Source organism: Nocardia sp. NPDC058705, from assembly GCF_042749305.1.
GTDB lineage: Bacteria > Actinomycetota > Actinomycetes > Mycobacteriales > Mycobacteriaceae > Nocardia.
Genome location: NZ_JBHYRN010000036.1, coordinates 9748 through 56877, shown reverse-complemented (window position 1 = coordinate 56877; position 47130 = coordinate 9748). Strand labels below are relative to the sequence as shown.

43 protein-coding genes and 1 tRNA gene are annotated in these 47130 nt (G+C 66.8%); 27 read left to right on the top strand and 17 right to left on the bottom strand.

All coding sequences use genetic code 11. The features are described from left to right. The first annotated feature begins 450 nt into the window (after positions 1-450). Entirely contained in the window at positions 451-1614 is a 1164-nt protein-coding gene (locus tag ACFW6D_RS28970; RefSeq protein ID WP_379333307.1) for a glycosyltransferase family 4 protein, read from the top strand. A gap of 4 nt (positions 1615-1618) precedes the next feature. On the opposite strand, the gene ACFW6D_RS28965 is transcribed toward ACFW6D_RS28970, so the two are convergent. Further along, complete coding sequence (locus ACFW6D_RS28965) at positions 1619-2248, bottom strand: hypothetical protein (RefSeq protein WP_379333305.1); 630 nt, start codon at positions 2246-2248, stop codon at positions 1619-1621. 104 nt (positions 2249-2352) lie between these two features. Beyond that, on the bottom strand, positions 2353-4248 hold the full coding sequence (locus tag ACFW6D_RS28960; RefSeq protein ID WP_379333304.1) for a hypothetical protein: 1896 nt from the start codon (positions 4246-4248) through the stop codon (positions 2353-2355). Between the two features lie 213 nt (positions 4249-4461). Between ACFW6D_RS28960 and ACFW6D_RS28955 the strand changes: the two genes are divergently transcribed. Continuing rightward, the gene (locus ACFW6D_RS28955) at positions 4462-5610 is read left to right on the top strand and encodes a polysaccharide biosynthesis protein (protein WP_379333302.1); all 1149 of its coding nucleotides are present in this window, start codon (positions 4462-4464) and stop codon (positions 5608-5610) included. A gap of 60 nt (positions 5611-5670) precedes the next feature. On the opposite strand, the gene ACFW6D_RS28950 is transcribed toward ACFW6D_RS28955, so the two are convergent. Further along, positions 5671-6867: a DUF3068 domain-containing protein gene (locus ACFW6D_RS28950; RefSeq protein WP_379333300.1), complete on the bottom strand. Its 1197-nt coding sequence runs from the start codon at positions 6865-6867 to the stop codon at positions 5671-5673. Positions 6868-6983: 116 nt separating this feature from the next. Here ACFW6D_RS28950 and ACFW6D_RS28945 point away from each other — a divergent pair, with 116 nt between their 5' ends. After that, on the top strand, positions 6984-8174 hold the full coding sequence (locus ACFW6D_RS28945) for an acyltransferase family protein (protein ID WP_379333298.1): 1191 nt from the start codon (positions 6984-6986) through the stop codon (positions 8172-8174). A 129-nt stretch (positions 8175-8303) separates the two neighbouring features. Here ACFW6D_RS28945 and ACFW6D_RS28940 read toward each other — a convergent pair whose 3' ends face one another. The 4 genes from ACFW6D_RS28940 to ACFW6D_RS28925 form a co-directional block, all read right to left on the bottom strand. Further along, positions 8304-12692 (bottom strand): alpha-(1->3)-arabinofuranosyltransferase family protein, encoded by a 4389-nt coding sequence (locus tag ACFW6D_RS28940; RefSeq protein WP_379333311.1) that lies wholly within the window; start codon positions 12690-12692, stop codon positions 8304-8306. Next, complete coding sequence (locus tag ACFW6D_RS28935) at positions 12673-12843, bottom strand: DUF2613 domain-containing protein (protein ID WP_022566695.1); 171 nt, start codon at positions 12841-12843, stop codon at positions 12673-12675. The genes ACFW6D_RS28940 and ACFW6D_RS28935 overlap by 20 nt, the downstream gene beginning before the upstream one ends. 66 nt (positions 12844-12909) lie before the next feature. Continuing rightward, entirely contained in the window at positions 12910-14148 is a 1239-nt protein-coding gene (locus tag ACFW6D_RS28930) for an isochorismate synthase MenF (RefSeq protein ID WP_379333296.1), read from the bottom strand. A 68-nt stretch (positions 14149-14216) separates the two neighbouring features. Further along, complete coding sequence (locus ACFW6D_RS28925) at positions 14217-14684, bottom strand: universal stress protein (RefSeq protein ID WP_379232387.1); 468 nt, start codon at positions 14682-14684, stop codon at positions 14217-14219. 115 nt (positions 14685-14799) lie between these two features. On the opposite strand from ACFW6D_RS28925, the gene ACFW6D_RS28920 reads away from it, so the two are divergent. The 3 genes from ACFW6D_RS28920 to ACFW6D_RS28910 all read left to right on the top strand — a co-directional run bounded on the left by ACFW6D_RS28920 (position 14800) and on the right by ACFW6D_RS28910 (position 18063). Next, positions 14800-15978, top strand: coding sequence for a glycoside hydrolase family 3 N-terminal domain-containing protein (locus tag ACFW6D_RS28920; RefSeq protein WP_379333294.1), 1179 nt, complete (start codon positions 14800-14802; stop codon positions 15976-15978). An 86-nt stretch (positions 15979-16064) separates the two neighbouring features. Beyond that, the gene (locus ACFW6D_RS28915) at positions 16065-16664 is read left to right on the top strand and encodes a TetR/AcrR family transcriptional regulator (RefSeq protein ID WP_379232391.1); all 600 of its coding nucleotides are present in this window, start codon (positions 16065-16067) and stop codon (positions 16662-16664) included. A gap of 115 nt (positions 16665-16779) precedes the next feature. After that, positions 16780-18063 carry a DUF5685 family protein gene (locus ACFW6D_RS28910; protein WP_379333292.1) on the top strand — a complete coding sequence of 428 codons (1284 nt, stop codon included), beginning with the start codon at positions 16780-16782 and terminating at the stop codon, positions 18061-18063. A 61-nt stretch (positions 18064-18124) separates the two neighbouring features. Here ACFW6D_RS28910 and ACFW6D_RS28905 read toward each other — a convergent pair whose 3' ends face one another. After that, positions 18125-19981, bottom strand: coding sequence for a VanW family protein (locus tag ACFW6D_RS28905; protein ID WP_379333290.1), 1857 nt, complete (start codon positions 19979-19981; stop codon positions 18125-18127). 302 nt (positions 19982-20283) lie between these two features. Between ACFW6D_RS28905 and gnd the strand changes: the two genes are divergently transcribed. Further along, on the top strand, positions 20284-21315 hold the full coding sequence (gene gnd, locus ACFW6D_RS28900) for a phosphogluconate dehydrogenase (NAD(+)-dependent, decarboxylating) (RefSeq protein ID WP_379333288.1): 1032 nt from the start codon (positions 20284-20286) through the stop codon (positions 21313-21315). Between the two features lie 135 nt (positions 21316-21450). Here gnd and ACFW6D_RS28895 read toward each other — a convergent pair whose 3' ends face one another. Further along, on the bottom strand, positions 21451-22773 hold the full coding sequence (locus ACFW6D_RS28895) for an acetyl-CoA C-acetyltransferase (protein ID WP_379333286.1): 1323 nt from the start codon (positions 22771-22773) through the stop codon (positions 21451-21453). A 205-nt stretch (positions 22774-22978) separates the two neighbouring features. On the opposite strand from ACFW6D_RS28895, the gene ACFW6D_RS28890 reads away from it, so the two are divergent. From ACFW6D_RS28890 to ACFW6D_RS28855, 8 genes are all read left to right on the top strand, one after another. Continuing rightward, positions 22979-24334, top strand: a complete 1356-nt coding sequence (locus ACFW6D_RS28890; RefSeq protein ID WP_379333284.1) for a 3-oxoacyl-ACP reductase — start codon at positions 22979-22981, stop codon at positions 24332-24334. Next, entirely contained in the window at positions 24334-25203 is an 870-nt protein-coding gene (locus ACFW6D_RS28885) for a MaoC family dehydratase (protein WP_379333282.1), read from the top strand. The genes ACFW6D_RS28890 and ACFW6D_RS28885 overlap by 1 nt, the downstream gene beginning before the upstream one ends. 147 nt (positions 25204-25350) lie before the next feature. After that, on the top strand, positions 25351-25659 hold the full coding sequence (locus ACFW6D_RS28880; RefSeq protein WP_379333280.1) for a hypothetical protein: 309 nt from the start codon (positions 25351-25353) through the stop codon (positions 25657-25659). A 469-nt stretch (positions 25660-26128) separates the two neighbouring features. Next, complete coding sequence (locus tag ACFW6D_RS28875) at positions 26129-26362, top strand: hypothetical protein (protein WP_379333278.1); 234 nt, start codon at positions 26129-26131, stop codon at positions 26360-26362. Positions 26363-26490: 128 nt separating this feature from the next. Next, positions 26491-26919, top strand: coding sequence for a hypothetical protein (locus ACFW6D_RS28870; protein WP_379333276.1), 429 nt, complete (start codon positions 26491-26493; stop codon positions 26917-26919). A gap of 260 nt (positions 26920-27179) precedes the next feature. Continuing rightward, entirely contained in the window at positions 27180-27980 is an 801-nt protein-coding gene (locus tag ACFW6D_RS28865) for an AMP-binding protein (RefSeq protein WP_379333275.1), read from the top strand. Between the two features lie 110 nt (positions 27981-28090). Continuing rightward, positions 28091-28411, top strand: coding sequence for a hypothetical protein (locus ACFW6D_RS28860; RefSeq protein WP_379333273.1), 321 nt, complete (start codon positions 28091-28093; stop codon positions 28409-28411). Between the two features lie 76 nt (positions 28412-28487). After that, on the top strand, positions 28488-29018 hold the full coding sequence (locus tag ACFW6D_RS28855) for a hypothetical protein (protein WP_379333272.1): 531 nt from the start codon (positions 28488-28490) through the stop codon (positions 29016-29018). Here ACFW6D_RS28855 and ACFW6D_RS28850 read toward each other — a convergent pair. Next, positions 29000-29596: an isochorismatase family protein gene (locus ACFW6D_RS28850; protein WP_379333270.1), complete on the bottom strand. Its 597-nt coding sequence runs from the start codon at positions 29594-29596 to the stop codon at positions 29000-29002. The genes ACFW6D_RS28855 and ACFW6D_RS28850 overlap by 19 nt on opposite strands. Before the next feature lie 72 nt (positions 29597-29668). Here ACFW6D_RS28850 and ACFW6D_RS28845 point away from each other — a divergent pair, with 72 nt between their 5' ends. Next, positions 29669-30643 (top strand): GlxA family transcriptional regulator, encoded by a 975-nt coding sequence (locus ACFW6D_RS28845; protein ID WP_379333268.1) that lies wholly within the window; start codon positions 29669-29671, stop codon positions 30641-30643. Between the two features lie 268 nt (positions 30644-30911). Beyond that, complete coding sequence (locus ACFW6D_RS28840) at positions 30912-31250, top strand: hypothetical protein (RefSeq protein ID WP_379333266.1); 339 nt, start codon at positions 30912-30914, stop codon at positions 31248-31250. Between the two features lie 51 nt (positions 31251-31301). Here ACFW6D_RS28840 and ACFW6D_RS28835 read toward each other — a convergent pair whose 3' ends face one another. Continuing rightward, complete coding sequence (locus ACFW6D_RS28835) at positions 31302-32015, bottom strand: helix-turn-helix domain-containing protein (protein ID WP_379333264.1); 714 nt, start codon at positions 32013-32015, stop codon at positions 31302-31304. 340 nt (positions 32016-32355) lie between these two features. Further along, the gene (locus tag ACFW6D_RS28830; RefSeq protein WP_379333309.1) at positions 32356-34191 is read right to left on the bottom strand and encodes an acyl-CoA dehydrogenase; all 1836 of its coding nucleotides are present in this window, start codon (positions 34189-34191) and stop codon (positions 32356-32358) included. A gap of 211 nt (positions 34192-34402) precedes the next feature. Here ACFW6D_RS28830 and ACFW6D_RS28825 point away from each other — a divergent pair, with 211 nt between their 5' ends. Beyond that, complete coding sequence (locus ACFW6D_RS28825) at positions 34403-35005, top strand: alpha/beta family hydrolase (protein WP_379333262.1); 603 nt, start codon at positions 34403-34405, stop codon at positions 35003-35005. A 59-nt stretch (positions 35006-35064) separates the two neighbouring features. Here ACFW6D_RS28825 and ACFW6D_RS28820 read toward each other — a convergent pair whose 3' ends face one another. From ACFW6D_RS28820 to ACFW6D_RS28810, 3 genes are all read right to left on the bottom strand, one after another. Next, complete coding sequence (locus tag ACFW6D_RS28820; protein ID WP_379333260.1) at positions 35065-35736, bottom strand: class I SAM-dependent methyltransferase; 672 nt, start codon at positions 35734-35736, stop codon at positions 35065-35067. 23 nt (positions 35737-35759) lie between these two features. Continuing rightward, positions 35760-36866: a DUF4185 domain-containing protein gene (locus ACFW6D_RS28815; RefSeq protein ID WP_379333258.1), complete on the bottom strand. Its 1107-nt coding sequence runs from the start codon at positions 36864-36866 to the stop codon at positions 35760-35762. A gap of 169 nt (positions 36867-37035) precedes the next feature. Beyond that, complete coding sequence (locus ACFW6D_RS28810; RefSeq protein WP_379333256.1) at positions 37036-37785, bottom strand: crotonase/enoyl-CoA hydratase family protein; 750 nt, start codon at positions 37783-37785, stop codon at positions 37036-37038. Between the two features lie 117 nt (positions 37786-37902). Here ACFW6D_RS28810 and ACFW6D_RS28805 point away from each other — a divergent pair, with 117 nt between their 5' ends. From ACFW6D_RS28805 to ACFW6D_RS28790, 4 genes are all read left to right on the top strand, one after another. Next, on the top strand, positions 37903-38220 hold the full coding sequence (locus tag ACFW6D_RS28805; RefSeq protein WP_379333255.1) for a hypothetical protein: 318 nt from the start codon (positions 37903-37905) through the stop codon (positions 38218-38220). A gap of 109 nt (positions 38221-38329) precedes the next feature. Beyond that, complete coding sequence (locus ACFW6D_RS28800; RefSeq protein WP_379333253.1) at positions 38330-38857, top strand: NADPH-dependent FMN reductase; 528 nt, start codon at positions 38330-38332, stop codon at positions 38855-38857. Further along, positions 38850-39347 (top strand): flavin reductase family protein, encoded by a 498-nt coding sequence (locus ACFW6D_RS28795; RefSeq protein WP_379333251.1) that lies wholly within the window; start codon positions 38850-38852, stop codon positions 39345-39347. Before ACFW6D_RS28800 ends, ACFW6D_RS28795 begins: the two co-directional genes overlap by 8 nt. Positions 39348-39604: 257 nt before the next feature. Next, entirely contained in the window at positions 39605-40126 is a 522-nt protein-coding gene (locus tag ACFW6D_RS28790) for a hypothetical protein (protein ID WP_379333249.1), read from the top strand. 93 nt (positions 40127-40219) lie between these two features. Here the strand turns inward: ACFW6D_RS28790 and ACFW6D_RS28785 are convergent. Next, a tRNA-Gly gene (locus ACFW6D_RS28785) sits at positions 40220-40290 on the bottom strand. Positions 40291-40591: 301 nt separating this feature from the next. On the opposite strand from ACFW6D_RS28785, the gene ACFW6D_RS28780 reads away from it, so the two are divergent. Next, a complete protein-coding gene (locus ACFW6D_RS28780; RefSeq protein ID WP_379333248.1) occupies positions 40592-41083 on the top strand; it encodes a hypothetical protein in 492 nt (163 codons plus the stop codon). A 75-nt stretch (positions 41084-41158) separates the two neighbouring features. Then, positions 41159-41758: a dCTP deaminase gene (dcd, locus tag ACFW6D_RS28775; protein WP_067455312.1), complete on the top strand. Its 600-nt coding sequence runs from the start codon at positions 41159-41161 to the stop codon at positions 41756-41758. Here dcd and ACFW6D_RS28770 read toward each other — a convergent pair. Beyond that, complete coding sequence (locus ACFW6D_RS28770; protein WP_379333247.1) at positions 41677-42186, bottom strand: hypothetical protein; 510 nt, start codon at positions 42184-42186, stop codon at positions 41677-41679. The genes dcd and ACFW6D_RS28770 overlap by 82 nt on opposite strands. A gap of 202 nt (positions 42187-42388) precedes the next feature. On the opposite strand from ACFW6D_RS28770, the gene ACFW6D_RS28765 reads away from it, so the two are divergent. From ACFW6D_RS28765 to ACFW6D_RS28755, 3 genes are all read left to right on the top strand, one after another. After that, positions 42389-43648, top strand: a complete 1260-nt coding sequence (locus ACFW6D_RS28765; RefSeq protein WP_379333246.1) for a helix-turn-helix domain-containing protein — start codon at positions 42389-42391, stop codon at positions 43646-43648. 240 nt (positions 43649-43888) lie between these two features. Continuing rightward, a complete protein-coding gene (locus ACFW6D_RS28760; RefSeq protein WP_379333244.1) occupies positions 43889-45142 on the top strand; it encodes a pyridoxal phosphate-dependent aminotransferase in 1254 nt (417 codons plus the stop codon). A 517-nt stretch (positions 45143-45659) separates the two neighbouring features. Then, complete coding sequence (locus ACFW6D_RS28755) at positions 45660-46928, top strand: YibE/F family protein (RefSeq protein WP_379333242.1); 1269 nt, start codon at positions 45660-45662, stop codon at positions 46926-46928. The last annotated feature ends 202 nt before the right edge of the window (positions 46929-47130 follow it).

Below are 47130 nucleotides of genomic sequence, written 5' to 3'. Positions count from 1 at the left end.
CGCAACGGCGGCTAACTCGCGGCCGGGCCGCTACCGCCGCTGCGCGGCGGGACCCTCCTCGAGGTCGGGTCGTGGGGGTTGGGAGTGCGGTCATGGCGGATCCGGGGTTTCGGACGCAACGGCGGCTAACTTGCGGCTGGGCCGCTACCGCCGCTGCGTGGCGGGACCCTTCTCGAGGTGGGGTCGCGGTGGCTGGGAGTGCCGGCATGGCGGATCCGGGGTTCAGACGCAACGGCGGCTAACTTGCGGCCGGGCCGCTACCGCCGCTGCGTGGCGGGACCCTCCTCGAGGTCGGGTCGTGGGGGTTGGGAGTGCGGTTTGGGCGGGGGATGGGGTGGGTTCGGTGAATGTGGGTCGACGCGGTGTCAGTTTCGGGTTGTTGTGTGGAGCACACCGGCTAGGGTGGGGGCCGACGTTTGTCCTCCACCGAACCGAATGTGAGAACTGGCCGTGCGTGAAGTCCTCCTACTCTGCTGGCGTGATACCGGGCACCCGCAGGGCGGGGGCAGTGAGCGGTATCTGGAGCAGGTCGGTGCGCAGCTGGCCGCGCGTGGCATCAAGGTCACCTTGAGGACGGCCGGTTATCCGGGCGCGCCCAAGCGCGAGCGGATCGACGGGATCGACATCAGTCGCGCGGGTGGGCGATTCACCGTGTATCCCCGGGCGCTGGCAGCCATTGTGGCTGGCCGGATGGGGTTCGGGCCGCTGAAGGGGTTGCGCCCGGACGTCGTGATCGACACCCAGAACGGCATTCCCTTCTTCGCCACGGCCACGGGTGTGCCTTCGGTGGTGCTGGTGCATCACGGGCACCGTGAGCAGTGGCCGGTCGCTGGTCGGCTCGTCGGGCGGATCGGGTGGTGGATCGAATCCACGTTGTCGCCGCGTGTGCACCGCGACAACCAGTACCTCACCGTCTCGCTGCCCTCGGCAGAGGAGCTGTCGGTGCTCGGGGTGGACCGTGAGCGCATCGCCGTGGTCCGCAACGGTGCCGAGCCGGTGCCTGCCGAGGTCGTTCCCGGTGCCGACACCACCCGAGCCACCCACCCGCGCATCGCGGTCCTGTCGCGCCTGGTCCCGCACAAGCAGATCGAAGACGCGCTCACCGCCGTCGCGCACCTGCGCGAACGCTTCCCCGACGTGCACCTCGACGTCATCGGCGACGGCTGGTGGGCCCCAAACCTGCGCGAATGCGCCGCCGCCCTCGGTATCGCCGACGCCGTCACCTTCCACGGCCACGTCGACGAACGCCGCAAACACGAAATCCTCTCGACCGCCTGGGTCCACGTGATGCCCTCACGCAAGGAAGGTTGGGGCCTGGCCGTCATCGAAGCCGCCCAACACGGCGTCCCCACCATCGGCTACCGCAGCTCCCGCGGCCTCACCGACTCCATCGTCGACGGCGTAACCGGCCTGCTCGTAGACGACGCCCCCGCCCTGGCCTCAGCCGCCGCCGACCTCCTCGCCGACCCCGACGCCCGCGCGGTCATGGGCGAAAAGGCCCGCGCTCGCGCAGGTGAATTCTCCTGGGAACAAACCGGGGCAGGCGTACACACGGTCCTCGCTGCCGCGGCCTGCGGTGAACGGATCTCTGGATTGGTCGCAGCGCGCGACTGATTTCTCAGTCGAGGAACAGCTCGTCGATGCTTTCCGCAGTGATCGCACGGTCGAGCCAGACGACGAGTTGCTCCCGATCGTGGCATGAGCTGATCGTGGCCTCTGCCGCCGCGGGGACCGGCACATCGCGCCGGGCGAGGATTCGCAGAATGCTGTCTGCGACTCCCTGGTCGTGGCCCTTCTCCAGGCCCTTTTCCAGGCCCTCTTGGCGGAGGCGTTGCGAGGTCTCGGAACGGAAGAACGACAGATCCACAGACATCAGTTTCCTCCAAAGTTCGGCGCTTTGCGTATTACCAAGGCCTAGTTCGACAAGTTCGGTGTAAACCTGAGCGTCGTCGCGGTCGCCTGCCGAGAGAAGTGCCGAAGCCAGCGCTTCCAGTATGGCACTGCTATCGGGCGCTGACGCGTGCGTTATTGCTGATAGGGCTGCCAGTGGCAGGTCGGTCGATGCGGTTGCCGCGTCGGTGATCGCGGGGACGTTATGGGGGCCGAGCACCAGTGGCTGCAGAACCAGGCACGGCCAGATCTCGTGGCCGAGGAGCAGGGGACCTTCCGCCCAGCGGGCAGTGGCGCGACTACGGCACACGACTACCAGAACCACGGGGATCTTGTATTTGGCATGGAGGAACGTCAAGTAGTAAGCCCAGGCCGCAGGAGGGGAGTCGTCCCGACGTCGCTGTGATTCGACGACGAGCAGGAAGGACGAGTCGGCTATAGATCGCTAATGGGAACGTAGTTCTATTTACCAGCGCGTCGCGCGACACTCGGGCGGCTCGCTGGGTGACACTCCGGGGAGTGGCGTAAAGCGGCAGCGATCAGGCCTGCGAGGAGGAGGGTGGCCCAGAGGAGGTGGGCTGAGGTGGAGATTCGGCGTTGGGAGGGGGTGGCCGTGTCGACAGCAGTGGGGTTGGGGATTCGGTAGAGGGCGAGGTCGGGGTCCTGGTAGGTGAGTTCGGCTGTGGTGAGGGTTCTTTCGGAGGTGCCGAGGGGGCCGGGGGTAGTGCGTTCTATGAGGATCCAGCCGACGCCGAGGGCTGCCAGGTCGGCGGCGGGGGCGCCTTGGAGGAGGGCTTGTTCTACCTTGCGGGCTCGGTTGCCTTCGCCGGTTACCGCGTAGCCGCGGACTCGGAGTTCGCCGGTTTGGAGGACGTCGTTGGGGAGGATGCGGGGGGCTGGGTCGAGGACGGGAGGTGTTCCGCTGTAAGGGAATCGGCGGAACATGCCTGCGGGGAGTACGGCCACGTCGCCGGGGGCGTCGATGCGGTCGACAACCTGTTGCCAGCCTGCGGGGTAGTGCACGGGGCGCATTCCGCCGCCGACTCCCCAAGCGAGATCGGCTAGCGGGAGGGTGAGCAGGGCGATGAAAAATGCTGCGGTTACACGTGTTCCGGACGGCACGGATCGGCTTGCGGCCTGCTCGTCCGAGGCCAGTCGGCGTGCCATCGCTGTGACGGTTCGGCAGGCGGCCGCCGCGCACAAGGCGTAGGCGGGCATCGCCAAGGCCATGTACTTCTGGGTATCGCGCAGCAATCCGGCTCCGGGGACGTTGACCACCAGCCACTCGCCGGCGGCCAGACCCCAGCTGGTTGCGCCGAAGGCGGGCAGCACGATCGCCACCGCGGCGATCACCAGCAGCGTCCGGCCATTGCGACCGCTTGCCCACACCGCTCGCACCCCGAAGGCGACGATGCCGAGTAGCAGCAGCGTACCGACCAGCGCGAGTGGTGTTGTGCGACTTGCCGGTACGGCTTCGCTGTTCCAGATCCCACCCAGCCCGGCCAGGCTGCCGAGCGTGCCGAGCCACGGTTCGGCGCGTGCGGCGAAGGCTGAGACGCCCGCTGGGTCGGATGGTTCGGCGCCTGAACCGAGTGCGGTCGCGGTCAGCCAGGGTGCGCACGTCGCGATCCACGCGACGGTGGCGGGGAGGAAGGCTCGTCGCCCGACCAGCGCGAGTCCGATGACGGCGGCGAGCAATGATCCGGTCGGGGTCAATCCGGCAGCGGCGAAACTCGCGATCAGCGCGGCCCAACCACCGAGAGAGCCGCCTCGGCCGCCGAATCCGGAGGTGCTGCCGATCGGCGAAATGCGCCTCGAGTCTTCTGCGCTGTCGGTGGACCCGGTCGCGTGCCCGCTTTCGGCGGAACTGGGATGCGTGGTCGATCCCGCACCGCCACTGTTTGTTCGGATGCGTGCGGCGGCGAGTGCGGTCCAGGGAAGCGCGGCGTAACCGGCGAGCAGGCTCCAGTGGCCTTGCAGAAGTCGTTCCGCGACAAAGGGATTCCACAGGGCGAGGGTGGCCGCGACCAGTTGTGCGCCGGTGGACGCGGAAACGAAACGTCGTGCGAGCACTGCGGCGCCATAACCTGCCGACCACAACGCGACGATCAGGATCGCCTTCACGAGAATTCCGCCGTCGACGACCGGGGAGAGCACGGCGAGCAGGGCGTCCTGCGGGACGGCGCGCGGTGCGGCGGCGCCGAGGCCGAGTGCCGAATCGGTGAGGTACGAGCGCGGGGTGCTCACCGCGTCGCGCAACAGCAGATAGCCGGATCCGGCCAGCGGGCCGACGATGATCGCCGTGAGGAGGGCGCAGTATCCGGCCACCAAGGCCCTTGTCCGCCCACTACTCGTCACGCCAGTGGACCTTACGTTCCATCGCGGCCGGGGTCGAACAGTTCCCGGTGGTCGCCGTGCTGTTCGGGACGAATCCACTCGAGGTGAGTCCGAGCGGACTCACATTTTCGGGGTTGGCGTGATGGCGAACACAGTGGGGTGCGACGATGAAGCGTGCCCTCGGTCCGTCGCCCCCCTGTTGTCGCTGATCTCACGTGGGTGACGGCAGGCGCGATGACCGCCAACGTCGCCGGTTACCTGCTGCAGTTGTTGGCGGGGCGCTGGTTGGGAGTTGCGGGGTTCAGCGAGTTCGCGAGTCTGCTCGCGGTGCAGTTGTTGTGTGCGGTGCCCGCGCTGGCCATGCAGAACGTGGTGGCGCGTGAGGTGGTGCGGGGTGCTGGGGCGGCCGCGGTGCGGGCGATGCAGTGGCGGGTCGCCGCGCTGGTCGCCGTGGTCGCGGTGGTGTTGATTCCGGTGGTGTCCGAGGTGCTGGATGTGGGGGTGTGGGCGGCGGCTGCTGCGCTCGGTGCTGCGCCCGCATTGGTGGTGCTGTCCGGTGAGCAGGGAATTCTGCAGGGCGGCAATCAGTTTCGTGCGCTGGCGGCGGTTCTCGCGATGGCGGGGACGGCGCGGGTGGCACCCGCGCTGTTGGCGTTGGCGCTCGGCGGCGGTGCGGCCGGTGCGCTGTGGGCAGGGGCGGCGGGCATCGTCGGTGCGGCCATTGTCGCCGGTCGGATTGCGCGATCGACCGTCGCGCAGCCGATCGATGATCGCGGCTCGGAGGCCAAGTCCGTCGGTGTTCTGCCGGTGTTGCGGGCGGTACAGGTGCAGGCGGCGCTCATGGCTCTGTCGTCGGTCGACCTGATCATCGTGCGGATCGTTCTCGACGAGGTCGACGCGAGCCGGTATTCGCTGGGCACCATCGCCACCAAGATCGCGTTCTGGCTGCCGCAAGCCGTCGGGGTCGTGTTGTATCCGCGGATGGCCCAGCCGACCCATTCGGCCCGCGCGATCCGCGACGCACTCTCGGTGCTGTCGTTGATCGGCGTGGTCGCGGTGCTCGGCGCCGCGCTGGCCGCACCCCTGGCCTCACTCTTCGCGGGCGAGGACTACGCCCCCATCCAGTCCATGCTGTGGCTGTTCGCCCTGCACGGCGCGATCCTGGCCGTCCTGCAGGGGGCGCTCCTCTCGGCGATCGCTGTCGAACGCACCGCTCTGGCCGCCGTCACCTGGGTCGGCCTGGCTATCGAGATAACCCTGATGCTCACCTTCGCCCGCACGATCGGCGCCCTGATCGGCACGGCGGTCTCCGTCGCCGCCGTCACCACGACCATCGTCGCCGTCACCGTCCTCTACACGGCCCGCAACCCGCGTCCGGCCTGATGCCCTGGAAAACACAACAGCCCCGGCCGAAGACCGGGGCTGTTGTAAAAGCGTCGCCGCCTACGGGCGCGGCTTGTCGATGTCGATCTGCTCGGTAGGAGCGTCGTAATCCCCACGCGGGAACTGTGTGGTCGGCGCGTCATCGCCGTCCCATCGAGTGGCCGCGGTGTCATCCGGTGTGGCAGTCGGCGCAGGCGTCGGACGCGCCCCCCGCGGACTCGCGTGCGCCGGAGTGCCACCCCCACGCAACCCGAAGAACAACCCGGCCAGCAGCGCCAGCACACCCAGCACGCCGAACACGATCGGCACTACGCGTCCGAACAGCGACAGCTTGTCGGTGTTCTCCTTGGCGATGGCGATCTGCGATTCGACCGTCGCCTCGTCGAACACCAGGTGCGACTTCAGGGCGGTGACCTCGGGCTTGTCGCCGGATCGCGCGTAGAACAGGTGGATCGACTCCCCGCCCTTGATCACGGTGCCGGTCTGCGGCTCGACCCACAGGTCGCGCACGTTGGTGTAGTAGCGGGTCATGGTGACGGGAGCGTCGTTCTTCTCGTCCACGCCCCACTTCGACGCGGGCAGCGTGAGCCGGTTGGTTGGCGACTGCACCACGTCCCAGGTGCTGGTGACCGGCGCGGTCATCTGGAACCGGTAGACCTTCATGCTGTTGATCTCGGTCTCTTCGATGAAGTTCGCGTCGAAGGACTGGCGCACGTTGATGTCGAAGTACGGGTAGGTCTTCTTCTCGGTGCCGATCGGGAAGCGGTAGCCGATCCCGGTGTGCTGCACCGGTTCCATGACGCTGCCCTCTTTGTCCACGGTCACCGCGATCGACCCGTTGGGGTCGGCTTCCACCGGCATGCCGGTGGTGCGCGAGATGGTGACGCGGTCGATGGCGGCGGTGAGCAGGCCGGTGTCGCCCTGCACGTCGGTGCGGCGCAGCGTCTGACCTGCCTGCAGCGTCATCTCGTCGGCGTCGGAGGGTTCCTCGACGGTGACGAAACGCTGCGAGACCAGCGGCACATCCTTGTTCACCACGGCGGCGCCGTCACCGGAGGTCAGCGACTTGGAGTCCAGGACGAGGCTTTCCTCGCCGGGCTGGTTCTCCGCGATCGTGGTGATCTCGAGGTCGAGTGGAGTCTTGGCGACTTTGCTCACCGTGTAGGTGGGGATCATCAGCGCGGCGACGAGTAAAGCCGCGCCCAGACCCACGAGCACGCAGGCGACCGTTCTTCTGGTACCGGCACTCAGTGCCATGCAAACTCTCCTCGTCGTTCGAACACGGATGGCCCGGTGGTTGACACTAACAGCCCTGACGCCGAAGGTTGCGGTGCTGTGCCGCCGAAAACGCCGACACGGCAGACTGGACCTCGATGACGACCGCGACCGCTCCCGTTTCGCCCCCGCGCTCCTTCATTCCGGCCCTCGAAGGGATGCGCGGAATGGCGGCGCTCGGTGTCTTGGTCACGCACGTCGCGTTCCAGACCGGGGCCAGCGGCACGCCGGTCATCGGCCCGATCCTGGAACGTTTCGATATGGCGGTCGCGATCTTCTTCGCGCTGTCGGGGTTCCTGCTGTGGCGTCCGCACGCGGCGGCCGCGCACGGTCTCGGCAGCGCGCCGACGACCACCCGCTACCTGCTGCACCGGGTAGCCAGGGTGGTGCCCGCGTACTGGGTCGTTGTGGTGTTCGTGCTGTTGTTGCTGCCCGGTGCGGCGCATTCGGCGAATCTGCGGGTGTGGTTGTCGAATCTGGGTTTGCAGCAGGTGTTCGTGCCGTTGACCTTGACCGATGGGCTCACGCAGATGTGGAGCCTGTCGGTGGAGATGGCCTTCTACGTGGTGTTGCCGTTGTTGGCGTGGCTGGTCGTGCGGCTGCGTGGGCCCGCGGCGCGGTGGCGGGTGCCGGTGCTGTGCGGGCTGATCGCGGTGAGTCTGACCTGGAATCTGTGGCCGATCCCGACGCCCGACGCGATCCACGCCGACAACTGGTTGCCCGCGTATCTGCCGTGGTTCGCGGCGGGCATGGTGCTCGCGGAACTGATCCACGTGGTGCGACCTGGGGTGCGCTGGGTGCGGCTGCTGTCGAACAAGCCGCTGATGTGGGCGCTGGCGCTGGCGGCGTTGCTGCTCTCGGCGACCGAATTCGGTGGTCCCGCTGGCCTCGAGCGTGCCCACCCGTGGCAGTACGCGGTGAAGATGGTGCTCGGCATGATCATCGGCTTCGGCTTGCTCGCCCCCCTGGTGATCCGTCGGCCGAGCACGGCCAATCGCTGGCTGGAATCGAGGACCGCCGCGATCCTCGGCCGCTGGTCCTACGGTGTTTTCCTGTGGCACCTGGTGGTGCTCACGGTGGTGTTCCCGGTGTTCGGCATCGTTCCGTTCAACGGTCACTTCGTCTATGTGCTCGTTCTGACCACCGCGCTGACCCTCCCGCTGGCTGCCGCGAGCTTCGCGCTGGTCGAGGAACCGTGCCGCCGGTGGGCCGCACGTTGGGATCGGCGGGTTTCCGCCGCACGGGTCGAACGCGAGGCGGAACCGGTCGAGAGCTCGCCGACGCGCTGAGTCGAAGTCCTCGCGTTGGCCCGATGGCGTTGAGCTGCGCCTGTAGCGCCGCGCCGGCCCGAAGGTGCCGCGCCCGGTGGTGGCGCGCTGGGCCGAAGGCACTGTGCGGGGTGCTGCGTGCGACGGCGGTCAGTGGCGGCGTGGGAGGGCCGCTACGCCGACGGCGATGACTGCGATGACTGCGGGTGCCTGGGCCCAGAGTGAGCCGCCCATGTACTCGCTGCCGGAGCGCCAGGTTCCGGTGGACAGGGCCGCGGTCGAGATCAGGGTCCCGAGGCCGGCGAGCCAGGGCAGGGTGCGGGCCGTCGTTGCGGGACGGAAGTGGCTGCAGCCCAGCGCGATCAGTGTGAACGCCGCGCCGAAGGGTCCGGCGATGACGGCGATCACGCCGGTCAGGCCGACCGCCGCGACCCAGCGGACACCCCATGTGCCGGGTGCGGGTCCGATGTCCGGGAGTGGGCGTCGTCGGGGAATCGCCAGCAGCACAAGGGGAATCAGCAGCAACAGTCCGCCGAAGATCGCCAGGCGGTACCAGCGGTCGGCCGGGAAGGACACGGTGATCTCGCCGCTGGTTCCCGGCGGCACGAGCCAACCCTGCTGCCAACCGTCGACCACGAGAGGCGAGAGTTCCTGCCCGTCGGCGGTGTGCGCCTGCCAGCCGACATTGGTGCTCAGCGGTAGAACCAGCAATTGCGTGCCAGGCGCGGGCTTTCCGGGATCGGCGGGGGATTCGGTCGGCGCCGGCCCGGTGTGTTCGGCGGGGTTTTCGGGTGTGGATGGAATGGTTTCGGCGTGCAGGGCGGGTGCGCCGGGGTAGGGGTCGGTGCGGGGGAGGCGGATGCGGTCGACGGTGAACAGTTCGGTCGGGGCCACGGTGAGGTCGGGGTGGCCGGGGAGGAGTTCGATGTCGGCCGCGTCCTCGGGGCACGGGCGTGCGGAAACCGGTGCGCCGGAGCGCAGTTCGTCGGCGGTGGCGGTGACGGTGGTGTGGACGGCGCGGCCACCGATGGCGATCACCGGACCCGCCTCGCAGCCGATGGTGACGATCCGGTCACCGGGGGCTCGCGCGGGGTAGTCGGGGCCGAGTACGTCGACTTCGGCCAGGCCCGCCGGTTGGGTGAGGACGAAGCCGAGCGCGGTGCGGTCGAGTACTTCGTTCCAGGTCTGGATGCTGATCTCGATGCGGTCGGTTTCGGTGGGGTGCAGCGAGATTCGGGCTGGCTCGCCGTGTTCGCGTTCGGGTAGTTCGCGGATCTGTGGGCCGTTGCCCATGTTCACCGCGACGGCGGTGGCGGTCGCGGGTAGCCCGCCGAGTGCGGTGGTGATGTCGAGGCCGGTCACCAGCGTCGGTTCCGGAAGTTCCAGTACCAGTGTGGGTTTGCCGCCCCCGAGCTCGCGCACGGTGGATTCGGGTGCCGTCCAGGTGGTCTTCGGGTCGCCGTCGGTGGCGGCGAAGGCGGAACCGCGCAGGTCGGCGACGTCGGCCTTGCCGCGTGCCACGGGCCGGGTGTGGTCGGTGAGCAGTGCCTCCAGTGCGGGCCCGGAGCGGGTGCGCACGGTGAGGTCGGTGCCGACGGTGAGTGGTTCCGGCACCGAGAGGGTACGTCCGAAGATACCGGGTTCTTCGGCGGGAAGGCCTAGGCCCTTGCTGCAGTGCACGCGTAGGGGGCCGTCGAAACAGCTACTGCGGCCGGGGAATTCCTGTCCGAGGTCCCATCCGCTGACAATCGTTCCCGGGGCGGGATCGGGCAGTACCACCCGGTGCCGGATGTCCACCCGTGCCGGTGCTTCCCGGTTGGTGTAGTCGTCGAGCGTGAGTTCGCTGATGCCGAATTGTCCACCGCGAGTGCCGGTTTCGGTGCGGGCAGCGGTGATCATCACCCAGTCGGACTTACCCGCGGGCAATGCGACCGACACGGGCTCACCGGGTTCGGTGATCCGCGCCGACACCGTCCCGCGCGAGGTGCGGACCTCCACCCACTTCACCGGGTCGCCCAGTGCCGCGCCTGTCGTGGTGAAGCGGAGCGAGCCGCTGGCGATCGGCTTGTCGAGATCGAGTCGAATCCATTGTCCTAGAGCGGATTCGGAACCATTGCTGATCCACGCGGTGCTCGGATCGCCGTCGACGGCGGCGGCGGTCGAATTACCGGGTGCCGCCCCGCCGATCTGGGTGGCGTCGGCGGCGGAGCTGGACGCGGTGACGTTCGCGCCGGACCATTCGCCTTGCACGAGTTCGGCGCCGTCGACCGGATAGTCGGGGACAAGGTTATGGGTGCGTCGCGCGTCGTCGGCGGCGCGGACCGCGGAGTTGTGGTTGTCGACCCGGCCGAAGTCGGACTCTCGATCCATCGGGGTGTCGGTCAGCACGGTGGGTCGCGGCGGCAATCCGGCGCGGCGCGCATCCGCTTCGAGAAGTACTGGCGTCGTGGGGTTCTCGCTGTCGCGGCGGACGCGTTCGAGTACTTCGGGGCCGCCTTGGACAACGGGCACCGAATCCAGCGGGGTGGTGTAGGCGCCGGGGAATCCGGGTGGTGCGCCCGTGCCGCTGCGCACCTTGACCGGTGTACCGGGCGGCGGCACGTCGACCCGATAGATCTCGACGGCCGGATACGACGGCTGCAGATCGTTGTCGACCACCAGCCCCGCATCCGCGGCGCGTGGCCCGATGTCGGCCCCGAACGAGGTGACCTTGGTCAGTCCCGGCGAACCTTCGATCGCGCGGTGCGCCAGCATCGGCCGCGTCGAACGCGAGGTCTCGGGGTCCAAGTCGTTGCGCAACACCAGGATTCCGATGCCCTGGTCGGCGAGGGTGGCGGCGAGACCGGTCGACGGTCTGCCGTCGGCGATCAGCCGCTGCACCGAATCCATCGCGCGAATCGTGCCCGGCGGATTCAGCGGCACCGAATCACGCACGGCCCATGGGGTTTTCGCCAGGGCCTGCAGCGGTTCGTCGCGGGTGAGTCCCCAGATCTGACTGCCGAACGGCGCACCGGGCACGACCAGCGCGCGGGTGTCGGCGGCATTGGCGGCCAGCCAGTCGGCGGTGTCGGTCCAGTAGGCGGGCACCCGGTCGTAGGCGCCGCGCGGGGCGAGGCGGCCGGTCCACGCGAGGGAGGTCGCGAGGGTGAGCGCGGCCAGCACCAGCGCGGCGACCGCGACGAGCCGATCACGTTCGGGGTGGGCGAAAGAGCTGCGCCACACCGGCATCGGCACCGAAGCGGGCAGCGCGACGCGGCCTAGCAGGTGCGCCAGCCCCACCACCAGCGGCAGCCGGATCAGCGGTTCGAGCTTGTGCACATTGCGCAGCGGCGCACCGCCGGAGTCGAGGAAGATCCGCACCGATTCGGCGAACGGCCCACCGAGTGTGCCGACATACCCCGCGCAGATCCCCGCCAGTCCCACGCACAGGATCAACGCGAACCTGCCCCGATACGGCATCGTCGACCGGGCGAGTCCGGCCATTCCCGCCGCCGCGAGCAGGCCGGTCGCCAGCACCGCGGCGGGCTGGGTCACCAGCACCGCACCGGCGATACGTTCCGGTGAGACGAACGGCGTCCAACTGTCGGTCCCGCGCAGCACCTCGCTCAGCGACGCCCACTGCGTCGTCACCCCCGACGACTCGATGAAGTCCAGGAACGGCGGACTCACCTTCCCGAGCAGCAGCAGCGGCACCACCCACCAGAAAGTGGCGAGCACCAGCAGCGGAATCCACGCCCGCGTGAACCGCCACCACTGCCGATTCGGCCGGTAGGAAGCCCACCACAGCGCAGCCGGCAGGAACGCCGCCACCGTCGCGACCGCGTTCACCGACCCCATCAACGCGAGCGCCAGCGCACTTCCAGCAGGCGAGAGTGGGCCGCCTCGAAACGCGACCCGGCTCTTCGCGGCGCTCGGCTGATCCGCGACTGCGCTCTCGGACGCCCGATCCTCAGCGGGATCACCCGACTCTGTCGCGCGCCGAGCTTTCAGGGCGACACCGAGTGCCGCCGGTGCGAGCAGTACCCACGGCGCGAGCATCATCGGCAACGTTTCCGAGGAGATGGACCCCAGGGTTGTCAGCACTCGCGGCGACAGGGCGAACGCGATGCCCGCGATAATCCGGGACCCGCGTGACCCGATCCCGAGCGTTTCGCACAGCTTGACGATGCCCCAGAACCCGGCGAGCAGCAGCAACGCCCACCAGATGCGCTGGGTGACCCAGGCGGGCAGTTGCAGGATGTGGCCTGCGGAGAAGAAGGCGCCGTGGGGGAAGAAGTAGCCGTAGGCCTGGTTCTGGACCTGGCCCATCGTGGCCTGGCTGTTCCACAGGTGTGACGCTCGCGCGAGGAAGCCGAGGGGGTTCTGGGCGAGGTCGTATTTGGTGTCGGCGACGGTGAGGCCGGGCGCCTGCGCGAAGGTCAGTACGAAGGCGGCTACTACCGAGCCGACGAGCCAGCGCCAACCCAGTGGCGCCTTGTCCGGTTGCCCCGATGTGGGGCGCGACGCGCGGGCGTCGGCGTCAGCGGCTGCCGTATTCAGGAGCGTTGAGCAGCGAGGAGTCTTTGTCACCGCTGCGGTCGATCGAAGGTGCCGTGTTCTGCTGCACCGCTGCCGTGATCGCGAAGACGGCGATCGCGCTCAGCAGGGCGCCGCCGACCGCGCTGGCAACAGCCGGAACAGCAAACTTCATCGCGCACTCCAATACGTCGACGTCGGGGCCTGTCTCCGGTCAACCTAGCAGGTGTACCGGCCTCGGTCAGTCGTTGGGCAGCGCGCAACGCAGGGCGCCGAGCAGGGTGCGGAGTTTGGCGGTCGTTTCGGCCAGTTCGGCCTGCGGATCCGACGCCGCCACGATCCCGCCGCCCGCGCTCGCCCGTAGGACGCGTCGGTCGGCCGAGAGTTCGCCGCCGCGAATCGCGACCACCCATTCGCCGTCGCCGTTCTCGTCGCACCAGCCCACCGCGCCGCCGTAGAACCCGCGCCACGGTTCCTCGGTGGTGATGGCGTCGAGCGCGGCGGCGAAGGGGGTGCCGTTGACGGCGGGGGTGGGGTGTAGCAGTAGCGCCAGGTCGAGGGCGGTGGTCGAGGGGTCGCGCAGCACGCCGTGGATGGGGGTGGCCAGGTGCCAGACCTGTTCGGTGCTGAGGAGTTCGGGCGCGTCGGGGATGTGCAGTTCCGTGCAAACCGGGCTCAGTTGCTGGCGGATCCAGTCGATGACGAAGGCGTGTTCTTCGTGATTCTTGGTGCTGGACAACAGTTCTCGCGCCTGGGCTGCGTCCTGCGTCGGATCGGCGAGGCGGGGAAGGGTGCCCGCCAGCGGATGCAGGCTGACGCGATCGCCGTGCCGGGCGACCAGCACTTCGGGTGTCGCGCCGATGAGCGTTTCGCCGGTTCGGCCCGCCGCGGACAAGTCGACCGCGTACACCGCGGCATTCGGATGCCTGGTCAGCAGGTGTGCGGCCAGGATCTCGGGGTCCAGCGGCGCGTCGGCCTCGAGCACCATCGACCGTGCGGCCACCACTTTGCGCAGCTCGTTGGCGGGGTCGCCGAGCTGTTCCACCAGCTTCGTCACCCGCGCCACATGCTCTGTGGCACTTGGCAGTTCGGCCAAAACGCGCACACCGGGCAGATCCGGGAGCGCCGCGGGCAGCCACGGTCCCGCCGTGTGCAGTGCGGTCGCGGGCTGCCAGAGTGCGGCTGGCTCGCCGGGATCGAAAGGGAGCGCTCCAACGATCAATCGTGTTGGTGTACTGGAAGATTCGCTGATCGGGCCGTTGGTATCCGCAGTGTCGCCCTCAGCCGGACCGCACGAAACCGCCACCCCGCGCCCCTGCGCCGAGTCGCCCGGTGCCGCCGAATCGTGGTCCCGGTTCGAGCTGGGCGAACTCTGCCACCCGCGCAGCGCCGCTACAGCTTGTCGCGGATCCGAATAGACCTCGCGCACGCCCGAAGTGCGCAATACCGCGTCCGGTCGGGCGAGCAGGAATTCGTTCATGGTGCTTCGACCATAACGCCGCCGACGTGGCGCCGATCGGTGAGAGCGACGCAACTCACCGAGACCCGCTACTGATCCGGCGGCACCAGGAACACCGGCCGGTGCCCGTGCTTGAGCACAGCCTCGGCCACACTGCTGTGCAACAGCGCCCGCAACCCCGTTGAACCGCGCGTACCGGCCACGATGATGTCCACGTCGAGCTCATCGGCACAATCCACGATGGCGTTCCAGATGGTGGTGGTGCATTCGGCGGTGCGCGGCTCGGCGTCGATGCCGGCCAGTTTCGCCAGGTGCACGCCCTCGGCGTTGATCTTGCGGGCGTCGGTGTAGGCGATGTCCTCCATCTCCTCGTCGGGCACCCAGTCCGGCTGCATCACCCCGGCGAGCCCGGAGATGCGCGCGGCCTGGCGCACCATCGGTTCCCATGCGGTGAGCAGGATCGCGCGTTCGGCGGTCAGGAACCGCCCGGCATAGGAGATGGCGCGTTTGGCGTGTTCGGAACCGTCGTAGGCGATGAGCATCCGATCGCATGCCATGACGACCTCCTGCGCTGGTCGGAGAGGCTTTTCCTCAAGATTACCCCGGTCTGCGGTGTATCAATCCGAACTCCGGTGGTGGGGTTCGCGCGGCGAGCGGGCTACCGTGGAGCGCATGCGGAAATCGCCTGTGGTCGTGTTCGCAGTCCTCGCCGCCGTCACCACCGCCTGTTCGGGAGGTTCGTCCACCGAGACGACGCCCGCGGCGAGTAGCGCGACGGTTCCCTCCTCGGCCGCCCCCGGCGAATCGGGAGCGCCACCGTCGGCGACGCCGGTCCAAAATAATTGCGGCGCAGACTATCTCGCGAAACTCTCGCAGCGCGAGAAGTTGGCCCAACTGCTCACCGTCGGCATCACCGGTTCGGCCGACGCGTCGAACGTGGTGAGTTCCGAGCAGGTGGGTGGCATCTTCGTCGGCAGCTGGACCGACCCGAGCCTGCTGGACAAGGCCGCGCTCGACGCGGTGAAAGCCCAGGCCAAGGTGCCGCTGATGGTGACGATCGACGAAGAGGGCGGGCGTGTCTCGCGCGCGAAGAACGTGATCGGCACCGCGCCCTCGGCCCGCGACATCGCGCAGACCCAGTCGCCGGAGGAGTACTACCAGTTCACGTTGACCAGGTCCAAGGCGCTCAAAGACGTGGGCATCACCGTCGATTTCGCGCCGGATACCGATGTGAGCAGCCAGCCCGCTGACAGCGTGATCGGCGACCGCTCCTACAGCGACGATCCGAAGGTCGTCACCGAATACGCGGGCGCCTACATCCGCGCGTCCAACGAGGTGGGCCTCGGCTCGGTCATCAAGCACTTCCCCGGCCACGGCTCCGGCTCCGGCGACTCGCACACCGGCGCCGTGACCACCCCGCCGCTGGACCAGATGCAGAACACTGACCTGGTGCCGTTCCGCGATCTGGTGAACTCCGGCGCGGCGGTGATGGTCGGCCACCTCGACGTCCCCGGCCTGACCGAGCCCGACGTGCCCGCCAGTATCAGCCCGGCCGTGATGACGCTGCTGCGGGAGGGCAAGGGCTACGGCGCCGCGCCCTTCAACGGCCCGATCTTCACCGACGATCTCAGCGGCATGGCCGCCATCACCGCCCGCATGTCCATCGAGGACGCGGTCGAGGCCACCCTCGTCGCCGGTGCCGACAATGCCCTGTGGATCAGCTCCGATGCGGTGCCGCAGGTGCTCGACCGTTTGGAACAGTCGGTGGCTAGTGGCAAACTGCCCGCCGACCGGGTCGACACTTCCGTACTGCGGATGGCGCGCTACAAGGGCGTAGCGCTGGGCTGCTGATCGCTCCCGGCGACTGTGCGGCAAATGAGCGCAGGTGAACTTACCTTGGAGTAAGATAGGTGGTTCACCCTGCGGTAGGAGAGTGGATGGCAGGCGGGACCAAGCGACTTCCCCGGGCGGTTCGCGAGCAACAGATGCTCGATGCCGCTGTCGAGGTGTTCGCGCGCAAGGGTTTCCACGACACGTCGATGGATGCCATCGCCGCGGAGGCGAAGATCTCCAAACCCATGCTCTACCTGTACTACGGCTCCAAAGATGAGCTGTTCCGCGCGTGCATCCAGCGCGAGGGCCTGCGTTTCATCGAAGCGGTGGCGCCCGCGGGCAACCCGCAGCTGACCCCGCACGAGCAGGTCCGCGTCGCGCTCGAGGGCTTCCTCGATTTCGTCGACCGCAACCGGCAGTCCTGGCAGGTTCTCTACCGGCAGGCGATCGGTCAGCAAACCTTTGCCTCCGAAATCGACAACGCCCGTGAACGCGTCATCGAACTCACCGCGAAACTGCTGGAATCCAGCGCCAAGAACGCCGACCCCGGCACCAATTTCGAGGTCGTCGCGGCGGCGGTGATCGGTGCGGGCGAGGCCATCGCCGACCGGGTCGCCAGCGGGCGGATCGAGGTGGCCGAGGCGGTTGATCTGCTCGACGATCTCGCCTGGCGCGGTCTGGCCGGCCGGAAAAAGGCCGAGTAGCGGTTGCGCTCGTCTCGTCTGGCTGCGAAGGTGCAGGGTCAGGCGTTCACCAGCGCCTTTCGCTCCGGCTGTGCGCCTGAGCACGGCAGGCGTTTTCAAGACAGGCGGGGTATCAGTGTTCGGTGTGTTGAAGCCGTGTGCGCACGGTGCGGCGAAATATGGCATCGATCCGGGGCAGTGGCAGGCGCATATGTGTGGGCTGTGCTTGGGTCTGCGGGACGGGCACGGTCAGCTGGCCCGTGCGGCGACCAACACAGACGCGATCGTGCTCAGTGTGCTCACCGAGGCGCAGGCGGGGGCCGGTGCGCGCACGACTGCCGGCCCGTGTCCGCTGCGTGGGATGAAGCGCGCTTCGGTGGTCGCGGCGAACGCGCCGGGCGTGCAGCTGGCCGCCACGGCGTCACTGTTGTTGGGGGCGGCCAAGATCGGCGATCATGTCGAGGACGGTGACGCCTCCGCCCTCGCCCGCAGGCCGATGCGCAAGGTTTCGAGCACCTGGGCGGCCCGTGCGCAACAGCAGGCCACACAGATCGGCCTCGATGTGGCTCCGCTGCTCGCGGCGATCGCGACACAGGGTGCCGTGGAAGCGCGTGCGACGGCTGCCGCAGCGCAGTCGTCGACCGAACGGCGAGCAGTCTCGGCCGCTGTGGGTGCGTCCGATCCGGCACCCCGGACTGCGGTAGATGCGTCAGCGGCACAGCAGGATTCGACGCCGCCGATGGTCGAGGTGATCACTCTCGACGATCTCACCGGCCCGACCCAGCTGTGCGCGGCGACCCTGTTCGGTCATACCGCTGTGCTGGCCGGCCGACCGGAAAACGTTGCGGCCCTGCAGGAGATCGGGCGCCACGTCGGTCGTATCGCCCATTTGGCCGACGCCATCGAAGACCTCGAACGTGACCGTGTCCGCGGTCGTTTCAACCCGCTCGAAGCCACCGGTACGGATATGCCCCGTGCCTATGATCTGCTGCGCGAGAGCGAATCTCGTATCCGGCAGGCCGCGTCCGAGGCGGAACTCGATCAGCTTCCGACCGTGCGCTGGGCGCTGCTCGATCCGCTGGCGAGCCTGCTGCGGCGTCTGGGGCAGGGGCTCGGGATCGCGGTCGGGCACGTCTGCCGCACTTCCGTGACGGCACAACAGCATTCGCCGTACGAGTTCCCGTCTCCGCCCGGACAGCGCCGCAATCGCCCGGGCCCGTTCAAGGCGAGTGGGCTGATCCTCGGCGTCTACTGCACCGGCATGGCGTGCTGTATCGACCACACCAGCCCGTGCACCGGCGAGGAGAAGGACGCCTGGGCGAAGCGCTGTGACTGCAGCGGCTGCTGTGATTGCGGTGAATGCTGCAGTAGCTGCTGCGGCGAGGACTGCGGGTGCTGCGGTTGCGACTGCAGCTGCTGATGAAAAAGGCTCGCGCGGTGGCGAATCCGCCGGCTCGCGCGAGCCTTTTATCGCTGAATCCCTACTCGCACTTCACGACCGGGATCGGGTCGTATTTCACGGTTCGCGTATGCCTTGACACCTGCGCACCGGTCTTGGCGTCGGTGATCACCCTGGTGTCGGAGATGGTGAAGCCGGGTGCTCCCTCGGAGGCGATGCAGTCCTTACCCTTGGGCAGAACAACCTCGTTGGGCTCGGTCGGCTTCGACTTCTCGCCCGTAATCGATTCCACATTCACGGTTTTGGTGCCCCACAGCCGCACCGTGATCTCGGATCCGGTGGCTACGGCCTGGATGTAGACACCGGTCGAGCCGGTATTGCGGAACGCCAGGTCGATCGCACCGTCGAACACGGTGGCCTCGCGTGCGGCCGGGTAGCGCGAGATGTAGTAGCTGTGCTCGGTGTGTCCGCCGTCTTCCATCCCGGCGAAGTAGGCCGCGTTGTAGAGCGTGGTGGCGAACTGGCTGATGCCGCCGCCGACCGCGGTACTCGGCCTGCCCTTGTCGATGATGCCCGACTCCACATAGCCTTCCGCGGCGGTGCGCGGACCGGTGAACTCGTTGAGCGAGAACGTATCTCCGGGCTTCACCACCGCGCCGTTCACCTTCGCGGCGACCGTGCGGATGTTCACCCCGGAGGGTCCGCTGAAGCCGCCGGTGGTGAACTCGCCGATCGTCTCGTTGATCCCGAGCGTGTTGGCGGCCTCGGTGGTGAGCTTGGGCTCGATCCGCTGGTACACCACCGGGCTGGTGCGCGGACCCGGCTGCGTGAGCAGGGCGGGCAGCTTCTCCAGCGTCTTCGGCCAGTCGACCTTTTCGCCGACCACGGCCGGGACCACGGTCGGCTTACCCGCACCGACCGTGAAGGTAGCGTCCTTGGGTTCCACCTCGGACGGCACCAATTGCGGTGCGAGCAAGGCGATTACGGCGTCGTTGTTGATCTGGGGCGCGAGGCCGCCGTTGCCGTCGGGCACGAACCCGAGCACTTCGGCGATCTGATCGGGTGTCAGCGCAACCTGAATGTCCTTGCCGGACAAGGCGATCGGCGAAGCGACCGCCGGTGTCGCGATATCGCGCAATGCCGCCTGCACGGCATCGTTACGCACCGCGACGGGTGCGGCCACCACGGGCAGATCCAGTTGGCTGCTCGCGGCCCAGCGGTCGGTGATGGTGGTGCGGGCGGTCTCGGTGTCGAGCACCCGGCCCGGTACCGGCGCGACGGCGACGGGCTTGCCGTTCTCGAACCGCACCGTGCCTTCGACGGTGGGATTGTCGTGGGCGCGGAAGTTCGTGAGCTGCGCGTCGAGGGCTGCGGTGTCAACCGTGCTGGACACCGGAACCTCGCGGGTGCCGAACAGCGAGAGCAGTCGGCTCACCGGGTTCAGCGGCTGGCTGCCGACGGCGGCCCAGGTGCGGTCGTAGTCGATCGCGAGCCCGGCCTGGGCGGGCACCATGGTCGACTGCACGTCGCCGATCCGCACGGGCAGCGGTCGTTCGGCCTTGGGACCGAGCTCGGAATGCAGCAGGGCGTCGGCCTCGGCCTGGTCCATCCCGCCGATATCGATACCGGCGACGACGACGCCACGCGCCACCTCACCCGAGCTCAGAGCTAAATCGGCCAGGTAGGCGGCGGTGCCGACGGCCAGCACGGCGCCGACCGCGATCCCGATCCGCTTGACCAGCTGCTGGTTGGCAGGCGGGGGCGGCGGCTGCGGAGCCGGGCCGGGAGTGGGCGACCAGCGGTCGCGGGTCACAGTGCTGAGGGGCTGGGTCAGGGCGGTGGTGTCCGGATCGAAAGTGCGATTTGACTCGAGCAGCTTGCGTAATCCGACCTCGCCCCTTCGGTCGGCCGGTTGTCCGGCGGTCGACTCGCTGGGCACGGAGGTCCTTCCGTTAGGTTGGCCCCGAATGTTTGCGGGGTCCGGCCCGAGGGTAACGCGCATCGGCGCAGTCGGCAGCTCGGCAACCGGCGTGAAATAACACAAAGGCTCCGCGTAGTTGCCGGGTCGGGGGTCTGGCAACTACACGGAGCCGATCTGTTTATCGTGGCTCCGACCGGGGCGTTACAACCCAATCGGAAGAATTTCGGCGCGCGGGGTGACGCCGCCCTGCGGCGCTGCGCGACCTCGCGAGACAATCAGGGTGAGACTCGACACCACGGACCGGACAACGAGGAGAACTGATGCAGCTGGGAATGATCGGCCTCGGCCGGATGGGCGCCAATATCGTGCGCCGCATCGTGCGCGACGGGCACACCGCCGTCGGCTACGAACGCCACCCAGGGCCGATCCCCGAGCTGGAAGCCGAGCTCGGCGACAAGTTCAGCGGCACGACCGACCTGGCCGAGTTCATCGGCAAGCTCGAGGTGCCCCGCGTGGTGTGGGTGATGATCCCCGCGGGCGCCACCGGCAAGGTGATCGAGGAGGTCGCCGAGCTGCTCGAGCCGGGCGACATCATCATCGACGGCGGCAACAGCCGCTACCACGAGGACCTCGAGCGCGCGAAGGCCTTGGAGCCCAAGGGTATTCACTACCTCGACATCGGCACCTCGGGTGGCGTGTTCGGTCTGCAGCGCGGTTACTGCCTGATGATCGGCGGCAACCAGGCGCAGGTCGACTACCTCGAGCCGCTGCTGGCGACCATCGCCCCCGGTTACGAGTCGGCCCCGCGCACCCCCGGCCGCACCGGTGAGCCGTCGCAGGCGGAGAAGGGTTACCTGCTGTGCGGTCCGCACGGCGCGGGCCACTTCGTGAAGATGGTGCACAACGGCATCGAATACGGCGCGATGGGCGCCTATGCCGAGGGGCTCAACATCCTCAAGCACGCCAACGCGGGCTCGGAGTACCTGCACGGTGAGCACTCCGCCGAGGAGACACCGATGGAGCACCCCGAGTACTACATGTACGACCTGGACATTCCCGCCATCACCGAGGTGTGGCGTCGCGGCTCGGTCGTCGCCTCCTGGCTCCTCGACCTCACCGCATCGGCCCTGGTCGCCGACCCCGACCTGGACTCCTTCGGCGGCCGCGTCTCCGACTCCGGGGAAGGTCGCTGGACCATCGACGCCGCCATCGACACCGCCGTTCCCGTCCCGGTCCTCTCCGCCGCCCTCTACCAGCGCTTCTCCTCGCGCGGCCAGGCCCTCTACGCCGACAAGATGCTCTCGGCCATGCGCAAGGCGTTCGGCGGCCACAACGAGCTGCCACAGAAGTAGAACAACCGGCCTGATCGCTCGGCGTCCTTTCGATCAGTTTTCTGACTGTTCGGCGTCGAAGTGGTCGAAAATGCCGACGGCGGGTGGTCTCCGAGAGTTCGGAGACCACCCGCCGTCGTTGTCGATCAGCGCGGACTAGCGCTCGATGATCGCCACCACACCCTGACCACCGGCGGCGCAGATGGAGATCAGCGCGCGGCCGGATCCCTTCTCCGCCAGCATCTTCGCGGTCGAGGCGACGATGCGCCCGCCGGTCGCGGCGAACGGGTGGCCCGCGGCGAGCGAGGAGCCGTTGACGTTGAGCTTGCTGCGGTCGATGGACCCCAGCGCGCCGTCCAGGCCGAGGCGCTCCTTGCAGTACGCGTCGGACTCCCACGCGGCCAGCGTCGCCAGCACCACCGAGGCGAAGGCTTCGTGGATCTCGTAGTAGTCGAAGTCCTGCAGGGTCAGGCCGTTGCGGGCCAGCAGGCGCGCGACGGCGTAGGTGGGCGCCATCAGCAGGCCGTCGGGGCCGTGGATGTAGTCGACCGCGGCGACCTCGGAGTCCACCAGGTGCGCGAGCACCGGCAGCTTGTGCTCGGCGGCCCACTCGTCGGTGGACAGCAGCACCGCCGACGCGCCGTCGGTGAGCGGGGTGGAGTTGCCCGCGGTCATGGTCGCGTCACCGGCCTTGACGCCGAAGACCGGCTTCAGGGTGGACAGCTTCTCCACGGTCGAGCCGGGACGCAGGTTGTCGTCGCGGGTCAGGCCCAGGAACGGGGTGACCAGGTCGTCGAAGAAGCCACGGTCGTACGCGGCGGCCATGTTCTTGTGCGAGAGGTAGGCCAGCTCGTCCTGCGCCTCGCGGGCGACGCCGAACTCCTTGGCGGTGATGGCGGCGTGCTCACCCATCGACAGCCCGGTGCGCGGCTCGGCATTCTTCGGGATCTCGATGCCGAGCATCGAGGGCCGCAGCTGGCCGACCAGCTTGAGCTTGTCCTTGTTGGTGCGGGCGCGGTTGGCGGTGAGCATCCACTCGCGCATGTCCTCGCTCACGCCGATCGGCGCGTCGGAGGTGGTATCGGCGCCGCCGCCGATGCCGGACTCGATGCGCCCGAGCGCGATCGCGTCACCGACGGTGACGATCGACTGCAGGCCGGTGCCACAGGCGAGCTGCAGGTCGTGGGCCGGGGTGTAGGGCGAGAGCTTGGAGCCGAGCACGCTCTCACGGATCAGGCTGTGCTCGCCGACCTTCTTGAGCACGGCGCCACCGACGACCATGCCGAGGCGCTCGCCCTGCAGGCCGAACCGGCTGACCAGCCCGTCGAGGGCGGCGGTGAACATGTCCTGGTTGGAGGCCTTGGCGTAGGCCTTGTCGGAGCGCGCGAACGGGATGCGGTTGCCGCCAACGATGGCAACCGGGCGCTGGGTCTTGGTGGCCGTGGCCGGGGTCTTCGCCGAGCGGGCTTTGCTGGTCACTCGAGTTCTCCATGGTCTCGTCGGTTCCGGATAACGCGTGCCGGTGGAATCTGCCCCCATGCGGTCACGGCGTCGTATCGGTTTACATTAAACTTACTCCGGAGTAAGTTCGTTGTCGACACCGTACCCGCAAGTGTGCGCTCACACGGGGGACACTGGGCGGAGCACGGTCACACACTCGTCGAGCACAGAGAAGGTAGGAACAGTGGCAGCCAAGAGCAAGGGTGCACCGAACCTCTACGGATCTTTCATCCACTCCGCCCCCGGCGCGTTCCTCGCGAGCAAACTGGGCCTCCCGCAGCCGGCCGAACTGCGCCGCTACAAGGCGGGCGAGCCCGCGCTGCCCGGCCCGGTACTGCTCGGCGGCAAGGGTCGCCTTGCCGAGCCGGTCCGCGCGTTGCTGTCGGATTACACCGTCGCGGATTCGATCGAATCGGGCACCAAGTACGGCGCGCTGGTCTTCGACGCCACCGGCATCGACTCCATCGACAAGCTCGCGCAGCTGTTCGAGTTCTTCCAGCCCGCCATGCGCAGCCTCGCGCCGTCGGGTCGCGTCGTCGTCCTCGGCACCACCCCCGAACTGGTCGGCTCGGTCGACGAGCAGATCGCCCAGCGCGCGCTCGAGGGCTTCACCCGCTCGATCGCCAAGGAGCTGCTGCGCGGCGCCACCGGCCAGCTGGTCTACGTGCACCCCGAATCCGGTGCTGCCGCAACGGGTCTCGAGTCGACCCTGCGCTTCCTGCTCTCGGCCAAGTCGGCCTTCGTCGACGGCCAGGTCATCCGTGTCGGTGCCGCCGACTCGGTCGCCCCCGCCTCGTGGGACAAGCCCCTCGCCGGCAAGGTCGCTGTCGTGACCGGTGCCGCGCGCGGTATCGGCGCCACCATCGCCGAGGTGTTCGCCCGTGATGGCGCCACCGTGATCGTCGCCGACATCCCCGCCGCCGGCGAGGCCCTGTCCGACACCGCGAACAAGATCGGCGCCACCGCGCTGGCGCTGGACGTCACCGCCCCCGACGCCGCCGAGCGTCTGGCCGACTTCGCCACCGAGCGTTTCGGCGGCATCGACATCGTCGTCCACAACGCCGGTATCACCCGCGACAAGCTCCTGGCCAACATGGACGAGGGTCGCTGGAACTCGGTGATCAACGTCAATCTCGCTGCCCCGCACCGCATCACCTCCGGCCTCGTCGCCAAGGGTGTGCTCAAGGAAGGCGGCCGCGTGATCGACGTGTCCTCCATCGCGGGCATCGCGGGCAACCGCGGCCAGACCAACTACGGCGCCTCCAAGGCCGGTGTCATCGGCATGGTCGACGCCGAAGCGCCGCTGCTGGCCGAGAAGGGCATCACCATCAACGCGGTAGCCCCCGGCTTCATCGAGACCGCCATGACCGCCGCCATCCCCGTCGGCACCCGTGAGGCCGGTCGCCTGATGAGCTCGCTGCTGCAGGGTGGCCAGACCGTCGACGTCGCCGAGACCATCGCCTACTTCGCCAGCCCGGCGTCGAACGCGGTGAGCGGCAACGTGGTTCGCGTCTGCGGTCAGAGCCTGATCGGCGCCTGATGACCCAGACGATCACCCTCACCGAGGTTCCCAAGAACGGCGCGCTGTACGCGAAGGCGGCGCTGGGCGCCATCCCGTTGCCCGCCGCGCTGTCGGGTCGCAAGCCGACCCTGCCCGACCGCCGTGTCGTCGTCGACGGCGTGCGGGTCGACCCCGATCACCTGGCCGCCTACTGCCACGCCACCGGCCTGCGTTTCAGCGACACCCTGCCGTTGACGTACCCCTTCATCCTCGCCTTCCCGTTGATGATGGAACTCGTTGTCGCACGGGACTTCCCGTTCAGTGCGGTCGGTGCGGTGCATTTCGAGAACGTCATCGAACGCACCCGCGAGATCTCGGTCGCCGAGCCCCTCGACTTCTCGGCCCACATCGAGAACCTCCGTGAACACCCGAAAGGGCTTCTGGTGGACGCGATCACGGAGATCCACGTCGGTCGCGAACTCGTCTGGCGTCAGGTCACCACGTTCCTGCACCAGCAGCGCACGTCGCTGTCGGGCGGCCCCAAGTCGGCACCTCCCGCCGACGAGGTCCCCCCGCCCCCGCTGCGCGTGCAGCGCGTCGATCAGAAGATGATCAACCGCTACGCCGCCGCCTCGGGCGACCGCAACCCGATCCACATCTCCGGAATCGGCGCCAAGGCAATGGGTTTCCCGCAAACCATCGCCCACGGCATGTGGTCCGCCGCCGCGATCCTGAGCACCGTCGAAGGTCGCGTACCCGAAAAAGCCACCTACACAGTGAAGTTCGGCAAGCCGATCTTCATCCCGTCCTCGGTGAACATCTACGCCGACCAGGCCGGATCCGGCTGGGACCTCTCCATCCTGCACCCCAAAAAGGGCTACCCCCACCTCACCGCCACCTTGCGTTGAGTTCCACTGACCGGGCCGCACACTCCAGGGGGGTGTGCGGCCCTTTCGGTGTACACGGTCGGCACTAAGATCGCTGGCTATAGGCCTTTGGTCCAACTATTGCTCGCGGCGAAGGATTTCGAGCTCCTCGTCGGCAATTGTTCCAGGGTGGGTTTTCATCATCCCGGACCCGGACTCATCTATGTGCAAGCGTTCGGTGAGTGGCTTTTCTATGACGTGTCGAGTCCGGTGCCGTCACCGTGGAACGGTCAGGCGATCGCCATTCTGCTGTTCAACGCCGCGATGATGACCCTGCTGGTCACCACCGAATTCGTCTGCACCCCAGTAGAATTGGCCACCGGCGCCCACTTCGCTGTCGTGCGAAAAGAGAACGCCGGTGCGCCAGTCGGAACGGTCATCGGCGAGGTCGGCCCACTGCAAGGCAGACCACCGAGCTGGGTGACAGTGGTCGGCTGACCATTGGTGACTTGTCAGCAAGCTTTTTCGCAATCGATGGTTGTGACTCACAATGCCATATTCGGTTGTCCGCCAATCGAATACGGGCGGTAACCTGTTACAGGTATTGATGGTGAGATCTATCATGGTCTAAGCCGAACGTTAACTGGGTATCCTGCTAGGTTCGGCACAAGCGGATTGGCTGTTTACTGCAGTGCACCTGCGTGCGGTGCGTGCGATAGATCGATTGTCCAGCAGAAATGATCTTGGTCGGATCGCACCTCTCGGTTTCGAACAGCGACCGCCGAATCGTCGATATGAGAACCTCGAAAGAACTCGCGACACCTTTCGCGCTGCGAGCAATCGCCTGGCAACCTACCTGTGAGCGCTCCGAAGGTTTCGGGCTATGGACACCTGGGTGACACGTGTTAGAAATTTTAAGTCGGCAACAACGTCGGCAATCATGGTTGATACCAAGGGGTTTCACTTCATGAAGAAGATTCGTACGCTCAGCTTCGGCATCGTTCTCGCCGCCGGAATGGCCGTGTTCGGCACGGGCGTCGCCGCCGCCGAAGACGCGACCCCTCCTCCCGCCGCTACCCCCGAGGCCGGCGACGACGTCGCCACCGGTTCGGCCGACAGCCTGGCCGAGATCCTGAAGGCGCTGACCAGCGGTTCGGCAGCAGCGGAGGAAGAGCCGGTCGAGACCACCCCGACTGCCTGACCTACCAACTGACGGCGAGTGTCCCGCTGCGAGCGGAACACTCGCCGTTTCGGCTGTGGCATACCTTCTCGCCCGCTATGACAAGGGTGTCGGTGTCGACCGGGTGCTGTACGAAAAGGGGAGCATGTATGGGGCGCATGGTAGACATCGACTTCCATTTCGGGCAGCCCATTGCCGCCGGTGATCTACTGCAGTCGCTTCTGAATTCGGGGGTCTCGTTGATCGAGGATGGGGCAATCACGTTCCATCTGACCGATGACTTCGATTGGGAAACGCGACCTGCGGCCGATGTCGATGAGGTTCTCGGATATCTTGCTGTGCAGGCCGAAGCCGGTGAGACCGTCGGGGTTGAAGTGCATTTCGAGGGCTCGTCGCTCGGTGGGACATTGCTGGTTCCGGCGGAATCGACAGTCGTATATTTCATACTGTCCGCTGATCGGATGATGATCGATAACTTCGACTTCACCGATTTTAGTTGGTATCTGGCAAGAGTGATTCCGCCATTCAGTGAACATGGAATGACGGGTTTCGAGTGCCACGATTTCTATCCGAGATGAACAGTCCGCCTTATGGGGGAGTGCTGATCAGGCCGGAGGGGTATCGGGTCTTCGGGGAGCGAGTCGGAACGACCACTCCGGGGAGGCCGGTGGGGCTCGATCCAGCGCCGGTCGTATAGCCGATTTGTTGTATCTGCTAGCGGTTACCTCGAAATCGTTGTGCACCAGCAATAGTAAATAATCCGTGGGCGCAATCTGCGTTACGCTCCGCTGTTGCCTGTTCGCGTTCGGTACGGGCACTTGCGAGGTAAGGGGAAGGCGTGACTGCATCTGCGGATTTTCGGGCGGGGTGGCGGCGGGCGTTTACTTTGGCTCGGTTGATGACGGTGGCGGTGGAGTTGAATCCGGAGGGGGTTGGGGTTGTATTCGCTGATGGTGAAAGTACGCTCGGTCTTTTGAGTTATGCCGAGTTGGATCGGCGGTCGTCGCGGCTTGCTCGGGGTTTGATCGATCTCGGGGTGGGTCCGGGGAGTGTTGTCGCGGTGGGGATTCCGCGGTCGATCGAGGCGGTGGTGGCCGTGTGGGCGGTGGCCAAGGCGGGGGCCGGGTTTGTGGTGGTCGATCTGGGGGATTCGGCTGAGCGGGTCGCGCATATTCTGAGCGATTGCGCTGTCGCACTGGGTCTTACCGTTGAGTCGGAGCGTGGGTTGTTACCGGATCTGGTGCGGTGGAGGAGTTTGGAGTCGCTGGAGGGGATCGCGGCGTCTGATGATGAGTTGGATGACCAGATCATCAATGGTGATCGGGTGCGGCCGTTGCGGGTCGCGGATACGGCTTACGTCAGGTACGCGTCCGGTTCTGACGAGATGTCGAACGGTGTCGTAGTCGCTCACGCGGGGTTACGGGGTGTTTGTGAGCAGCTGTGCATTCAATATGGTGTCGAATCTGGTTCGCGCGTACTGCAATACGCGGATCCGTCGTCGGACGGGTTCATGGTGGAGCTGCTGCTTGCGCTGGGTTCGGGGGCGGCGATGGTGATCGCTGCGCCGGGGGTGGTGGGTTCCGATGAACTAGCGGCGCTGATGCGGCGAGAGCGGGTGACGCATCGGTTTCTGGGTTAGGCTGGCCGGTTGCCCGTTCGCGTTCGGTGCGGGTTCTTGTGACGTTCGAGGGTCAGCGTTCCCGCGCTTCAGGCCCCTCGGTCGGCGCAGACGAAAGAGGAGGAAGACCGATGCCAGAGATGTCGCTAGATCGACACGCGGAGATCGACATCGCGCTGGGGGGTGCGGTTTTGGTCGAGTTGTCCCGAAAAGATACTTCTGCCGAACTGTGTATCAGCGTGGGAGACGGCGGGCTCTATCAAGTTTCGTTGAAGTCTTCGCGTCAGCCGATCGTTTTTCCGTCCGATGACATCCTCACGCACGCCGGCCATCTGGTCGACTTGCACGAAGAATTCCTAACCAATCTGAGGCAGGTCCGATACTTCTACTCCAAACTGCCGAACGGCCAATGGGATATGAGGTCGGACTTCGAATATGGCCGCTCTGCGTAAACACCTGCCCGGTGGGGCTCGCGCACGCGCTGACCGTAGTCCGAGGCGGGCTGGTTCATCGTTGTGGAGAGTCCTGATGCTTGCGGTGACCGTCATGGTAATCGGGTGTTGCCTGTGGATCATGTGGGCTGATCTGACGGTCTTCGCAGATGGCAACACCCGCTTTTTCGCAGGTCTCTGTCTCGCGATACCTGTGATGGGGTGGGCAGTGCTGGCGATGGTCGGGAGCGCGAAGTATCCGGGATGGTGGCGATTGGGAGTGCTGGCACCCTTGTTCGTCACCTTGACGGTGGTGTTGACCTGGTTCGATGTGTTCGGTCGGATCGGGTGGGCGATGTCGCGTGGTGATATGGATCGTGCGGCTGCCGCCTGCCCCGCTCGGGTGAACTCGACCAGCTACATCGAAGGAGCGGTTGGCGTTTATCGCTTCTATGACATCGAGCGGCTACCTGATAGAGGGTGTCAATTTCGGTTGGCTCGGGATTATCAGGTGGTTCGCACTGGGTTCCTTTATCTCCCGAATGAGAAGCGCCGAAGAGGTGTGTATGGGCACACGTACTACGAGCCGCTCGGGGGAAACTGGTATTTCTACGAATTCAACGAGTAGCCATTCAGGTCGGCGGGGGTGTCGATGACGATGCCGTAGAGGTCGGAGATGGTGGCGAGGGCGCTGTGGTGGAGTTGGGTGGCGGGGACTTTGCCGAGGGGGCGGGTGGCGCAGGCGTTGGCGATGACGGTGGGGGTGTTGCCTCGGAGGAAGGCGCCCTCGGCGGTGAAGGTGACGCACATGTGGGTCATGAAGCCGGCGATGATGAGGTTGGAATTGCCTGCGGCGTCGATCAATTCGGCGAGGTCGGTGTCGATGAAGGCGTTGGGGACGGATTTCACGACGACGGGTTCGTCGGGGGTGGGGGCAACCTTGGGGTGGATCTGGCCGATTTCGGCGGTGATGTCGTAGGGGGTGTCTTTGCCGCCGTCGTTGACGACGTGGATGACGGGGGTGCCTGCGGCGCGGGCCGCGGCGAGGAGATCGGCGGCTGCTTCGAGGGCGGGTTGCCAGCCGGTCAGCTCCATGACGCCCTGGGTGTAGGTGTTCTGGTAGTCGACCAGGACGAGGGTGGAGTGGGCGAGAGTGGCGGGGGTCTGGTCGAAGCCGTTGAGTTCGCGCAGCGTTGTCGAGGTCATGATTTCACGGTATTCACCGGCCGAGATGTCGGCAATGTCATGTAACCTGCAGATTCGGACATGGAGGTGGTGGTGACCGATCGGCTGATTGTGATCGTGCTGTTCGACCAGGTGGATCTGCTGGATGTGACGGGGCCGCCTGAGGTTTTCTCGCTGCTGCAGCGGGAGATGGATGAGCCGACGGGGTATCGGGTGGTGTTGGCGGCGGAGTCGATGGACCCGGTGACCACGTCGGCGGGGGTGCGGATTCTGCCGGACGTGACGTTCGCCGAGGTGGGGCGAGTGGACACGGTGGTGGTGCCGGGGGCGGTGGCGACCGACAGTCAGCGGCGGGTCAGTGCGGTGGTCGATCCGGGGGTGGTCGCGGCGGTGTCGCGGTTGGCGCAGGGGGCTCGGCGGGTGGCTTCGGTGTGCGTTGGTGCGCATATTCTCGCGGCCGCGGGGTTGCTCGATGGGAAACGGGCGACCACGCATTGGTCGACTGCTCAGCAGTTGGCAGCCGAGCACCCAGCGGTCATCGTCGATGCCGACCCGATCTATATTCGCGACGAAAACGTTTGGACGGGTGCGGGACTCACGGCCTGCCTGGATCTCACGCTGGCATTGGTGGCCGACGATTTCGGGGACGAACTCGCGTTGCGGGTTGCTCGCCAGTTGGTGATGTATCTGAAAAGGCCGAGTGGGCAGAGTCAGTTCAGTGTGTCGCTCGAGCCGGTGTCGACCACGCGGCGGATCGAGGATCTGCGGCACTATATTTCGCGCAATATCGCGAGTCCGCTCACGGTCGCCGAATTGGCCGAGCAGGTTCATGTCAGCGAACGCCAACTCACGCGCATTTTTCGCACCGAACTCGGGATGACCCCCGCGGCTTATCTGGAGTCGGCGCGGGTGGAGGTGGCACGGCACCGACTGGAGTCGAGCGATGAAACGCTCCAAAGGATCGCTGCCGCTTCCGGTTTCAACACCGTCGACACCCTCACGCGCGCCTTTCGCCGCCAGCTCGACACCACCCCGAACGAGTACCGGTGCCGCTTCCGGATCGGGTGAGTCATTAGGATCTCGAGCTGGACAGTGTCGGCGATGGTTTGAGCAACAAGGGGTTTCGAGAATGGGTATCGCGGAGGAATGGCCGCTCGGGCCGGCGACGACGATGCTGTGGGGGATGACGAGGCTGTTGCAGCTGCTGGTGAGTGGCTCGGCGGCCTGAGAGTTTGTCTTGCCCCCCTTTCATTGGGCTGCCGGGTGGGGGTGTTGGGCTGTTAGACATCTTGTGCGGCGGAAATCCGTGGCAAATCTGAAGTATGAGGGGTTCACAATGGGCAAGATTCGTGTATTCGGTGTGGCGATGGTTGCGGCTGCGAGTGTCGCGGTGTTCGGCGGGGGTGTGGCGTCCGCTGAGGAGCCGAGCACCGGGTCGGCCGAGCTGCTCGAGCAGTTGAGCAGCGGGACGGGTGAGGCGGAGGACGTGGTCGAGGACGAGCCTTCGACCGGTTCCGCTGACGGTCTGGCCGCGCTGCTGGCGCTGCTGACCTCCGGGTCGGGTGAGACCGAGGAGGTGGCCGATGAGCCTGCCACCGGGTCGGCTGAGGGCCTCGATCTCGGTGCGCTGCTGAAGCAGCTCACCACCGGCACCGCCGAGGCCGAAACCGAGTAGAGCGAGCCTCGAGCTGCGGCACCCGTCGGATCGGCGGGTGCCGCGCTGCGTTCAGCGGGCGGGGATCAGGCGGTAGAGCCACCACGGGCGGCTGGGGAACGCGGGGTCGTAGATGCGCAGCATCATGCGGCGCTCGAGGCCGGTGCTGCGTTCGCGTACGCGCAGGTGGCGGCGGGCGATGTCCTGGGGGCGAATTTCGCTGGTCCACACCGGATCCCAGTCGGGGGACGCGCAGCACTGTTCGGTGATCGCGGCGATGCGCTGGGCGGGGGCGAGCGGGGCCAGCATGCGGAAGGCGTGGACGAGGAGTTGGGCTTCGGTGTGCCAGTCGAGGTAGACCTTTTTCGCCACGGGGTTGAGGAACATCCACTCGAGCATGTTCACGCCGGCGCCCAGGCCAGGGAAGAAGCGCTGGTAGTCGGCGTTCGCGGCGAGCATGTCCATGGTGGGGAAGCGGGCGAGGCAGGCGGGATGGGTGAGACTGGCCAGGTCGGCGAGGTCTTCGGCCGAGGGGGTACTGGGGGCGATGCCCGGTTCGACGGCAGGCAGGCCGAGGGTCAGGATGGGCTTGCGATACCACAGCGGCACATCGAGGCTGTCGAAAAGTCGTTGCAGCATCGCGGGATTCGGGACAAGTGCCCCGGATTCGATCTGGCTGATCAGCAGTGGCGCCAGCTGGGTACGGACGGCGAGCTCGGTGCGCGCGAGTCCGGCCGCCAACCTACGTTCGCGCAGATACACGCTGAGCGCGGTGCTGTCGCCCATCCCAACCCCCGAGCCTCACCCCAACCGACGGTAACTCTCAGGGTACGCCGGGTGGGTACCCGGACGGCGGGGAACCGCGAGCAGCGGTCCGGATGCTCACCGCATCGCACGCGAGCTGAGCGGGCATGTTCGCCCGGCGTTCATCTCACCAAGGTTGTCCGTAACCAGCCCGTGATAGGAATGGCCGAAACCACTTCGAAGGAGATTTTTTCATGGACGGCCTGATGTACTTCCTCACCACCCTCGCAGCCCTCTCCAGCGGCTCGGCCTAGAGACCGAAAAGCGGGCCGGAGCATGAATGCTCCAGCCCGCTTTTGCGTGGATCAGGTGAGAATCAACCTCAGAAGGCAGCCTCGTCCAGTTCCATGATGTCGTTGTCCAAGTTGGCGAGGATCGCGCGGGTGGCGGTCAGCTCGGGCAGGACGTTGCGGGCGAAGAACTGCGCCGAGGCGACCTTGCCGGTGTAGAAGGCGACGTCGGTGCCGGTGGCGCCGTTGTCGAGGGCGTTCAGCGCGATCTCGGCCTGGTTCAGCAGCATCCAGCCGATGAACAGGTCGCCGACCGACATCAGGAAGCGCACCGAACCCAGGCCGACCTTGTACAGCTCGGTCGGCTGCTCCTGGGCGCCCATCAGGTGGCCGGTCAGGGTGGCGGCCATGGTCTGCACGTCCTCGAGCGCGGTGGCGAGCAGCTTGCGCTCACCCTTGAGGCGCTCGTTGGCCGAGTCGGACTCCAGGAACTTCTGGATCTGGCCTGCCACGTGGGCCAGGGCCACACCGCGGTCACGCGCGATCTTGCGGAAGAAGAAGTCCTGCGCCTGGATGGCGGTGGTGCCCTCGTACAGCGAGTCGATCTTCGCGTCGCGGATGTACTGCTCGATCGGGTAGTCCTGCAGGAAGCCGGAGCCACCGAAGGTCTGCAGCGAATCGGTCAGGTACTGGTAGGCGCGCTCGGAACCGACACCCTTGACGATCGGGAGCAGCAGGTCGTTCACGCGGAACGCGACGTCCTTGTCGGCACCCGAGACGACCTCGGCGATTTCCGGGTTCTGGTGCGCGGCGGTGTAGAGGTAGACCGCGCGCAGGCCCTCGGCGTAGGCCTTCTGCATGGCCAGCGAACGACGCACGTCGGGGTGGTGGGTGATGGTCACGCGGGGCGCGGCCTTGTCGGTCATCTGGGTCAGGTCGGCACCCTGGACGCGGGACTTGGCGAACTCCAGCGCGTTCAGGTAACCGGTCGACAGGGTCGCGATGGCCTTGGTGCCCACCATCATTCGCGCGTTCTCGATCACGTCGAACATCTGGGCGATGCCGTTGTGCACCTCGCCGACGAGCCAGCCCTTGGCCGGGACGCCGTGGCCACCGAAGGTGACCTCACAGGTGGCCGAGGCCTTGATGCCCATCTTGTGCTCGACGTTGGTGACGAACACACCGTTGCGGTCACCGAAGGTCTGGGTCTCGAAGTCGAAGTGGGTCTTCGGGACGTAGAACAGCGACAGGCCCTTGGTGCCAGGTCCGGCGCCCTCGGGGCGAGCCAGCACCAGGTGCACGATGTTCTCGAACATGTCGTCGGAATCGGCCGAGGTGATGAAGCGCTTCACGCCCTCGATGTGCCAGGAGCCGTCTTCCTGCTTGATCGCCTTGGAGCGGCCAGCGCCCACGTCGGAACCGGCGTCGGGCTCGGTCAGCACCATGGTGCAGCCCCAGTTGCGCTCCGACATCGTCTGAGCCCACTTCTTCTGCTCATCGGTGCCGTTGTCGTAGAGCACCTGGCTGAAGGGGGCGCCTGCGGCGTACATCTGGACGGGCGGGTTGGCGCCGAGCACCATCTCCGACAGGGCCCACGCGATGGCGGCCGGGGCGCCGAGGCCGCCGAGCTCCTCGTTGATGCCGACCTTGGCCCACTCGCCGTCCTCGAACGCCTTGTAGGACTTCTTGAAGGAGGCGGGGATGGAGATGGTGTGGGTCTCCGGGTCGAACACCGGCGGGTTGCGGTCGGCGTCGGCGAACGACTCGGCGATCGGACCCTCGGCCAGGCGACGGATCTCGGAGAGCATTTCCTTGACGGTGTCGGTGTCCAGGTCGCCGAAGGCGCCTGCGTCGAGCACCTTGTCGATGCCGAGAACCTCGAAGAGGTTGAACTCGAGGTCGCGAACGTTTGCCTTGTAGTGGCCCATGTGAGTACTCACTCTCCATTGAGTTCTGGTGCGGTCGGTGGTGTGCCGTTCCCGCCCGTCGCCGGTTTTCCGCATGCTACTCGCGGGTAACTTATTGACCATATTACCGGTGGGTAATGCCTTCGGCAAAGGGGTGGGCGGCAATGTGATGTGAAAAACACGCGCGGCTGCGGAGGCGTTGCTCGCCGCGACCTCGGGGCTACCGTGAGATGTGCGCATCGAGACGACTGCAGGCCCGGCCGAGATCGAGCTCGACGAGGTGGCGGATCCGGCATTTCTGCTGGTGATCACGCACGGGGCCGGTGGCGGCGTCGATGCGAAAGACATTCTGGCCGTGCGGGATTCGGCCGTCGACGCTGGCGGTGCGGTAGCTCGGGTGGTGCAGCCCTATCGGGTTGCCGGGCAGCGGGCACCGGGGAACGCGGACAAGCAGGACGAGGCCTGGCTCGAGATCGTGGCGGCATTGAAGGACCGATTTGCCGGGGTGCCGATTGTTCAGGGGGGTCGCAGCAACGGGGCGCGGGTTGCTTGCCGGACGGCCGTGGCGGTCGGGGCGCGGGGGGTGATCGCGCTGTCGTTCCCGTTGCATCCGCCGGGCAAACCCGAGAAATCTCGGCGCGAGGAGCTGCTGGCGCCAGGGGAGATCGAGGTGGTGGTGATCAACGGGGGAAGCGACCCGTTCGGGGTGCCCGATGTCGCCGACGCCGCCGAAGTGCGGGTGATTCCGAAGCAGGCGCACTCGTTTCGCACCGGATTCGACGTGATCGCGGCGACGGTGACCCCCTGGTTCGCCCGCTGGAAGCTGGACGGCTGATCACCAGGCTTTCACGCAAACATCGAGTGGAACAAACCACCAGAGCCTGGTGATCTTGATCAGTCGGTGGGCTCGGGGAGGGGGCGTTCGGCGATGAGCAGGGAATCGATGGCGTCGGGGCCCTCAGTGGGGCGGAAGACCTCGTGGGCGACGGTGATGGTGATGTCGTCGCGGGTCAGGTCGGCGCGCAGGTCGTCGGGGGAGAAGAGGATCTGGGGTTCCTGGGGACCGCCGTAGCCGTCGGCGATGTTGCGGGTGGCGTGGCCGAGGATCAGCAGCATGCCGCCGGGGGCGAGCATGTTCGACAGCTGGTGCAGCAGGGTGCGGCGTTCGTCGGCGGGGAGGTGGACGAAGACCATCAGGATCAGCTCAAAGGGGCCGGTGACCTCGGCGGCTTCGAGATCTGTGATGTCGGCTGTGCGCCAGTCGACGCGGGAACGGACCGATCGCGACAGGCGTGCGGCGACGGTTCGGCCCTTGTCGATGCCGACCTGGGAGAAGTCGACGGCGGTGACCTGCCAGCCGTGGGTGGCGAGCCAGAGCGCGTGGCGGCCTTCGCCGCAGGCCAGGTCGAGCGCGCGGGGGAGCGGAGGCGCTACGCCCGATTCGTCGGGGAGCAGCGGAATTCTGCGATCGAGGCCGTAGACATGTTCGACAACGGTGCTGTTCGGCGGTGCGCCCCAAACCAATTCACTACGCGCGTATCGAGAGTCCCACTCCGCCGCATCCATGATGTCGAGTGTAGGGGGCTTGCTTACAGCGTGGTGCGCATCAATACGACGTTGTACTGGGTGTGGATGGTTGTCATGAAGTAGAGGTCGCGGCCGGTTTGGTACGGGAAGATCGACGGGGCGTAGGCGGTGGGGAGTTCGCGGGCGTCGATCAGGACCTCGGGGGCGCTCCACGGGCCTTCAGGGGAGGGCGAGCGGCGCATCACCACGGAGTTGAACGGGTCGGTGGTGAGGGAGATGAACTGGCCGAGGTACTCGTTGTACATCACCGAGAGCTCGCCGACGCCACCCATGATGGGGGCCGCCGCGTTCACATCGTTGAGCTTCCACGCGCCGCCGTCCCAGTATTCGTAGGCGGCCAGGTTCTCGATCTGGGCTTCGGGCACGCGGGCGACGAAGGCCTCGTTGTTGCGGCCTGCGCGGGTGCCGTACTCGTAGACGAAACCGCCGTCCTTCACGAAGCTGTTCATCTGGAAGTTGGCGTTGCCACCCTCGTCGGGGCGGCGGGTGTGGCCGAGATCGGCCCAGGTCTCGCCGTTGTCGGCCGAGGCGGCCAGGCCGGAGAAGCTGGTGGTCCACTCGCCGGGGGCGTCCCAGGTCTTCACCGACATCAGCGACATGTACTGCACGCCGTTGGCCGAGATGCCCGCGGTGGGGATGCGGCTGATCTCCAGGAACGGGATCTTGGGGCTGGGGATCAGGTCGCGCGCCTGGCCGACGACATCACGCACGACGCTGTCGAACATGATGCCGTCGGCGGGGTTCTTGTCGTGGGTGCGGACCAGGATGTTGGAGCGCCACGCCCAGGTACTGCCCGCGAGCAGGTTGGGGAAGCCGATGCCCGCGGTGTCGCCGAAGGCAGTGAGCATCTCGCCGCGACCGTTGTCCCACATGATGCCGAGGTCGGTGCCGAGGACGTTGTAGTTCTGGGTGTTGTTGGGGCTGGCCATGCCGGTGACCTGGAAGACCGCCTGCGTGCGCCCGTGCAGCACGGGCAGGCCGTTGGTGCCGTTGAGCACGGGAATCGGGTTGATGGCGTTCGGATTCGACACTGCGGGTGGCGCGGCGCTCACCAGCAAGGCCGTGGTACCTGCGAGTGCGGACAGCAGGATGGTTCCGGTCTTGTTCACAGGCGATGCAGCCTCCGGGTCGCGCCGAAAACGTGGCACGTTCCAGGCTTGGGTGTCACGCGCCGCTGTTCGACTTGGTCAGCGAATCGAAGCGATGCTAACAGCCGCTAACAGTGATCTGGGGTACATCCGTTCGGTATTCGGCATGAATTCCCAGGTCAATTGCTTGTCAGTCGCTACTACCCATGGCCTTACGCAGCAGTAACGGCAGTTGGGCCCATCGCTCGGCGGCGAAGGTGGCGCGCGAATCCCGTTGCCACGAACGGTTGAACAGGTGCTTGGCGGCGGCCACCGCGTTGCGGTCGCGGGTGGCGATGCGGTCGGCGAGGGCTCGCGCTGCCTTGACCGGGTCGTCGGCGACGTCGGTGATCAGGCCGATGCGCAGGGCGTAATCGGTGTCGATCTGCTCGGCTGTCATCGTCAGCAGCAGGGCCTGGTCGATGCCGATGAGCTGTGACAATGTGGCGGGGCCTGTCATGTCGGGAACCAGGCCGTGGGCGGCTTCCATCACCGAGAATTCGGCTGTGGGGGTGGCGATCCGGAAGTCGGCGGCCAAGGCGATCTGGAGGCCGCCACCGAAACAGCGGCCGTGGATCGCGGCGATCACCGGCACGTCGAGGCGGCGCCAGGCCCAGCAGGCTTCCTGGAAGGTATTGGTGCCGCGCAGGGGTCGGGGCAGGAATTCCTTGACGATAGCCACCGGGTTGCGAGTGGCGGCGGCGATGTCGAGGCCGCTGCTGAAACTCGGGCCGTTGCCGGAGATGATCACGGCGCGAGATGCCTTGTGGTCGTTGATCTTTTGGGCCGCGATGACCAGATCTTCGAGCATTTCGAGGGTGAGCCCGTTGTGTTTGCCGGGCCTGTTCAGCTCGACGTAGGCGAGGTTGTCGTCGAAGCGAACGGTGATGTGGTCTCCCATATCGCTATCTTACTCGCGAGTCAGTTCGAGTGAGTGGCCCCGTGGACGACGGTGCGGCATGATCCGAACGCGTCGCGTGTCGCATCGATGCGCGAAGGTATCGAGAGGATTTACCGAATGCGGATCTGTCTGATGGCCGCGGCGCTGCTCGCGCTGCCGGTGTTGTCGGCCTGCGGCAGCGACGACGACGCACCAGCGGTCACTCAGGCCGAGCTGTCGAAGTCGTTGCAGGACAAGGGCTTGAGCAACCCCGCGCTCGCCGACTGCGCGGCCGAGGTGTTCCTCGACTCGGGGATGTCGCAGAACGGGCTGCGGGTGATGGTGTCGAACGCGAAGTCCGACGACCCGGCCGAGTTGCTCGGCGAAGAGGACTCGTCCAAGGTTGCTGCCGCGCAGTCGAAGATCGCCTCCGACTGCGTGCGCATGGGCAGCTGACCAGCGCCTGTATCGATCGCCTCGATTCAAACCCTCGTCGTTTCCGTGCGCCGGTGTTGCACTGGAAGCGCCGACGACGAGGAGGAACCATGCAAGACAGGGACATCCGATGACGGTGACGGTCGTGGTCGGGAATCCGAAGCCCGCATCGCGCACGCTCGCCGCGGCGGTGCAGGTGGCGCGGGCTCTGCGCCCTGACGCCGAGCCGACGGTGATCGACCTGGTCACACTCGGGCCCGGGTTGCTCGGCTGGGGTGATCCGGCGGTGACGGCGGCCGCGCGCACTGTCGCGTCGTCCGAGCTGGTCGTGTTCGCGAGCCCGACCTTCAAGGCCACCTATACCGGGCTGCTGAAACTTTTCCTCGAACAGTTCGACGGTGGTACCGGGTTGGCCGGTGTGGTGACCGTGCCGGTGATGCTCGGTGCTGGTCCGACCCATGCCCTCGCGCCTGACCTGCTACTCAAGCCCGTGCTGGTGGAAATCGGTGGTACCGCCGCACTGCCCGGGCTGTATCTGTCCGATCGGACCTTCGGCGAGGACGGGGTGATCGAGGACTACGCGCGGCGATGGGGACCTGTCGTCGCGGCACTGACAGACCCGGCGGTCCGGCCGGTGGAGGCAACGAATCATGCATGAGCTCTTGGACTTTCCCGCCGACGGCAACGGCCTGCGCCGCGCCTTCGCCAACTTTCCCAGCGGTGTGGTGGCGGTGTGCGCCGAAATCGACGGTGTCCCAAACGGTTTGGCGGTGAGCACCTTCGTGCCGGTCTCACTCGACCCGCCGCTCGTCTCGTTCTGCGTGCAGAACTCGTCATCGACCTGGCCGAAACTCGCCGACGCGGGCCACCTCGGACTCAGCCTTCTCGGCACCGATCAGCAAGCAGCGGCCAAGGCCCTCGGCGCGCGCAACGGTGACCGCTTCCGCGAAACCGCCCTGCACCGGGGGACCGGCGAGGCGGTGTTCATCGACGGTGCGACCGCCTGGATCGAAGGGGTGCCGGAAACGCAGGTCAGCGCGGGTGACCATCTCGTGGTGATCCTGCGGGTGAACCGCGTCGCCGCCCGCGAGGACATCGATCCACTTGTGTTCCACGGCAGCAAGTTCCGCACGTTGCACTCGGGCTGATTCGGCCTCGGTCTGCGCGCATTCCGCGTAAAAGCAAGTGTTTCATCAGGTTTCGCGGAGGGGGCTCGATAACTCTGGTACCTGGGCGCCGTTTGTTTCTGTCCGCTCCAGTGAAGCCCCGCGCCATCAGCTCGGGTAACGCCAACCCTCGGGCATGCGGGTACCCAGTCGCGATATGTTGTGTCGGGGACTGCTGGTCGACCGAGCTTCGCGCCGGGCTCGGCGATCCCGGTGAACGCTCGAACCGGGGGACAAAGATGAACGAACAGACGGTCTATCCGGGTTCGCGCGCCAGTCGAATTCTGGCAGTTGTGTTGGGGCCGGTGGTCGGCGTGATCGGCGTCCTGTTCATGATGCTCGAGGAGTTCGTTGTCCTGGAGCGAATCGTCTTGGGTGGAGGCGTTCTTGTCGTGTCCACCGTGGGAACGGCCTCGGCGGTGATGGCGCTGGTTCGCAACAGGCCGGAGCTCGTACTCGACGCTGAAGGACTGCTGGCCCCACCTGCCAGGAAGATCCACTGGCATGAGGTGGCGGCCGTCCGGTTGCGCAAGAGCGGCACTTCCAACGCGGTCGAGATCATTCTGCACGAACTGGCGAGGCGAGAGACGAGGCAAAGGCCGCTCCAACGTGCGCTCCATTCGGGCTGGTCGACGGTAGGCGACCGAAAGGCATTGATATTGTCGCCGATTCGGCTTCATCCCTACTCGACCGAGGCTGTCGTCATCGAGATGCTGCACTATCACCCGAGCCTGCACGTGGCAGCCCCCGAAACGCGGTAGTTGTCGTGCGTGGCACGGGAGCCATGCGAACGTGCTCGGGCAAGATCGCTGAAACGACAAAACCCCCAGGATGACCTGGGGGTTTTGTGCTCGAGCCGATGACGGGAATCGAACCCGCGCCATCTGCTTGGGAAGCAGAAGTTCTACCATTGAACTACATCGGCTTGGCCGGATTGCATCGGCCGGGTGCGCCATATCTGGTGCGAAGGCGACTCTATCAGAACTCGCGTGGGGCGATGCAAGTGTTGGTGGGTGTGGGCAGGTGGGGGGGTGTCGTGGGGAGGATCGGCGGCGGTTTGTCGGTGGGGGGATCTAGAGTGCGGGCAGCGGGTTTCGCACATTTTCGTCAGCGTTCGTCGTGCGGGATTCGGCCATGCCGTGTTCTTGCGGCGCAACTAGTTCTCCGGCTCGAAGGTTCGGCTCGGTGGGTTGGGTCGGTGGCCGGAACGGCGAAAGGCTGACTTGATGAAGAGGGTTCTGTTCGTTTCGGTGATCGCGGCGTTGACGGTGCTGGGGGCGGGGTGCTCGGATGATTCCGGGTCGAAGACCGGGACCACCAGCAAGACGACGACTACCACCACCAGTGCGAAGCCGACGACGACCACGGTTGCCCATGATCCTGGGCATGGGGATCCGGGGCATGTGCACACGACGGCGCCGGCTCCGGGGCCGAACATGATGCCGAATCCGAATGGGGACGGGACGTGGGTGCCGTGTGAGGGGACGATCTGCACGAACCCGAATCATGGCGGCGGCGACCCGACGACGACGCCGCCGAACATGATGCCGAATCCGAACGGGGACGGGACCTGGGTGCCGTGTGAGGGGACGATCTGTACCAATCCGAATCACGGTGGTGGCGACAATCCGACCGTGACCGAGACCTCCGAGGTGGGGACGCCGGTGCAGCCGACGGTGACCAGTGACGTGGGGGAGCCGGTGCGGCCCACGCAGTAGGTCGGTGCCGTTCGGGGGGCGTCCTCGAGGGGTGGGGGCGTCCTACCTGCGGTGTCGGCTGCCTACACTGGGCCCGTGCTGCTCTCCGATCGTGACATCAGGGCCGAGATCGCCGCTGGGCGGCTCGGTGTCGAACCGATGCTCGAGTCGATGGTTCAGCCGTCGAGCATCGACGTGCGACTCGACGGGCTGTTCCGGGTGTTCGACAACAGTCGCTACACCCATATCGACCCGGCGCAGCAGCAGGACGAGCTGACGAGCCTGGTGGAGCCGAAGCCGGGGGAGCCGTTCGTGCTGCATCCGGGGGAGTTCGTGCTCGGGTCCACGCTCGAGGTGTGCTCGCTGCCCGACGATCTGGCGGGGCGGCTGGAGGGCAAGTCGAGTCTGGGGCGGCTCGGGCTGCTCACGCATTCGACGGCGGGGTTCATCGATCCGGGGTTCAGTGGGCACATCACCCTGGAGCTGTCGAACGTGGCGAATCTGCCGATCACGCTGTGGCCGGGGATGAAGATCGGGCAGCTGTGCCTGATCCGGCTGTCGAGCCCGGCCGAGCACCCGTACGGCAGCGCCAAGGCGGGGTCGAAATATCAGGGTCAGCGGGGGCCGACGCCGTCGCGGTCGTACCTCAACTTTCCCCTCTCGCCCGATTCGCTGAGCGCGGTCGAGACCCGCTGAGGGCCTGACGCCAGCGCCAGACGCAGCACCAGCGACAACGCGGGCAGGGTGTCGCCACCGCCGGACGGCGGGCGTACCCAGTGACAGCCCTCGCGACTCCAGCGGCCGAGGTTCGTCGGCAGCATCACCGCACTTCCGGTGCCGGGGATATCGATATCGAGCCCCGCGAGCTCGGCGGCCTCTTCCTCGGAGGGCCTGGCGTCGGGTACGGCGAGCACACTCCAGCGGATCTGGCGCGCCAGCACCGGACCCTCGCAGCGTTGCTCGCGCAGCACCGTGAGCACCTTCTCGGCACGCGTGGTGGGCAGGTGCACCACGCAGAGCCGGTCGGTGATCGGCAGCATCACAAAGCCGCCGCGCTCGCGGACGGGTAGCCGGAATTCACGCTGGTAACACCGCACCCAGTCGTCGACAGTTCTGGCTTCCACACTTCCAGAGTCCCGTACGCGAGCGCGCGTGACCACTGCCCCGCACCGCCCTTTCGCTGCCTCTGATAGACGATTGTGGCGAATTGTGGTGTGTCTCACTGCAACCTCGTACCCTGGAGGAATGTTGTCCGTCAGATGAGGTGACGCCGTGGTCGGGGAGTGGACAGGCAGAGAGGCCAGAGCTCTACGTGATGCCAAACGCATGAGCATCCGGGAGTTCGCGGCTCATCTCGGTGTGCACGAACGGCTGGTGTCGAAGTGGGAGGCGGGCGGGGTGCGGGTTCGCCCGCGTCCGGTGAACCAGGCCGCGCTCGACACGTCGCTGGCTCGTTCCGATGATGTTGTGCGTGCGCGGTTTTCGACCCTGCTGGCGCCCGCGGGTGATGCCGACCTGCTCGCGTTCGTCGATGCGGGAACTGTCAAAGGTGCTGTGCCCGAGGTGTTGTCGGAGAGGGAGTTGATCATGGCGGCTGCGCACGAGGCCAGCGAACACGCGGCCGCCGCGGAGGGCACCAATGTGGGGGCCACGACGTTGGCCCAGCTCGACGCCGACGTGCGGCGCATCGCCAACGAATACGTCCACGCCGCACCGGCGCCCATGATGGTGGAGATGTTGCGGGTGCGCCGACGGGTGTACCGACTACTCGACGGGCAGCAGAAGCCGGTCGACACCAGCCACCTATATCTGCTGGCCGGGACGTTGTCGGGGCTGCTGGCCAACGCGAGCACCGACCTCGGCTACCTCGACGCCGCGGGCGAACAGATCAGGGCCGCTTGGGCTTACGCGGAACTGAGCGGGCACAACGGGTTACGCGCGTGGACGCGCGGCATGCACGCGCTGATCGAGAACTGGTCGGACCGGCCACGCAACGCGGTCCAATTGGCCCGCAGCGGACAGGAATTCGCAGGCTCGGGGCTCGGGCGGGTGCGGCTGCTCAATATCGAAGCCAGAGTGTGGGCCCGGCTGGGCAGCGACGTCGAGACCGACCGGTGCCTGCGCGCGGCCGAAGTGGCGGCCGGTGACCGGCGCGACGAACTACACGACGAGATCGGCGGAGTGTTCGGGTTCGGTCCGCCCAAGGCCGCCTACTACGCGGGCGCCACCTGCATCCAGCTCGGCCGCGCCGAACAGGCACTCGCCGCCACCGAACGCGCCATCACCCTCTACTCGAGCGGGCCGCCGCTGCAACGCTCCTACGGCGCCGAATCGCTGGCCCGCGTCGACAACGCGGCCGCCCACCTCATCAACGGCAGCATCGACGGCGCCGCCGACGCCCTTCGCCCGGTCCTCGATCTTCCCGAGGACAAACGCATCGCCCAGCTGAGCGAACGCCTCGTGGGGTTGCGTCGCCGCATCGCCGCCCCGACGTATCGCGACGCTGTCGAAGCGCGTGGACTGGACGAGCGCATCGAGGAATTCTGCGTGGCAACCGCGGCATTGGCCAGTCACCCACGCCCGTAGGTGTTCGGCCGATCACGCCCCGGCAGCGTGCTGGGTGACCCGATCCGCAGCCCCGCGACCGCCCGCCCCCGCGCCGAGTAACACCTGGTCACGCATGCATATGGGTAACTCGCAGGGGACGAGCCAACTGACTCACCACCTTGCCGCCGGCCGCGAACACACGCCAGACCGCGCCTGGGTCTGGCGTAAAGACGCGCAGAGGCGGAGCAGGCCGTAATTCCCCTTGCCGGGGATGGCACGATGGATCGCGTGAGTCCTCAATCGCCGCATGTGCCCCCGCGCGTTCTCGAGCAGTCGACCAAGCTGCAGAACGTGGTCTACGAGATTCGTGGGCCGGTTCATGCGCAGGCAGCACGGCTGGAGGCCGAGGGGCACCGGATTCTCAAGCTCAACATCGGCAACCCGGCTCCGTTCGGGTTCGAGGCGCCCGATGTGATCATGCGCGACATCATCGCCGCGCTGCCGTATGCGCAGGGGTATTCGGAGTCCAAGGGGATTCTGTCGGCTCGGCGCGCGATCGTGACCCGGTACGAGCTGGTGCCGGGGTTCCCCGAGCTCGATGTGGACGACGTCTACCTCGGCAACGGGGTGTCCGAGCTGATCACCGTCACCATGCAGGCGCTGCTCGACAACGGTGACGAGGTGCTGATCCCGGCCCCGGACTACCCGCTGTGGACGGCCATGACCAGCCTCGCCGGCGGTACCCCGGTGCACTACCTGTGCGACGAGGAGAACGGCTGGCAGCCCGATATCGCCGATATCGAATCGAAGATCACCGACAAGACCAAGGCTCTGCTGGTGATCAACCCGAACAATCCGACGGGTGCGGTGTACTCGGCGGAGGTGTTGCAGCAGATCGTCGACCTGGCGCGCAAGCACCGGTTGCTGCTGCTGGCCGACGAGATCTACGACAAGATCCTCTACGACGACGCCAAGCACATCTCGCTGGCCTCGCTCGCCCCCGATCTGCTGTGCCTGACGTTCAACGGGCTGTCGAAGGCGTATCGGGTGGCCGGTTACCGCTCGGGGTGGCTCGCCATCACCGGGCCGAAGGAGCACGCGGCCGGGTTCCTCGAGGGCATCGATCTGCTGGCGTCCTCGCGACTGTGCCCGAACGTGCCCGCGCAGCACGCCATTCAGGTGGCGCTCGGTGGGCATCAGAGCATCGACGATCTGATCCTGCCCGGCGGGCGGCTGCTCGAGCAGCGCGATGTGGCCTACGAGCGGCTCAACATGATCCCGGGTGTGTCGGTTGTGAAGCCGCGTGGCGCGCTGTACGCGTTCCCCCGGCTGGATCCGAACGTGCACGAGATCCACGACGACGGCAAGCTCGTGCTGGATCTGCTGCTGCAGGAGAAGATCCTGATGGTGCAGGGGACCGGGTTCAACTGGCCCGCCAACGACCATCTGCGGATCGTGACGCTGCCGTGGGCGCGGGATCTGGCCGTGGCGATCGAGCGGTTCGGCAACTTCCTCGCCAGCTACCGCCAGTAAAGTTACAGTGAGTGTTCACCTGTCACGGCCCTGACCAGTGAGTTCTGGGGCTCTAGGCAGGATGGGCATCCTGGTATGCCAGGAGAAACAGACCTTGAGTTCGGAATCTTGGATGTTTTGAAGATCTACTAGTGCAAAAGTCCATCTTTTGTGTACAGTAGACCTCGGCGCTTCGGCGCCCTGGCCCGGTTGTCTACCCCCCCTGGACAACCGAGAGCCTTAGGTATGCGCGCCTACCCCCCTGGGCGCCTGCCTCCGGCGGCGGAGACACCCCCCTGCTCTCCGCCGCCCACAAACCACCTCCCCGGGTACTAGGCCAGACCTAGGACCCGGGGAGTTTTTTGTGACCCCAGATCACGCACGAACATGGGTAACTCGTCGGGCACGGGGTGGCTGAGCCAACGACTCTCCGCCGTTCGCCATCGCAGGCCTCCAAGCGCCTGAGTCTGGCCAAGAAACGCGGAGAGGCGGGGGCGTGCGAAGTGATATTGAAAACCAGGTCCCTTAAGCTCTGGGCGTGAGCGATCATCATCACCATCACGACCATTCCGGGCCCATCGCCATCAGTGACACGGCTGCCAAGGTTGTTGTCTGGCTGTTGGGGATCATCGGGGCGGTGGTGCTGGTCGCGACGGTGATTCTGTGGCCGAGTGCCCAGCACGTCGAGATCCCGTTGCCGATGCAGACCATGACCGGTGGGGCGGTGCAGACCGAGGCGGGGACCGTGGTCATGCAGGACGTCGGGCCCTGCGGGAGTCCGTCGATGGGCAAGGCGTTCGCGCAGACGCCGGAACCGCCGCGCACCGCCGCCTACACCTGTCAGCGCAGCATCATCGATATTCGATCGGGGCCCGACGAGGGCAAGAAGACGCTGTTCGAGATCGCGCCGGGGCCGGGACAGCCGGATCTGCGGGCAGGCGACGACATTCGGATGGTGCGGGCCGCTGACCCGTCGGGGATCACCCTGTACGGGTTCGAGGACTACTCGCGCGGGCTGCCGTTGCTGGTGATCGTGCTGTTGTTCGTGGTGGTGATCTGTGTGGTCGCGCGGTGGCGGGGGTTCCGGGCGCTGGTGGGGTTGTGCTTCGCGTTCGGGGTGGTGGTGATGTTCCTGCTGCCCGCGCTGCTCGACGGGAAGGCCGCGATTCCGGTCGCGCTGGTGTCGGGGGCGCTGATTCTCTACGTGGTGCTCTATCTCGCGCACGGGGTGAATCTGCGGACCAGCTCGGCGTTGCTCGGGACGCTCGCGTCGATGGTGTTGGCGGCGGTGCTGTCGTGGGTGGCGATCGAAGTCACGCATCTGACGGGGCTGTCCGAGGAACAGAACACCAACGTGGCCACCTACATTCAGCACGTCAGCATCACCGGGCTGCTGCTGGCGGGGTTCATCATCGGCTCGCTCGGTGTGCTCAACGATGTGACGATCACGCAGGCGTCGGCGGCCTTCGAACTCGCCGCGCTGGATGAGGGCGCGACGCGGCGGGAGATCTTCACCGCGGCCATGCGCGTCGGGCGCGACCACATCGCCAGTACCGTCTACACGCTCGTGCTCGCCTACGCCGGTGGGGCGCTGCCGCTGCTGCTGCTGTTCAGTGTGGCGGGGCGGTCGATCACCGACGTGCTCACCGGGGATGCGGTGGCAATCGAGATCACGCGGTCGGCGGTGGGTGGTATCGCGCTGGCGCTGTCGGTGCCGTTGACGACGGGGATCGCGGTGATGTTGGCGCGGCCGTTCGGTGGGAAGGCTGCCGCCGCGCCCGCACGGGCCAGGCACGCTCGGAACTGAAACCTGTTCGGGTGTCTGAACTCGGGGGTTCGAGTAGTCCTGGATCGGGTTGGTGTGGCAAGGCTTCGGGGGTGAGCAGTCCCGGGTGGTTTGGGGCTGTGTTTGTTGGAGCGCTGGCGCGCTCGAGTCGCGGCCCCGAGGGGCCGCCGGGTAACCCACAGGAAAAACCCCCGCCGGGCCATCCCCAAAAACGCGAAACCGG

Bases quoted from the DNA above. Each gene is read 5' to 3' on its own strand.
- ACFW6D_RS28955 (WP_379333302.1), top strand. From the start codon at position 4,462: ATGACCGCCAACGTCGCCGGTTACCTGCTGCAGTTGTTGGCGGGGCGC.
- ACFW6D_RS28950 (WP_379333300.1), bottom strand. From the start codon at position 6,867: ATGGCACTGAGTGCCGGTACCAGAAGAACGGTCGCCTGCGTGCTCGTG.
- ACFW6D_RS28945 (WP_379333298.1), top strand. From the start codon at position 6,984: ATGACGACCGCGACCGCTCCCGTTTCGCCCCCGCGCTCCTTCATTCCG.
- ACFW6D_RS28935 (WP_022566695.1), bottom strand. From the start codon at position 12,843: ATGAAGTTTGCTGTTCCGGCTGTTGCCAGCGCGGTCGGCGGCGCCCTG.
- ACFW6D_RS28930 (WP_379333296.1), bottom strand. From the start codon at position 14,148: ATGAACGAATTCCTGCTCGCCCGACCGGACGCGGTATTGCGCACTTCG.
- ACFW6D_RS28925 (WP_379232387.1), bottom strand. From the start codon at position 14,684: ATGGCATGCGATCGGATGCTCATCGCCTACGACGGTTCCGAACACGCC.
- ACFW6D_RS28920 (WP_379333294.1), top strand. From the start codon at position 14,800: ATGCGGAAATCGCCTGTGGTCGTGTTCGCAGTCCTCGCCGCCGTCACC.
- ACFW6D_RS28915 (WP_379232391.1), top strand. From the start codon at position 16,065: ATGGCAGGCGGGACCAAGCGACTTCCCCGGGCGGTTCGCGAGCAACAG.
- gnd (WP_379333288.1), top strand. From the start codon at position 20,284: ATGCAGCTGGGAATGATCGGCCTCGGCCGGATGGGCGCCAATATCGTG.
- ACFW6D_RS28885 (WP_379333282.1), top strand. From the start codon at position 24,334: ATGACCCAGACGATCACCCTCACCGAGGTTCCCAAGAACGGCGCGCTG.
- ACFW6D_RS28875 (WP_379333278.1), top strand. From the start codon at position 26,129: ATGAAGAAGATTCGTACGCTCAGCTTCGGCATCGTTCTCGCCGCCGGA.
- ACFW6D_RS28870 (WP_379333276.1), top strand. From the start codon at position 26,491: ATGGGGCGCATGGTAGACATCGACTTCCATTTCGGGCAGCCCATTGCC.
- ACFW6D_RS28860 (WP_379333273.1), top strand. From the start codon at position 28,091: ATGCCAGAGATGTCGCTAGATCGACACGCGGAGATCGACATCGCGCTG.
- ACFW6D_RS28855 (WP_379333272.1), top strand. From the start codon at position 28,488: ATGCTTGCGGTGACCGTCATGGTAATCGGGTGTTGCCTGTGGATCATG.
- ACFW6D_RS28850 (WP_379333270.1), bottom strand. From the start codon at position 29,596: ATGACCTCGACAACGCTGCGCGAACTCAACGGCTTCGACCAGACCCCC.
- ACFW6D_RS28840 (WP_379333266.1), top strand. From the start codon at position 30,912: ATGGGCAAGATTCGTGTATTCGGTGTGGCGATGGTTGCGGCTGCGAGT.
- ACFW6D_RS28835 (WP_379333264.1), bottom strand. From the start codon at position 32,015: ATGGGCGACAGCACCGCGCTCAGCGTGTATCTGCGCGAACGTAGGTTG.
- ACFW6D_RS28830 (WP_379333309.1), bottom strand. From the start codon at position 34,191: ATGGGCCACTACAAGGCAAACGTTCGCGACCTCGAGTTCAACCTCTTC.
- ACFW6D_RS28820 (WP_379333260.1), bottom strand. From the start codon at position 35,736: ATGGATGCGGCGGAGTGGGACTCTCGATACGCGCGTAGTGAATTGGTT.
- ACFW6D_RS28810 (WP_379333256.1), bottom strand. From the start codon at position 37,785: ATGGGAGACCACATCACCGTTCGCTTCGACGACAACCTCGCCTACGTC.
- ACFW6D_RS28805 (WP_379333255.1), top strand. From the start codon at position 37,903: ATGCGGATCTGTCTGATGGCCGCGGCGCTGCTCGCGCTGCCGGTGTTG.
- ACFW6D_RS28800 (WP_379333253.1), top strand. From the start codon at position 38,330: ATGACGGTGACGGTCGTGGTCGGGAATCCGAAGCCCGCATCGCGCACG.
- ACFW6D_RS28795 (WP_379333251.1), top strand. From the start codon at position 38,850: ATGCATGAGCTCTTGGACTTTCCCGCCGACGGCAACGGCCTGCGCCGC.
- ACFW6D_RS28790 (WP_379333249.1), top strand. From the start codon at position 39,605: ATGAACGAACAGACGGTCTATCCGGGTTCGCGCGCCAGTCGAATTCTG.
- ACFW6D_RS28780 (WP_379333248.1), top strand. From the start codon at position 40,592: ATGAAGAGGGTTCTGTTCGTTTCGGTGATCGCGGCGTTGACGGTGCTG.
- ACFW6D_RS28765 (WP_379333246.1), top strand. From the start codon at position 42,389: ATGAGCATCCGGGAGTTCGCGGCTCATCTCGGTGTGCACGAACGGCTG.
- ACFW6D_RS28760 (WP_379333244.1), top strand. From the start codon at position 43,889: ATGGATCGCGTGAGTCCTCAATCGCCGCATGTGCCCCCGCGCGTTCTC.